General features: G+C 65.4%; 34 protein-coding genes and 1 rRNA gene. 31 read left to right on the top strand and 4 right to left on the bottom strand.

From position 1 onward, the window contains the following. Positions 1–334 precede the first annotated feature (334 nt). Positions 335–2,257, bottom strand: coding sequence for an FAD-dependent oxidoreductase (locus G503_RS0110655; protein ID WP_028027560.1), 1,923 nt, complete (start codon positions 2,255–2,257; stop codon positions 335–337). Between the two features lie 274 nt (positions 2,258–2,531). Here G503_RS0110655 and G503_RS0110650 point away from each other — a divergent pair, with 274 nt between their 5' ends. Further along, positions 2,532–4,058 (top strand): helix-turn-helix transcriptional regulator, encoded by a 1,527-nt coding sequence (locus G503_RS0110650; protein WP_028027559.1) that lies wholly within the window; start codon positions 2,532–2,534, stop codon positions 4,056–4,058. A 35-nt stretch (positions 4,059–4,093) separates the two neighbouring features. On the opposite strand, the gene G503_RS0110645 is transcribed toward G503_RS0110650, so the two are convergent. Beyond that, positions 4,094–4,510: a metallopeptidase family protein gene (locus G503_RS0110645; RefSeq protein WP_235715551.1), complete on the bottom strand. Its 417-nt coding sequence runs from the start codon at positions 4,508–4,510 to the stop codon at positions 4,094–4,096. Positions 4,511–4,729: 219 nt separating this feature from the next. On the opposite strand from G503_RS0110645, the gene tatA reads away from it, so the two are divergent. From tatA to G503_RS0110575, 13 genes are all read left to right on the top strand, one after another. Next, positions 4,730–5,005: a twin-arginine translocase TatA/TatE family subunit gene (tatA, locus tag G503_RS0110640; protein WP_028027557.1), complete on the top strand. Its 276-nt coding sequence runs from the start codon at positions 4,730–4,732 to the stop codon at positions 5,003–5,005. A gap of 97 nt (positions 5,006–5,102) precedes the next feature. Further along, positions 5,103–5,573: a transcription elongation factor GreA gene (gene greA, locus G503_RS0110635; protein WP_028027556.1), complete on the top strand. Its 471-nt coding sequence runs from the start codon at positions 5,103–5,105 to the stop codon at positions 5,571–5,573. Between the two features lies 1 nt (position 5,574). Further along, a complete protein-coding gene (lysS, locus tag G503_RS0110630; RefSeq protein ID WP_028027555.1) occupies positions 5,575–7,536 on the top strand; it encodes a lysine--tRNA ligase in 1,962 nt (653 codons plus the stop codon). Between the two features lie 131 nt (positions 7,537–7,667). Beyond that, a complete protein-coding gene (locus G503_RS14875) occupies positions 7,668–8,651 on the top strand; it encodes an ion transporter (RefSeq protein WP_051191147.1) in 984 nt (327 codons plus the stop codon). A 344-nt stretch (positions 8,652–8,995) separates the two neighbouring features. Further along, the gene (locus tag G503_RS0110620) at positions 8,996–11,578 is read left to right on the top strand and encodes an ATP-dependent Clp protease ATP-binding subunit (protein WP_028027554.1); all 2,583 of its coding nucleotides are present in this window, start codon (positions 8,996–8,998) and stop codon (positions 11,576–11,578) included. Positions 11,579–11,669: 91 nt separating this feature from the next. Beyond that, positions 11,670–12,512 (top strand): 2-C-methyl-D-erythritol 4-phosphate cytidylyltransferase, encoded by an 843-nt coding sequence (gene ispD, locus G503_RS0110615; RefSeq protein WP_028027553.1) that lies wholly within the window; start codon positions 11,670–11,672, stop codon positions 12,510–12,512. A gap of 256 nt (positions 12,513–12,768) precedes the next feature. Then, positions 12,769–13,263, top strand: a complete 495-nt coding sequence (gene ispF / locus G503_RS0110610) for a 2-C-methyl-D-erythritol 2,4-cyclodiphosphate synthase (RefSeq protein ID WP_028027552.1) — start codon at positions 12,769–12,771, stop codon at positions 13,261–13,263. Between the two features lie 295 nt (positions 13,264–13,558). Next, entirely contained in the window at positions 13,559–14,185 is a 627-nt protein-coding gene (locus G503_RS15720; RefSeq protein WP_051191145.1) for an RNA polymerase sigma factor, read from the top strand. Continuing rightward, on the top strand, positions 14,130–14,822 hold the full coding sequence (locus G503_RS0110595) for a hypothetical protein (protein ID WP_028027551.1): 693 nt from the start codon (positions 14,130–14,132) through the stop codon (positions 14,820–14,822). Before G503_RS15720 ends, G503_RS0110595 begins: the two co-directional genes overlap by 56 nt. A 109-nt stretch (positions 14,823–14,931) precedes the next feature. Continuing rightward, positions 14,932–15,702, top strand: coding sequence for a GTP pyrophosphokinase (locus G503_RS0110590; RefSeq protein WP_202095533.1), 771 nt, complete (start codon positions 14,932–14,934; stop codon positions 15,700–15,702). A gap of 83 nt (positions 15,703–15,785) precedes the next feature. After that, entirely contained in the window at positions 15,786–17,345 is a 1,560-nt protein-coding gene (gene cysS, locus G503_RS0110585; protein ID WP_028027549.1) for a cysteine--tRNA ligase, read from the top strand. A gap of 79 nt (positions 17,346–17,424) precedes the next feature. After that, positions 17,425–18,243: an ABC transporter ATP-binding protein gene (locus tag G503_RS14865; protein WP_156891997.1), complete on the top strand. Its 819-nt coding sequence runs from the start codon at positions 17,425–17,427 to the stop codon at positions 18,241–18,243. Then, positions 18,240–19,037: a hypothetical protein gene (locus G503_RS0110575; protein ID WP_028027548.1), complete on the top strand. Its 798-nt coding sequence runs from the start codon at positions 18,240–18,242 to the stop codon at positions 19,035–19,037. Before G503_RS14865 ends, G503_RS0110575 begins: the two co-directional genes overlap by 4 nt. Positions 19,038–19,152: 115 nt before the next feature. Here G503_RS0110575 and G503_RS0110570 read toward each other — a convergent pair whose 3' ends face one another. After that, entirely contained in the window at positions 19,153–19,833 is a 681-nt protein-coding gene (locus G503_RS0110570) for a TetR/AcrR family transcriptional regulator (protein WP_016310436.1), read from the bottom strand. A 336-nt stretch (positions 19,834–20,169) separates the two neighbouring features. On the opposite strand from G503_RS0110570, the gene G503_RS14860 reads away from it, so the two are divergent. The 3 genes from G503_RS14860 (at position 20,170) to G503_RS14855 (ending at position 23,457) form a co-directional block, all read left to right on the top strand. Then, the gene (locus G503_RS14860; protein WP_051191141.1) at positions 20,170–21,585 is read left to right on the top strand and encodes a U32 family peptidase; all 1,416 of its coding nucleotides are present in this window, start codon (positions 20,170–20,172) and stop codon (positions 21,583–21,585) included. Between the two features lie 200 nt (positions 21,586–21,785). Beyond that, positions 21,786–22,931 (top strand): helix-turn-helix domain-containing protein, encoded by a 1,146-nt coding sequence (locus G503_RS0110560; RefSeq protein WP_028027546.1) that lies wholly within the window; start codon positions 21,786–21,788, stop codon positions 22,929–22,931. 247 nt (positions 22,932–23,178) lie between these two features. Beyond that, positions 23,179–23,457, top strand: coding sequence for a hypothetical protein (locus G503_RS14855; RefSeq protein ID WP_016310439.1), 279 nt, complete (start codon positions 23,179–23,181; stop codon positions 23,455–23,457). A gap of 243 nt (positions 23,458–23,700) precedes the next feature. On the opposite strand, the gene G503_RS0110550 is transcribed toward G503_RS14855, so the two are convergent. Continuing rightward, positions 23,701–24,129: an FKBP-type peptidyl-prolyl cis-trans isomerase gene (locus G503_RS0110550; protein ID WP_028027545.1), complete on the bottom strand. Its 429-nt coding sequence runs from the start codon at positions 24,127–24,129 to the stop codon at positions 23,701–23,703. Between the two features lie 404 nt (positions 24,130–24,533). On the opposite strand from G503_RS0110550, the gene argC reads away from it, so the two are divergent. From argC to G503_RS0110470, 14 genes are all read left to right on the top strand, one after another. Next, positions 24,534–25,592 carry an N-acetyl-gamma-glutamyl-phosphate reductase gene (gene argC / locus G503_RS0110540; RefSeq protein WP_028027543.1) on the top strand — a complete coding sequence of 353 codons (1,059 nt, stop codon included), beginning with the start codon at positions 24,534–24,536 and terminating at the stop codon, positions 25,590–25,592. Between the two features lie 12 nt (positions 25,593–25,604). Continuing rightward, positions 25,605–26,897, top strand: a complete 1,293-nt coding sequence (gene argJ, locus G503_RS0110535; RefSeq protein ID WP_028027542.1) for a bifunctional glutamate N-acetyltransferase/amino-acid acetyltransferase ArgJ — start codon at positions 25,605–25,607, stop codon at positions 26,895–26,897. After that, complete coding sequence (gene argB, locus G503_RS0110530) at positions 26,894–27,841, top strand: acetylglutamate kinase (protein WP_028027541.1); 948 nt, start codon at positions 26,894–26,896, stop codon at positions 27,839–27,841. Before argJ ends, argB begins: the two co-directional genes overlap by 4 nt. Before the next feature lie 9 nt (positions 27,842–27,850). Beyond that, positions 27,851–29,086, top strand: a complete 1,236-nt coding sequence (locus G503_RS0110525; RefSeq protein WP_028027540.1) for an aminotransferase class III-fold pyridoxal phosphate-dependent enzyme — start codon at positions 27,851–27,853, stop codon at positions 29,084–29,086. Between the two features lie 590 nt (positions 29,087–29,676). Then, the gene (locus G503_RS0110520) at positions 29,677–31,122 is read left to right on the top strand and encodes an argininosuccinate synthase (protein ID WP_084636542.1); all 1,446 of its coding nucleotides are present in this window, start codon (positions 29,677–29,679) and stop codon (positions 31,120–31,122) included. Positions 31,123–31,131: 9 nt separating this feature from the next. Continuing rightward, positions 31,132–32,520 (top strand): argininosuccinate lyase, encoded by a 1,389-nt coding sequence (argH, locus tag G503_RS0110515; protein WP_028027538.1) that lies wholly within the window; start codon positions 31,132–31,134, stop codon positions 32,518–32,520. A gap of 591 nt (positions 32,521–33,111) precedes the next feature. Further along, entirely contained in the window at positions 33,112–33,792 is a 681-nt protein-coding gene (gene hypB, locus G503_RS0110510; protein WP_028027537.1) for a hydrogenase nickel incorporation protein HypB, read from the top strand. A gap of 280 nt (positions 33,793–34,072) precedes the next feature. After that, positions 34,073–36,346, top strand: a complete 2,274-nt coding sequence (locus G503_RS14850; protein WP_051191139.1) for a transglycosylase domain-containing protein — start codon at positions 34,073–34,075, stop codon at positions 36,344–36,346. A gap of 164 nt (positions 36,347–36,510) precedes the next feature. Continuing rightward, entirely contained in the window at positions 36,511–37,020 is a 510-nt protein-coding gene (locus tag G503_RS0110500; RefSeq protein WP_028027536.1) for a hypothetical protein, read from the top strand. Positions 37,021–37,206: 186 nt separating this feature from the next. Further along, positions 37,207–39,810 (top strand): U32 family peptidase, encoded by a 2,604-nt coding sequence (locus G503_RS0110495; RefSeq protein ID WP_235715550.1) that lies wholly within the window; start codon positions 37,207–37,209, stop codon positions 39,808–39,810. Between the two features lie 255 nt (positions 39,811–40,065). After that, complete coding sequence (gene tyrS, locus G503_RS0110490) at positions 40,066–41,277, top strand: tyrosine--tRNA ligase (protein WP_028027534.1); 1,212 nt, start codon at positions 40,066–40,068, stop codon at positions 41,275–41,277. Positions 41,278–41,395: 118 nt separating this feature from the next. Continuing rightward, on the top strand, positions 41,396–42,022 hold the full coding sequence (locus G503_RS15715) for a hypothetical protein (RefSeq protein ID WP_051191138.1): 627 nt from the start codon (positions 41,396–41,398) through the stop codon (positions 42,020–42,022). A 48-nt stretch (positions 42,023–42,070) separates the two neighbouring features. Continuing rightward, positions 42,071–43,339, top strand: a complete 1,269-nt coding sequence (locus G503_RS16070; RefSeq protein ID WP_235715549.1) for an RNA polymerase sigma factor — start codon at positions 42,071–42,073, stop codon at positions 43,337–43,339. A 441-nt stretch (positions 43,340–43,780) separates the two neighbouring features. After that, a 16S ribosomal RNA gene (locus G503_RS0110470) occupies positions 43,781–43,896 on the top strand; the annotation flags it as partial.

The raw sequence follows: 43,896 nt of genomic DNA, 5'->3' as shown, positions 1-43,896 counted from the left end.
TTAGTATCAGGCCCCGGCATCGAAAGGTGTCGGGGCCTGTTCGTCGTTCGGTGCCCTGGCTCGCCATCGGGCACTGGGTCGCAGTGACTGCATATAGCCTGCGGGCGTGAAGATGCGCTCGTCTTCGGGGAAGTGTTTGGTGTTGTCCGTGACGAGGGGAGCGTCGGTTGGAAAGCGCGAGGTCGATAGGGATGGACTACGGTCGGGGCGGTTCGCGCCTCAGATGCGCAGGGCGGACGTTCGGTTGTCCTCGCAAATGCAGCGCCCCCGGCAGGGAGGGAGGCCGGGGACGCTGGGGTGAGCGCGGGGCGCTCTCGTAAGGGAATTGCGAGGGTTAGGCGATGGCGGCGGTGATGGTCTCCGCGGCGATGTAGCCGTAGTTCATGGCGGCATCGAAGCCCATGCCGTAGTTCTTGCCGTCCTTCTCCTCCACCGAGCCGCACACGTCGCCGGCGGCGTAGAGGTTCGCGATGGGCTCGCCGCTCTCGGTCAGCACATGACAGGCCGTGTCGATGGCCAAGCCGCCGGTGGTCAGGTAGGGCGTCGGCTCTGAAGCGCAGACCCAGATGCCGTCATGGAAATCGAGGAAAGGCAGATTCTTGCGGCCGAACTCGTCCTCCTCGCCGGCCAGGGCGTGGGCGTTGTGCTTCTCGATGGTCTGGGCCAAATTCGGCAGGCCCAGGGCCTCGGCGGCTTCTTCTACGCTGCCGTAGTGCACCATGTCGCCACGATCGAACAGCGACTTGTAGGTATCAAATCCCCAGGTGAGGCTGTTCATGGCTCCGATAGCGCCCGACTCGTCGGTGATATAGAAGAACTTGCCGCCGTTGTCGGGGTTTAGCAGGCCGCGGGTCATGGCGCCGTGGTTGCCCGAGATGATGTTGTCGAACTGGTCGCCCTGGGCGTTCACCATGATGCCCGGCGAGGTCTGGTGGATGAAGGCGATCTCCATGCGCGAGCCGGCCTGGGCCGTGGTGGACAGATACGAGCCCAGGGTGCGCCCCATGCACTCGATGGCGGCGCCGGCCTTCTGGCCGAGCACGATGCCGTCGCCGGTGGAGGCAGGGCAGCAGTTGAAAGAGAAGGAGGCGTAGTCGGGATAGTACTCGGCCACCATGTCGGGGTTGGCTGCGAAGCCGCCCGAGGCCAGCAGCACGGCCTTGGCGGTCACATCCCAAGTGCTGCCGTCCTTGCCCTCGGCCTTAAGACCGGTGATGGCGCCGTTGCCGTCGGCGGTCAACTCGGTCACCGTGGTGCCGTAGACGATCTGGCCGCCCAGGGCCCCGATGCGGTCTACGAAGAACTGCATGGCGTAGCCGCAGCCGCCCTCGTAGCAGCCGGGGGCCATGTAGGGCGTGGCCCCGTAGGCGGCATTGACGCCCATGGTGTAGAAGCCCACACCGATGCTGTTCATCCAGTCGACCAGCTTGCCCGAGGTCTCGTACAGAGCGCGGTCGTAGGGCATGGCGCCGTTGAAGCGGTCGAACTGCGGGTCGACCATGGTGCCCAGCAGCTCCATCATGGCCTCCAGGTTGATGAAGGGCGTATCGTCGAAGCGTCCGAGGGAGTAGTTCTTCTGCAGCTCGGACTCGGCGGCGGCCACGCCGCTGTAGGTCATGCTCATGGAGCCGCCGGGGATGTCCTGCTTCTCGATGACGAGCACCGTCTTGCCCTTTTCCAGCAGGCGCGTGGCGGCGATGAGGCCCGCGGTACCCGCACCCATGATGGCCACATCCACCTCCGCGGTCTGCGCGGTGCCGCCCGAGGGGGCGGCGATTTCGGCCTGGAAGTCGGACACGGCATGACCGGAGTTCTCGATGCCCTCCATGACGGCCTGGGCGATGGCCATGCACGTGGTGGTGGCGCCGGACACGGCATCCACCTTCACGCTCTGGCTCTCGACGATCTTCGCCGGGAACATCGTGCAGGCGAGGCTGCCGATGCCGATGGTCTCGTCGTGGTTGATCACCTGGCAGTTGGCGATCTTGCCGCCGGCCATGGTGGTTTCCACGTACACATAGCCCTCGTGGCCGATGGTCTTGGTGACGAACTTGCCGTCGGTGGGCTCCGAGAACGCCGCGGGCGTGCTCTCGGCCGGCGACAGGGGCGCCTCGGCGTTGCCGGTTTCCGCTAGAGACTCGTCGGCCTTGCTGGGCTGGGTGCATCCCACGCCGAGAACGGCGGCGGCGCCCAGAGCGCCGGCTACGCCAGCACCCTTGAGAAAGCTCCGTCGATTGAGTGCGAACTGTTCGGTCATACCTTCCCCTTTCCTGTGCGAATCGGCGATTCGCGGATGAACTCGCATGATTGCGACTCCGCCACGATAGGCGGTATGCGTTGGCACCGTCTATCGTCGTTTTTTGGTGAAACTGGGGAGAGCGGGGTATTTCGGCCCCGTTTTGCCGCTCCCCATTTTTTGGTGGTTTTTTCATAAAGGGCCAGGTGAGATATGTTATCGATGCAATGCGCGCCGCTTTACTGCGGGGTGACCGAATCGTTGTGGGATAATCGGGGCAACGAAGGAGGGGCGTGTGCGCAGGCTGCGGCAACAGTGGGACATTGTCTTTGTGGCAGGTTACGGCCTGTATAAGGCTGCGGGCAGCAGCGGCTACCTGACCGCCTTCGGCATGGCGGGTGGCAGCGCGGGGTTCGTGTCGGTCGATGGCTTTATGATCGCGAGCACGCTGTGCGCGGTGCTGACCTGCCTTCTTCTGGGTCTGCTCGGCTTGCGCTTGAAGGAGCGCTTTCCGCGGCGCGGGGTGGCCCTCGGCGCATATGGCCTGTTGATGGCAGATTTTGCCCTGGCCGCCGTGGTGGGAAATCCTTGGTTGGCCGGGGCGCTCCACGGTGTGGCGTCCACGGCGCTTTCGGTGGTGTGGTTCGCCCTCTGCGTTCGGAAAACGAGTCGGCCCGCCGTGACCGTGGTCAGCGCGCTGCTCTTATCGGTGGCACTCCAGGCCGTGGTGGCCCAGGCTGGTTGGGGCAGCGCCCCTTTGTCCGTGGGGCTGCTGGCGCTGTCGGCTTGCTGTCTGCTGGGCCTGTGCGGCTTGAGCCGGGGCGAAGGCGCCCAGGGGCCGCTGGGCGGTATGTGGCCTCGTTCTGAAAGCGGTTTTTGGCCGGCGCTCTTATGCCTCGTGGTGTGCGTTTTCGTGGTGAGCGCTTCGAATGTCACGGTCATGGGCTCGTCTCTGGAGCCGCTGTTCGTGGGCATGGATATGCAGACGACTAATATGGTGGGCGCCCTGGTCGCGGCCGTGCTGGTGTTCTGCGGCTCATCCATTCGCCATCCCGTGAAGGCCTACACGTACGTGCTGCCGTTCTTGTTTGCGATGTTCTCCCTCATCGCTATCTTCGGGGAAGGGATCGGGGCGGTGGCCGGCTCGGTCATGGTGGGCTCCTACGAGGCCATCGCCTTCCTGTTCGCGGCCTTCTCGGTGGGACTGGCCTCTCAGGAGAAGCTGAACCCCTATGCGTTTTCGCCCGTGTGCTTCGGGGCGTCGAATGTGGCGCTGCTTCTCGGCCTGATGGTCGGCGCCGCCTTGGGGATGCTCGGCAACCGCGGCCTGCCGCTGCCGGTGCTGGTCGCCCTGGTCTCGCTGTACCCGCTGGGTCTCGTGCTTCTCTTCGTCACCCGCCGCCACCGCACGGCGCCTCGCCGCGATTGGGAGGGCGAGGCGGCTTCTCGGGAGGATTCGCGGGACGGCGGCGAAGGCGCGGCGGCTGGGCTTACGTGCGAGGAGGCGGACGCGAGCGCCGCCGGAGAAGCGGGCGCGGAGGGGGCCTCCGGCGGAGGAGCTGGTGCCGAGGAGGCGGCCGACGAGGTGGAGCTGGCGCTGCGCCATCGAGCGGCGGAGATCGCCGCGGCCTATGGCTTGACCCATCGCGAGGAGGAGATCTTGTCCTACGTCGCCCGCGGTCGCTCTGCCCGCGTGATCGCCGAGGAGCTGTTCATCTCCGAGAGCACCGCCTGGTCCCACATCAAAAGGATCTACGCCAAGACCAACCGCCGCTCCAAGCAGGCTCTGCTCGATCTTTTCCAGGGCAACTCCGGATCATAGGCTGGTCGTGCGATCTCGGCCGAAAGTCCCCTTTACTATTCGTAGCCCATGGCGGCGAGGCGCTCTTCGTCGAGGCCGAAGTAGTGGCCCAGTTCGTGGATGACGGTCCTGCCGATCTCCTCCACCACCTCTTCGCGGCTGGAGAAGCAGCGCTCGTGGGGGCCCTTGAAGATGGTGATGACATCGGGGATATCGTCGTCGTAGCCGCCTTCTGCCCGCTCTACGAGGGAGAGGCCGTCGAACAGGCCCAGCAGATCGTCGGGCACAGGCTCGTCTTCACATTCGTTGGCATCCTGCCAGCTTGCAACGTCGCCTTCGTCATCCAGGCCCAGGTGGTAGGCGCTCGGCTCGTCTTCCCAGACGATGGCGATGTTCTCCAGGGCATCCAGGAACTGCTCGGGCATGGCGTCGAGCGCCTCTTCGATGGCGGCCTCGAACTCCTCGTCGGTCATGCGGTGCACGGCTTCTCCTTCTCGGTTCGCGTGGTTTGCGCCTATTGTAGGCGACAAGCCCTTGGGCTGCTTGAAGTATTTGTGCGACTTCGGTTGCAAAGGGGGTGTTTGTGCTACCCTTGTCGGCACGCAAAAGCGCGTCTTGGGGGAACGCACCGCGTCGCCAAGAGGCGAAAGAACGAGGCAAGGGAAACCTTGCCCGACCTGACGGAGGATTGCATGAAGATTTTGGGCATGGGAGTTCCTGAGCTCCTTATCATCCTGGTTGTCATCCTGCTCATCTTCGGCCCGAAGAACCTGCCCAAACTCGGCAGCGCTCTGGGCAAGACGGTGAAGAACCTGCGCGATGGCATGGGTGCCGGCCAGAAGGACATCGAAGAGGCCGCCGACGACGATGAGGTCGTCGAGGTCGTCGAGGAAGTGGTCGAGGAAGAGCCCGCCAAGGCCGCCCCCAAGAAGACCGTGAAGAAGGTCGTGAAGAAGAAGGCCGAATAGCCGCAACGCTTCTTCCAATAAACTGGTAAATCGTGGTGCGCCCGTGCATTTGTGCGGGCGCACCACCAGTGTATAAAGAGAGAAAACGGGACATATCATGGCTAACGAGAACTACGTACTGACCCAAGAGGGCAAGGAGAAGCTGGAAGAGGAGCTTCACTACCTGGAGACCGAGAAGCGCGCCGAAATCGGCGAGCGCATCAAGGTGGCCCGCGAGTTCGGCGACATCTCCGAGAACTCCGAGTACGACGACGCGAAGAACGAGCAGGGCATGATGGAGGCGCGCATCGCCGAGATCAGCCGCATCTTGTCCGAGGCTACCGTGGTGAACACGCCGAAGCGCTCGAGCAAGGTGAACATCGGCTCTACCGTGACCGTGGACATGAACGGCCGCGAGCGCGTGTTCACCATCGTGGGCGGCGCCGAGTCCGATGCCGCCGAGGGCAAGATCTCCAACGAGTCGCCTGTAGGCCAGGCGCTGCTCGGCTGTAAGAAGGGCGATGAGGTGACCACCACCGGCCCCACCGGCCGCGACATCACCCTGACCGTTCTGAAGATCGAGCACTAATATGGCTGAGGAAATCACTGAGGTAATCGAAGACGACCCCATCGAGGTGCGCAAGGCGAAGCGCGAGGCGCTCATCGCCGCGGGCGTGGACCCCTACGGCCATGCCATCAAGCGCAGCCACAGCGTGGGCGAGCTGAACGAGCAGTACGCTCATCTGGGGGACGGTGATTCCACTGAGGATGTGGTCACCATCGCCGGCCGCATCATGGCCAAGCGGGTGCAGGGCAAGATCGCCTTTTTGGAGCTGCGCGAGTCCGGTTGCGACATTCAGCTGTTCTGTCGCATCAACGCCCTGGGCGACGAGCGCTTCGCCGATCTGTGCGACCTGGACGTGGGCGACTGGATCGCCGTCACCGGCACTATGATGCGCACCCGCCGCGGTCAGCTGTCTGTGGCCGTAGACTCCTTCGAGCTCATGAGCAAGTCGCTGCGTCCTTTGCCCGAGAAGTTCCACGGGCTGACGGACAAGGAGACCCGCTACCGCCAGCGCTATGTGGATCTGGTCATGAACCCCGAGGTGCGCACTACCTTCGAGCGCCGCTTCAAGATCGTGTCGGCCATTCGCCGCTACATGGAGGATATGGGCTTCTACGAGGTGGAGACGCCGTTTTTGCACGCCATCATCGGCGGTGCGAACGCGAAGCCCTTCATCACGCACTTCAACGCGCTCGACCGCGACTACTACCTGCGCATTGCCACGGAGCTGCCGCTGAAGCGTTTGCTCGTGGGCGGTTTCGAGAAGGTGTTCGAGATCGGTCGCCAGTTCCGCAACGAGGGCATGGACCCGTACCACAACCCCGAGTTCACCACCATGGAGGCCTATGCCGCCTTCAGCGACCTGGACGGCATGATGGACCTCACCGAGGGCTGCATCAAGGCCGCGGCCGAGGCCGCCTGCGGCAGCCTGCAGATCGAGTACCAGGGCACGCCGGTGGATCTGTCCGGTACCTGGCGCCGCGCCACCATGATGGAGCTGGCCAGCGAGCACGCCGGCGAGGAGGTATCCTTCGACCGCAGCCGCGAGGAGCTCGTGGCCATTCTGGAGAAGCACGGCGGCCATGCGGAAGCGGCCTGGGGCAAGGGCAAGCTCATCAGCGAGATCTTCGAGGCCGTGGCCGAGGAGAAGCTCATCCAGCCCACCTTCGTCATCGATCATCCCCTGGAGATTTCCCCGCTCGCGAAGAAGGATCCCGAGAATCCCGAGCTCACCCAGCGCTTCGAGCTGTTCATCTTAGGCCACGAGTACGCCAACGCCTTCACCGAGCTGAACGACCCGGTTGACCAGGCCGAGCGCTTCCGCGCCCAGGTGGCGGCCAAGGACATGGGCGACGACGAGGCCATGGGCTTCGACGCCGACTACATCCGCGCCCTGGAGTACGGCATGCCGCCGGCGGGAGGCGTGGGCATCGGCATTGACCGCATGGTCATGCTGCTCACCGACGCGCCCTCCATCCGCGACGTGCTGCTTTTCCCCCACATGAAGGACGAAGTGCCGGTGGGTGGCAACGCTGCGTCCGCGGCTCCGTCTGCGGCCCCGACGGGCGAGGCCCCGGTGGCCTCTGCGGCTCCCATCGACTTCGCCGACGTGGTCATCGAACCCCTGTTCTCCGATGAGGTGGACTTCGACACCTTCAGCAAGTCCGACTTCCGCGCCGTGAAGGTGAAGGAGTGCGCGGCCGTGCCGAAGTCCAAGAAGCTGCTCCAGTTCACCCTGGACGACGGCACGGGCGAGGACCGCACCATCCTGTCGGGCATCCACGCCTACTACGAGCCGGAGGAGCTGGTGGGCCGCACCCTCATCGCCATCACCAACCTGCCGCCGCGCAAGATGATGGGCATCGACTCGTGCGGCATGATCATCAGCGCCGTGCACGAAGTGCCGGGCGAGGATGGCGAGCCCGAGGAGCGCCTGAACCTGCTCATGGTGGACGACCGCATTCCCGCTGGCGCCAAGCTGTACTAGGCGAACAGTTACCAACTTACCTACAGATGGGTCCGTGCTGAGCTGCGCGGGCCCATCTGTTTCTAGAATAGGCGGCAGCGAGAGGCAGATGCGAAAGAGACGACCGATCTGGCGCGAGAGGAGGTACGGCCATGGGGCGGCGTCGGGAAAGCGAGCGAGCCGAGCGATTCCGCCGGCGGCTCAAGCTGGCCCACACCAACGAACTGAAGCGTGAGACGTTCTACGCGCTGGAGAACTTGCGCCGTGCCAGCTGGCCGGCCCGCATCGTGGGCGGGGCGCTGTTCGTGCTCATCCTGCTGAATGCGGTGGTGGTGTTCGTATCCACCCAGCCGGGACTCGATCCCGTCACGGCCGACGTGGTCGCCGGCTTCTACCGCTTCTCCACGGTCTGCTTCTGCGTCGAGTATCTCGCCCGCATCTGGATTGCCGATCTGGCCTTCGGCAACTGCACGCCGGCCCGGGCGCGGCTGCGCTATATCTGTTCGCCCTGGGGCATCATCGATCTGCTCTCCTTCGGGCCGAATATGGTGGCCTGGTTCGTGCCCGTCACGCCCGTGCTGCTGAACGTCATCAACGTGGTGCGCCTGGTGCGTCTCGTGAAGATCTCCCGCTACATGCGGGGCCTGCGCACCATCGGCCGCGTCATCGCGAAGCACTACCATGAGATTGTGGCGGCCTTTCTGGTTATCGCCCTGCTCGTGGTCGTTTCCAGCGTGATCATGTACGAGATCGAGCACCCGGCCCAGCCCGACAAGTTCAACAATCTGCTGTCGGGCGTGTACTGGGCCGTCACCACCATCACGGGTACCGGCTATGGCGACCTGGTGCCCATTACGCCGGCCGGGCGCATCGTGGGCTCCGTCATTATGTTCCTCTCCGTGGCCTTGGTGGCCATTCCCGGTGGTATCTTCTCCGCCGGCTTCGTGGCCGAGTTCCAGAACGCGAACCTGCGCAAGATCGAGCGCGACGTGCGCCGCGAAGATGCCCGCCAAGACGACCGCGACGAAGCGCAGCGCGTTGGGGCGCGGGGGCCTTTCGGGGAAAGCGGGACAGCCTCGAGGGATACCGACGGGAAGTGGGGCATTTCCGACGGAGACGACAAAAATGACGGTTGAGCGAGCCTCTCATCACCGTAAGACTCGCTCAACCGGCAAAAATGTCGTGTAGCCGTCCTTTTGGGCGCGGCAAACCTCGCCCAATCGTCATTTTTGTCGTGCGTCGCCCGCGAGCAGCGCCGCACGTCGGCTGGCACGGCGCGTGGGGAGGTGTTTGGACGGACTGCGCTTTTCCCGGGCGGTCCCCTCACAACGTGCCCACAAAACAGCCCTTCTCGGCACCATGCTTTAGCAATTCGCCCGCGTGAGTGCTAAACTGCTCGGGAACTATATTTCGTGCCCGGCCTGTCTGCTAGCGAGAGAGAACCTTTGCCGCGGGGCACCAACGAAGGAACGAGGAAACCATGTCATTCGAGAAATTCACGGACAAAGCCCGCAAGGTGCTGGTCCTGGCTCAGGATGAGGCGCGTGCGCTCCATCAGCCCTACGTGGGCACCGAGCATATCCTCTTGGGCCTTATCCAGGAGAAGGACGGCCTGGCCGCCCAGGCCCTCGACCGCCTGAACGTCACCTACGATGGGGTGGTGCAGGCCATCCGCCAGGTGGTCACCATCGACGAGGACGCCGACGTGTCGGGGCATCTGTCCTTCACGCCGCGGGTGAAGCGCGTGCTGGAGAACTCCCTGCGCGAGGCCATGCAGATGGGCCAGTCCTACATCTCCACCGAGCACTTGCTCTTGGGCATCGTGCGCGAGGGCGAGGGTACGGCCTTGGAAGTGCTCGGTCGCCTGAACGTGTCCGGCGACGATGTGCGCGGCGCCCTGAACGATTTGGTGGGCCAGTCGCCCGTGTACGCAGGTCGCTCCGGCTTCGACGGGCCGGCCTCGTCGGATTCCATGCTCACTGAGTTCGGCACCGATCTCACGAAGAAGGCCCGCGACGGCAAGCTGGACCCGGTCATCGGCCGCGCCTCGGAAATCGAGCGCGTCATGCAGATCCTGTCCCGTCGCCAGAAGAACAACCCCCTCATCCTGGGCGAGCCCGGCGTGGGCAAGACGGCCATCGCCGAGGGGCTGGCCCAGCTCATCGTGAGCAACCAGGTGCCCGACATCCTGCGCGGCAAGCGCCTCATCACGCTGGACGTGTCGGCGCTCGTGGCCGGTTCCAAGTACCGCGGCGAGTTCGAGGAGCGCCTGAAGAAGGTCATCAAGGAGGTCATGGACGCCGGTGACGTGCTGCTGTTCATCGACGAGATCCACACCATCATCGGCGCCGGCTCGGCCGAGGGCTCCATCGACGCGGCCGCCATTCTGAAGCCCCCGCTGTCCCGCGGTGAGATTCAGATCATCGGCGCCACCACCCTGGAGGAGTACCGCAAGCACCTGGAGAAGGACTCGGCCCTGGAGCGCCGCTTCCAACCGCTCACCATCAACGAGCCCAACGAGGAGCAGGCCGTGCGCATCATGGAGGGCCTGCGCGACAAGTACGAGGCGCACCACGGCGTGCACTTCACCGACGACGCCCTGACCGCCGCCGTGCAGCTGGCGAACCGCTACATCCAGGATCGCTACCTGCCCGACAAGGCTATCGACGTCATGGACGAGGCCGGCGCCCGCATGCGCATCCGCAACATGACCCTGCCCAAGGAGCTGCGCGATCTCGATGAGAAGCTGCGCAAGATCCGCGCCGAGAAGGATCGTGCCATCGGCGACCAGAACTTCGAGCGCGCCGCCGAGCTGCGCGACGAGGAAGAGGCCGTGAAGAAGGAGCGCGAAGAGGCCGAGAAGCAGTGGGAGGAGGACACCTCCAAGACCGTGCAGCAGGTGACCGTGGAGGACATCGCCGACGTGGTGTCCATGTCCACCGGCGTGCCCGTGAGCAACCTCACCGAGGCCGAGACCGAGAAGCTGCTGCGCATGGAGGGCGTGCTCCACGAGCGCATCATCGGCCAGGACGAGGCCGTAACCGCCCTGTCCAAGGCCATCCGCCGCAGCCGCAGCGGTCTGAAGGACCCGAAGCGCCCGGCCGGCTCGTTCATCTTCCTGGGCCCCTCGGGCGTGGGCAAGACCGAGCTGTCCAAGGCCCTGGCCGAGTTCCTGTTCAACTCCGAGGACGCGCTTCTGTCCTTCGACATGTCCGAGTACATGGAGAAGCACACGGTGTCGCGCCTGGTGGGATCGCCTCCGGGCTACGTGGGCTTCGATGAGGGCGGCCAGCTCACCAAGGCTGTGCGCCAGCGCCCCTATTCAGTGGTGCTGTTCGATGAGATCGAGAAGGCCCACCCGGATGTGTTCAACATCCTGCTGCAGATCCTGGAGGAAGGGCGCCTGACCGACGCCCAGGGGCGTACCGTGGACTTCCGCAACACGGTTATCATCATGACGTCGAACGTGGGCGCCCGCGATATCACGACCACCACCACGCTCGGCTTCTCCAACTCGGGGCAGAACGGGCTTTCCGACAAGGAGATCAAGAGCCGGGTGATGCACGAGCTGAAGAACGCCTTCCGGCCCGAGTTCTTGAACCGCATCGATGAGATCATCGTGTTCAAGAGCCTGACCGAAGACGAGATCGTGCAGATCGTGGATCTCATGGTGGCCGAGCTGCGCGAGCGCATGATCGCCCAGAACATGACCATCAACCTGGACGAGGCGGCCAAGAAGCTCGTGGCCAAGGAAGGTACCGACACCGCCTTCGGCGCGCGCCCGCTGCGCCGGGCCATCCAGCGCCTGCTGGAGGATCCGCTGTCCGAGCAGATCCTGGAGGGCCGCTGGACGAGCGGCAGCGTGGTGGACGTCACCGTGGGCGAGGACGGCGAGGAGCTCGTGTTCAGCGAGGGCACCGGCTCCATTCCCGCGCCGCGCAAGCGTGATTCCATCGCCCGGGACGCCGAGCTGCTGCTCACCAACTACGACCTCGGTCGCGCCGGGCTCGGCAGCGGCCGCGGCGCCGGTGCGCCCGCCGGTTCGGTTGCCGGGGGAGAGTAAGTCCCATCACCTCGAAGGCGCCCCATTGCGGGGCGCCTTCGCGTATACTACGGGGGTACGGAAAACAAACGCCCTATTACGAGGGGATGCCATGACCCAGATCATCGACCCGATCTTCGAGCCGTCGGTGCTGCAAGAGCCCACACTGCTCGGTGACGACTTCAACTTCGACGCGCTGGCTTGTCCGCTTCTGCAGCTGCAGGGCAAGGTGGACAAGAACCCGAAAACCGCGGCCATCATCCTAGCCGGCGGCACCGGCGAGCGCTTCGGCAAGGAGGGGGGCAAGCAGCTGGTGGAAATCGCCGGCAAGCCCATTCTCACCTGGTCGGCCGAGGCTTTCGATGCGGTGGGCGATGTGGGACTCATTGTTGTGGTCTGCCCCGAGGAGCGCATGCGCGAGTATCTCTCGCGAGCCATCGATCCCTTCCCCTTCGTCACGCCGGTGGTGCTGGCGCCCGCAGGCTCCATCCGCCAGGAGTCGGCCTTCTCAGGGCTCGAGATGGTGGGCGACGAGTACGAGTACGTGGTGCTGCACGACGGCGCCCGCCCGCTCGTCTCGCCCGACCTCATTGAGCATACCATCAACACGGTGAAGGGCAACTTCGACGCCGATGGCGCCGTGGTGGCCCACCCGGCCGTAGACACTCTGAAAGTGGTGGAAGACGGCGTGATCGTGGGCACGCCCGACCGCTCGGTGTTCTGGAACGCCCAGACGCCCCAGGTGTTCCGCACGGGTATCTATCGCCGCGCCCACGCGAGCGCACTCTCCGATGGCTTTGTGGGCACCGACGACTCGTCGCTCATCGAGCGATTGGGCGGCCGCGTGCTCGTGGTTGAGGGCAAGCGCGACAACATCAAGCTCACGGTGCCCGAGGACTACGTGCTTTTGGCCAGCGCCGTGCGCACCATGCTGCTGAACTCCGAGCATCGGTGAGTTCCGTTCGCTCTGCCGGAGCAGGCGGATCGGTCGGTGGGAAGGACCCTCTCTGCAGCAAATCGGGAGTTATGAGCGTCTGCAGAGGGCTCCCTTCGCCTCGCCTAAAAACCGCAGGGATGTGACCTGGGGTTTTGTGAAAATGCGATGACAGGATGGGTGCGAATGTTGCTGGTTGACGCTCATAGCTCCCGATTTGCCGCAAAATAGGCCCCTTTCAACGACCGAAAGGGGAAGAGGGGTGGAAGGAGCCTCCATGAACGAATTGCGCAATTTGCGCACGGGCCTTGGCATGGATGTTCATGCCTTCGCCGAGGGGCGCAAGCTCATTTTAGGCGGGGTGGATATCCCCCACTACCAGGGTCTTGACGGACACTCCGATGCCGATGTGCTGGCCCATGCCATATCCGATGCGCTTCTGGGCGCGGTGCGCGGGGGCGACATTGGCAAGCTCTTCCCCGACACCGACCCGGCCTACAAAGACGCCGACTCCCTGAAGTTGCTCGCCGAGGTGGCCCGCTTCGTACGCGATCAGGGCTTTCAGATCATCGATGTGGACAGCGTCATCGCGGCCCAGGCACCGAAGTTGTCCCCCTATCGCGAGGCCATGCGCGAGAACCTGGCGGCCGCCATGGCTCTTCCCGTGGAGAACGTAGGCGTGAAGGCCACCACCACCGAGCACTTGGGACATGAGGGCCGCGAGGAGGGCATCACCGCTTATGCCACCTGCCTTGTGTGTCGGACGGGGTAGGGGGTTCGCGCTGGCTCGCCTTGGCGCAGCGCCTGTCTGCTGCTGGGCGGCTCGACGATCTTCTTCGCGCTGCCGACGATAGAGTCTGCCGCGATGCCCTGCTCGAGGAATTCGAACTCTAGGCCCTCGGCGCGGACCATTTGACGCGCATCTCGGAAAAATTTTCCCACAACCGCACATTTCCGCCGCCTTATGCGTATTACCCTTGAAGGGCCTTTCACGCAGAGGTGCCTCTCTTCTCGACTGCTAGCGCGGGAAGGGCGGCGCTCCTGCAGACGGACAAGAGGGAAATGACGTGGAGAACCGCCAGCTCAGAGCTATTGTGGATGCTTACGCCGACATGGTGTATCGCATCGCGCTCAACCAGACGCGGCGGGGTGCCGATGCCGACGATGTCGTGCAGGCGGTGTTTCTGAAGCTGTACGAGAAACCGCCGGAGTGGCTCGGACGTGCTGCGGCCGCCGAGCAAACCGATGGTGATCGGTCTCTGCGCGGCAGCTGTTCCGCTGCCTCTAATGCGGCGACTGACGAACGCTTGCGGGCGTGGCTCATCCGCGTGACGGTGAACGAGTGCCGCAATCTCTGGCGCACGCTGTGGCACCGTCGCGTAGAGCTGCGCGAGGTGGGCGACGCCGATACGCCGCCCTATGAGGAGCCGGCGTTCTCGGAGCCCGCCCACGAGCGGCTCTATGCAGCCCTCGGCGAGCTTCCCGAGAAGTGCCGCATCGTGGTGCACCTGTTCTACTTCGAGGACATGGGCACCCGCGAGATAGCCGCGGTGCTTGGCATTAAGGAGCCCACGGTGCGCACCCGTCTTGTCCGTGCACGAAAACTACTCAAGCAAACGTTGAAGGAGGCATGGGACGATGAGCAATGCCAGCCAGTACAAAGCCATGATGGGCGAGGTCCATGCCTCTGCTGACCTCATCGGAAAGGTAAAGGGCATTCCTATGGAGAAGACGAAGAAGCGCGGAGTTGCGCTGCGATTGGCCACGGCGACCTGTGCCGGTCTGCTCGGTGTGTTCGTGGTGACGAATGGCGTGTGCTATGCCGCCACGGGCGAGACCTGGGTGGAGAAGGCCACCGTGTGGGTGAACGGCGAGCCGGTGGAAATGGACGTGCAGATGAGCCAGCAAGGCGATGTCACTGTGGGCACCGTCGAGTACACGGTGGAGGACGCCGTTGGCGAAGGGGGCGACATCGCCATGACCATGAGCGCCGAAGACGGCGATTTCTCGAACATGGCTTATGAGATCAAGGACTACACCGCCGAGGGCGCCGATGCGGCCGACGGTGCGACCGGGGGCATGGTGTTGGAATCCGACGACGGCCACGTGCTCCTGGTGCCCGGCGACGGCTCCCAGACAGAGCCCATCGACATCACCGATCAGATCAAGGCCCAGGGCGCAGCGACCGGCACCTTCGAGATGGACGGCGCCACCTATGTCTACCAGGTGAGCGGCGAGCCGGGCAACTGGCACGTGAACGTTCAGACGGAGGCCGCGGCGCTCGGCACTTCCGCCGAGGCGTCCCCCGCCGCGAGCGTGGAGGCCCAGTAGAATTCGGTGCCCGACGGCATGGGTCGGCTATAATCTCCCGCACCCGGATCATCGGGTGCGGGAGATTTTTGTGGGGTCGTAAGCCCCAAGCGGGGAAGGGAGAAACACCATGGCGAAGCGGGCCGAACGGGTCTTCAATCATGCGGTGGTGCGCCTGCGCGAGGGCCAGAGCGCGCTCGACACCCTGCACGAGCACCGCGAGGAGCTGGCGAACCAAATGCTCGCGCGCCTCGCCGGCAGCGACGAGTTCTCCGCCATGCTCGAGCGCAACTTCGCGCCCTACCGGCGGCTCATGACCTACTACGAATGCGCCATGATGGAGGTGGAGACGAAGTTCCGCGTGCTGGACGCCGAGTTCGGCCTGCAGCACGACCGCAATCCCATCGAGTCCATCAAGTCGCGCTTGAAGAGCACCGATAGCCTGGCGAAGAAGCTCGTGCGCAAGGGGTTCCCCATGTCGGTGGACTCCATCGAGCAGAACATCTTCGACGTGGCTGGCGTGCGTGTGGTGTGCACCTTCCCCGAGGATATGTTCGCCCTGGCCGAATCGCTGTTGGCCCAGGATGACGTGGTGCTCATCGAGCGTCGCGACTACGTGGCCGCTCCGAAGCCGAGCGGGTACCGCAGCCTGCACCTCATCATCGAGGTGCCTATCTTCCTAGAGCATGAGAAGCGCTGCGTGAAGGTGGAGGTGCAGCTGCGCACCATCTCCATGAACTTCTGGGCCTCGCTGGAGCACCAGCTGCGCTACAAGAAGGATCTGTCCGAGGAAGAGGCCGCCGCCGTGGCCGCGGAGCTGGCCGACTTGGCCGACGCTGCCGCCGATTTGGACGCCCGCATGCAGGCCCTGCGCAACTACCTCGACGACGGGGAGAAGTAGTTCCTTTCCGGCCCTGCGCCTGTGGCGGTGTTGGGGTTGCGCTACAATGCTCCTACTTGCTAGTTCGCTTAAGGAGCTCATTCATGATTAAGCTGTACGATACGCGTCTGCGCCAGAAAGTGGATTTCGAGCCGGTAAAGCCGGGGAAGGTGGCCATGTACGTGTGCGGCCCCACGGTGTACAACCGCATTCACATCGGCAATGCGCGCACCTTCATCTCCTTCGATATGATCCGCCGCTACCTGGCATGGCGCGGCTTCGAGGTCACCTTCGTGCAGAACGTGACCGACGTGGACGACAAGATCATCAAGCGCGCCGGCGAGGAAGACCGCACCGCCGCCGAGGTGGCCGAGGAGTACACGCGCCTGTTCATCGAGGATATGCGGGCCGCCGGCGTACAGGACCCCGACATTCGCCCGAAGGCCACCGAAGAGATCGATACCATGATCGCGCTCATCGAGCGCCTCATCGAGCGCGGACATGCCTATGCGGCCGAGGGCGACGTGTACTTCGATGTGCGCTCCTACCCGGGCTACGGGCAGCTTTCGGGCCGCGACGTGGACGAGGCGGAAAGCGGTCACCGCGAGCTGCGAGCCGACGGCCAGGGCCTGGAGGATCGCAAGCGCGACGAGCTGGACTTCGCCCTGTGGAAGGCGGCCAAGCCCGGCGAACCGGCCTGGCCCTCTCCCTGGGGCGCGGGTCGCCCCGGTTGGCACATCGAGTGCTCGGCCATGTCCGAGAAGTACCTGGGCCTGCCCTTCGACATTCACGGTGGCGGGGCTGATCTGGTGTTCCCGCACCACGAGAACGAGCGCGCCCAGTCCGAGTGCGCCTGCGACAGCACCTTTGCCAACTACTGGATGCACTCTGGCATGTTGCAGATCGCCAACGCCGAGACCGGCGAGACCGAGAAGATGTCGAAGTCGCTGAACAACTTCCTGCTGCTGCACGAGGTGCTGGAGCAGGTGCGCCCGGCGGCCCTGCGCATGCTCATGCTGCAGAGCCACTACCGCAGCCCGCTTGTGTTCGGCGAGCAGCGCGTGAACGAGGCCGACGCGGCCCTCACGCGCATCGAGAACGCCGTGCGCGCCCTCGACTGGCTGCTGGAGGCGGGCACGCCCCGCGGCGAGGCGGCCCTGGCCCCGGAAACCGCCGAGGGCGAGCTTTCGGCCGTGCTGGATGCGGCGGCGCTGACCGATCGCGTGGCCGTGCTGCGAGCCAACTTCACCGAGGCCATGGACGACGACTTCAATGCCCCGGCGGCCCTGGGTGAGATCTTCTCCTTCGTGAGCGATGTGAACGCCCTTGTGGCCGATGCAACCGTGCTGGCGGCCGAGGAGGCTGCGGCCGGCCGCGCCGCCCGGGATGCCATCGTCGAGCTCATGGACGTGCTCGGCATCGACGTGGCCGCCGCCGAGGAAGGTGCGGCCTATCCCGTGGAGGTGGTGGCCCTGGCCGCCGACCTGGCCGGCTACGACGGCGACGATCCGGAGGTCGCCGTGGCCCATCTGCTCGAGGCCCGCGCCACCGCCCGTGCCGAGAAGAGGTGGGCCGTGGCCGACGGCGTCCGCGACGGCCTAGCCGCCCTCGACTTCACCATCGAGGACACCCCCCAGGGCGCCCGCGTGAGCTACGAGGGGTAGGACATCGCGAAAGAGCCCCTTCTGAAAACGGGTCAACGGCGTAGAGTAGGTGTTGATCTTGGAAAACGGCGGAAGGAGCATGATGGAGCCGGTTATTCAGCTGGAGCGGGTCACGAAGGACTACGGGGGCGGACGCGGGGTGTTCGACCTGTCCTTCGCCGTGGGCCGCGGGGAGGTCGTGGGCTTCCTCGGCGCGAACGGGGCGGGGAAGTCCGTCACCATGCGCCTGCTCATGGGGTTTGTGCGGGCCGATGGCGGCCGGGCGATCCTCGGCGGCCGCCCGTGCTTCGCCGATCGGGCGGCCATTCAGCGCGAGGTGGGCTACCTACCCGGCGAGCTGGCCCTGCCGGGCGACATGACCGGCCGCTCCTTTTTGGCCTTCGTGGCGGGCATGCGGGGCACCGCGCTGCCTTGCCGCGCCAACGCGCTCATCGACTACTTCGAGCTGGACCCGTCGGCCAAGCTGCGGGCCATGTCGAAGGGCACGCGGCAGAAGGTGGGCATCGTGGCGGCGTTCATGCACGGGCCGGCGGTGCTGCTGCTCGACGAGCCCACGAGCGGCCTCGACCTGCTCATGCAGCGCCGCTTCGTGGAGCTGGTGCGGGCCGAGAAGCGCCGGGGCGCCACCATCCTGCTGTCGTCGCACGTGCTCGGCGAGGTGGAGGGCACCTGCGATCGGGCGCTGTTCGTGCGCTCGGGGCGCCTGACGTCCGAGGCCTGCGCGGCTGATCTCACCCTGGATGCCACCTTGGAGCACCTGTACGGCGCCGAGGCGCTGCGCCGCCGCTGGGGCGATGCCGCGGAAGGGCGCGCCGCCGGGAATCGCTCCGCCGCGCCGTCTGACTCCGTCGACCTGGGGCGTTCCCCAGCCTCGTCGGAGAGAGGGGGTGTCCGATGAGCGCGACGTTGTTCAAGCGTAGCCTGCGCAGCGCGGCGGCCGTGATGGCGGCCATCGTGGTCGTGCTCGCGTTCTACATCGCCATGGTGGCGTATCTGTACGACCCCGAGGTGAACGAGAGCATCCAGCTCATGCAGGCGGCCATGCCCGAGCTCTTCGAGGCCTTCGGCATGGCGAACCCCTCCGCGACGCTGCTCGACTTCCTGCTGAACTACCTGTACGGCTTCTTGTTCACCGGCACCCTCGTGCTCATGGCGGCCTACCTGGCCCAGCGCCTCGTGGTGGGGCCGGTGCGCGACGGGTCGCTCGCGTGGCTGCTCGCCGCGCCCCGCTCGCGGCTGTCCCTCGCGCTCACCTTCGTGGCGGTGGAAGTGGCGGCGGTGGCCATTGTCGTGGGCCTGTCGTGGGGCGCGGAAGTGATTGCCTGCGAGGCGCTGTTCCCCGGAGAGTTGGACGGCGCGGCCCTCGCCCGGGCCAATGCGGGGCTGGTGGCTCTCGGCCTGTTCGTGGCTGCCCTCTGCTTCGCCTCGGCCTGCTGCTTCCAGCATACGGGCCTGGCGCTGTGGGGCGGTGCCGGGGCGTGTGCGGTGTTCCTGCTCATGGGCACGGCCGGCGCGGTGGGGAAGGGCCTCGCGTGGGTCGCCGACCTCTCGCCGCTGGCGCTCTACGACGCCTACGGCCTGGCGGCGGCCGATGGGGGAGCTGTCGCCGGCGCCGTCGTCCTCGGTGTGGTCGCCGCGGCCCTGTTCGCCCTAGGCGTCGCCCGCTTCTGCCGCCGCGATTTCAGCCTATAGGGAGTTGCAGCCGCACCCGTAGGGGCGACCTCCTGGTCGCCCTCGTCCCCGAAGCTCGCCGAGCTATCGCGAAGCGCCGGCAATCCCGGGCCCACGGGCGAGCGGGAGCTCGCCCCTACGAAGTGTGCTTCCGGTCCCCACCTCTTCCATCCAGATATTCCGGCTTGTAGGCCCAGTGGCGCATGATGGCGCACCACTGGTGGTAGGCGGCCTGGAAAGCGGCCACGTCGATGGGCTCGCGGCTGGAGAGGTGCTGGTGCAAATAGCCGTCGCCCATCATGATGAGCATGTCCAGCACCTCGCGCGGGTCCACCCCGTCGCGGAACCGTGTGAAGTCCACGTTCGCCATGAACTGGTCGTACAAGATGTCCACCTGCCGGGTCATCCACTTCGCCACCGTTTCGCGAATATCCCGGTGATCGGCGTAGAAGGCCCGCAGCGAGAACTCGAAGACCCAGGGCCACCGTCCCATGAGGGCCAGCTTCTGCGCCCCGGCGTACTCCAGCAGGTCGAAGAAGTCGTCGATGGCGCGGAACTCGTCGTCCACCACCCAGTCCACGGCCCGCTCCATCAGGTAATCCAGGGTGCGCACGTACAGGGAGCTCTTGTTGCGGAAGTAGAAGAACAGAAGCCCTTTGGACATGCCGGCCCGTCGCGCGATCTCCTCGGTGGAGGCCCCTTTGTAGTCGTGGCGGCCGAAGCCCTCGATGGACGCCCGCATGATGGTTTCCTGCCGCTCGACTGGCAGTGCGTCGAAGTCGCCGTGCCGGTCACCTTCGATTGCGTTTCGGGCCATGGTCGCCTCCTTCTTGCGTCTTACGGTGAGGGCATGCACCGTAGTGCGGGCTGTGCCCGCGTAATCAACAGGTACTGATGGGGCGCCTTGGTTGAGATGCAGGCGCAGCCTGCGCTACGAGAGAGACCGTATCCGCCTCGCGCCCGCGGGGGTTTTCTTGCTTGACCCGCCGGTCAACCTCTGCCCATTCTATCCCGTTGACCCGTTTTGCGAAGGGGTTTGCAGCCATCTTCTATAATGGGAGCCTCTGTTTTTCCGTGACGAAGCGAGGTTCCCGTGTCTGCCCAATGTCCGTTGCCGTCCATTCCGATGGAACTGCTCGCGCCTGCCGGTGGGATGGAACAGCTGCGGGCCGCGGTGGCCTTCGGGGCCGATGCGGTGTATCTGGCGGCCGACCGGTTCGGTATGCGGGCCCGGGCGGCGAACTTCGCCCTGGACGAGATTCCCGCAGCGGTGGCCTATGCCCATGAGCACGGTGTGAAGGTGCACGTCACCTGCAATATCCTCATGCATCCGGACGACATCGACGGCTTGCCGGCGTTCTTTCGCTCCCTGGATGCGGCCGGGGTGGACGCCTTCATCATCGGGGACTTGGGCGCCTTCGCCGTGGCCGGCGAGGTGGCGCCGCGGGTGGAGCGTCACGTGAGCACCCAGGCCTCGGTGGCCAACGGCGCGGCGGCCCGGGTGTGGCACAGCCTGGGGGCGAGCCGCGTGGTGTGCGCCCGCGAGATGAGCTTGGCCGACATCGCCCGCTTGCGCCAAGATGCGCCGCCCGAGCTGGAGATCGAGGCCTTCGCCCACGGTGCCATGTGCATGGCCGTGTCGGGCCGCTGCCTCATCAGCAGCTACCTCACGGGCCGATCCGGCAACAAGGGCCACTGCACCCAGCCCTGCCGTTGGAGCTACTCGCTGGGCACGGCGGGCCCGGACGCTCTGGCGGCGGAGAATGCCGGTGCGGGGCCGGTTTCGGAGAATCCGCAGCCCGTGCCAGAATTCCTGCTGGAGGAGGAGAAGCGCCCCGGCGAGTTCTTCCCCATAGAAGAGGACGGGCGCGGCGCCTTCATCATGAACGCGAAGGACCTAAACATGCTCGCCCACCTGCGGGCTTTGGCCGGTGCGGGCGTGGATTCCATCAAAATCGAGGGGCGCAACAAGAAGGCCTTCTACGTGGCCACGGTGGTGGGGGCCTACCGCCGTGTGCTCGATGGCGAGCCGTCCGAGGCCGTGGCCGCCGAGCTTGCGGCCGTGTCCCACCGCCCCTACGGCACGGGCTTCTACTTCGACGAGGCCGAGCAGGCCTGCGCCTATGACGGCTACGAGCAGGAGACCATGCACGTGGCCGATGTGGTGGCCTGCGCGCCTGCCTGCGGGGAAGGGTCGGGGGCAGTTGCGGGCCAAGGGCCGCGCCCGCGCCACTCGGCAGAGGAGGACGCCCGTTACCTGTACGTCCTCTGCCGCAACCAGTTCGCGGAACGCGACGAGCTGGAAATCCTCGCGCCCCATGAGCCGACACGCGCTGTGGCCGTACGCGACCTCTGCTGGCTTTCCACCTTCGGTCCCGACAACCACGACGAGGACGCGCCCGCCACGGTGGAAGAGGCCCTCGCCCGCGCCACCGCCGCCGACTGGGAGCCGGCCGCTGCGGCCAACCGGTCCTGCAACCTGTATCGGATCGCGGTGGACGGCCCCGTGCCCCCCGGCTCCTTCCTGCGCAAGCGCACCTTCCGCCGTTCCGCCCGCCACGGGGCCTAAGCCCCTCTCTCCGCGCTGTTGCGGCGCGGCCGCCTTGCGGGGGCGAAGGGGGTGTCCCCCTACGCGTTCGCGCCCACTCCCGGAGAGGCCCGACATCGCGCTGGGGCGCCGCTGGGGCGCAGAAACTTTCCCGCCCCGCCGGAAGCGACCGCCCCGCCGTGCTAGGATGCTCCCAAGAGCAACGAGAGAGGGGTGCGGCCGTGATCACCGTCGGCGACGTCATGAATATGAGGGCCTTCGATCGCATTTGGCTTGCGGCACCCTGCGAGGGGGCCGCATCCCGCGAGGTGGTGGGCGTGGGCACCCTGGACCACGAGCCTTTCACGGGCAGCTACGACCTTTTCGAGCGCGGCGAGTTCATCTTCACCACGCTCGGTTTCGCCGCCATGCATCCCGATCTGGCCGAGGAGGCGCTGCTGGCGCTCATCGAGCGCGATGTGGCCGCCGTCGCCGTGAAGCCCGTGGCGTTGAGGGTTCTCCCCGAGAAGGTGGTCGCCGCCTCCGCCGAGCGCGGCGTGCCCGTGTTCTTCTACGAGGGCCGCTACATGGAGCGCGTCATTGCTGACCTCATGAATGCCCTTGACGACGATGCGGCCGAGTGGGAGCGCAACCACCTTATCGACCTTATGCTGGCTCCTTCCGATGAGCAGGCCGTGCGCTCCACCTTCTTCACCATCGCCGGGGTGACGGGGGCCACTATTCAGTGCCTGGCCATCCAGGCGGTCACCGAGGACGATGCCTCGCTGCGGGCCCTGCAGAAGGTGGTGGAAGGGGTGCTCGCTGCCTACGGGGATCGCTGGAGCGATGTGGAGCGCACGTTCGTCTGCCGTTACCGCGCCATGATCCTGGGCTTTGTCTCCTTTAAGCGGCCGCCGCTGAAGGCCATCGCCATTTCCGACGCCGACCTGGCGAAGTGTATCGCCACGGCCGGCCCCCTCGTGTGCGGCATCAGTCAGGAGGTGAGCCTCGGCGAGGGCGATCTGGCCCTGCGCCAGGCCATGGCCGCCCTGCGCACCGCTCACGTCGAGGGCGGCATCGTGCGCTGGACCACCCTGCGCTTCGACGCCTTCCGCGCTGCTGCCCGCACCGATCGGCTCTACGCCCGCTCGGCCGATCTCATGCGCTCGCTGCTGTTCGACTACGATGCCGAGCACGACAGCGATTTGGGTGTCACCGCCCAGGCCTTTGCCGCTGCCTGCGGCGAGGTGAGCCGCACGGCCGAGGCGCTCTTCCAGCATCCCAATACCGTGCGCTACCGCCTGAAGAAGATCAAGGAGGTTCTGGCCGTCCAAGACCTCACCGACCGCGAGCTGGCGGCTCTCCTGCAGCTGGTGTACCTGGCCTGAGCCCGGTCCCGCGCTGGGGAGGGAACGGGCGCCCGCCCGCGCCCGCCCGCTCCCGCGCCGTCCCTGCGCCCCGCTGCTCGCGCGCCGCGATACCGCTGCGAGCTCCTCGGCTTGTGCCCAGCTGCGCATATCATCACCGGCGCTCGTTGTGCGTCTGCACAATCAGCTGCCCGATGGTTCGTCCGATCGACTAAACGATGACCCTCATCCTGCCCCTAAACTAGGCGGCGTCGAAAGGAGAACCACCATGAAACTCTTCAATGATCAGGCCACTTCCGCCATTGCCAACCTTGATGCCGCCGACGCCGCCTATTGCGCCAAGTTGGAGCAGCGCTTTGCGCATATGGGCATCAGCTCAAAAGTCGCCTCCGACGCTGTGTGTTCCCTCGTGGAGGCCGACGCCGTGCCCCAGGTCGGCATCTGGGCCGCCCTGCCCAACGCCTTCAAGGGCCTCTTCCCTCAGAAGTCCGCAACGTCCGTTGCCGCTTCCGATACGTTCGCTCCCGCCCAAGAGGCGCTTGCCTAGGCGTGCCGGCCCGCGCTACCGCCCATCGGGAGATTTCCCCGAACGCGACGAGGCCCCGCCGGAATCGTGCCGACGGGGCCTCGTTATGAATACGGTAGGGGAGGAGGGTGGCGGAGGGGTCCGCGCGCAGATTCCGCAGCGACGGAAACAGTCCTGTGGACTGTTTCCCCAAGCGAGGACTGCCCGAGCACGGCGCCCCTCCGCCACCCTCCTCCCCGGAGAAGCGAAACGAGCCAAAAAGGGCTAGTCCTCCACCTCCACCAGCTCGATGTCGAAGTTCAGGTCCTTGCCCGCCAGCTCGTGGTTCATATCGAAGGTGACGATGCCGTCCTCGATGGACTCCACGAACACGGGGAAGGGCTGGCCGCCCGGGCCCATCATATACACGGTCTGGCCCACCGGCAGCTGGTCGGCGTTGGGAATCTGGTCCACCGGCACCTTCTGCACCATCTCGTCGTTGCGCTCGCCATAGGCCTCGGCGGCCGGGATGTGCACGGTCTTCTTCTCGCCCACGGCCATATCCTCCACGGCGGCGTCGAAGCCGGGGATCATCTGGCCGGCCATGCAGGTGAACTCGATGGGCTCGCCGCGGTCCACGGACGAATCGAACTTCGTGCCGTCATCCAGCGTGCCGGTGTAGTGCACCTTGACCTTCTTGCCTTTGTTGCTCATAGGTGAGCTCCTTTCCGAAAGATGTGCGCTCTAGTCTAACGGAAGGAGCCCGTGCGGAGCCGACGGGGGTGCAAGCTGCTCCAAGTTGTCACAAACAGCGCCTTTGCGCGCACTCACAGGCGCAAGAAGGGGGTCGTTTAGCTCACTCGACGCGTTTTTGTCCCGATGAAAAAGTGGGCATTTAGCTGGTATTTCTCTGTATTTTCCCAGTTCATAGTCTTGGACAAAAACGCGTCGAGTGAGCTGCTGCTCGCTGAAAGAGCGCCTGAAATTGCCCTTTTTCGCGACAACTTCCCCAGGGGCTTGCTGGTGGAGTATTATGAAAGAGCAACCGAAAAGCTCATCTTTGTGCATGCGCTCAAGAAAATGCGGAACGCATGGGCAGCCCAAGGAATGGAGTCGCTATGACCTATAAAGCGGGAGTTGTGGGAGCGGCCGGGTTTGCCGGCATCGAATTAGTGCGCCTTCTGGCGCGGCATCCCGAGTTCGAGCTGGTGGCCGCCACCTCCGATGCCCTGGCTGGCACCCCCATCGCCAAGGCCTATCCGGCTTTCACCGGCGTGACCGACCTGGCGTTCTCCACCCACGAGGAGACCGATTTGGCCGCCTGCGACGTGGCGTTCCTCGCGGTGCCCCACAAGGCCGCCATGGCCGTGGCCGGCGATCTCATCGCCGCCGGCGTCACCGTTATCGACCTGTCGGCCGACTTCCGTCTGAAGGATCCGGCCGTCTACGAGCAGTGGTACGCGCCCCACACCGCCCCCGACCTTCTGGCCCAGGCCGCCTTCGGCCTGCCCGAGCTCACCGGCGACGAGCTGGCCGCTGCGGCCGAGCGCCGCGCGGCCGGCGAGGCGGTGCTCGTGGGTTGCGCCGGCTGCTACCCCACGGCCACGTCCCTGGCCGCCGCCCCCGCTATCCGCGCGGGGTTCGTGGACGCCGCGGCGCCCGTGGTGGCCGATGCGGTGTCCGGCGTGACCGGCGCGGGCAAGAAGGCTACCGAGCGCACGCACTTCTGCTTCGCCAACGAGAACATGGAGGCCTACGGCGTGGGCACCCATCGCCACACCCCCGAGATCGAGCAGATCTTGGGGTTGCAGGGTCGCCTCGTGTTCACCCCGCACCTGGCCCCGCTGAACCGCGGCCTCTTGTCCACGGTGACGCTGCCACTGGCCCTGGGCGCTGCTCCCAGCACCGAAGAGCTCGTGGCCCTCTACCGCGACTTCTATGCGGCAAGCCCCCTCGTGTCGGTCATGGACGCCGGCGTGCAGCCCCGCACCGCCTCGGTGGCTGGCACCTGCCGCGCTCAGGTGGGCGTGGCCGTGCACCCCGCGGGCCTCATCGTGGCCACGGGCGCCATCGACAACCTGGGCAAGGGCGCTGCTGGCCAGGGCGTGCAGTGCGCCAACATCGTGTTCGGCCTGCCCGAAACTTGCGGTTTAGAAGAGATCGCCAACCCCGTCTAAGGAGCGAATCCCATGGCAGAGACCACCTTCACCTATCATCCCGAGGGCAACGCTGCCAGCGCCCTCGGTTTTGGCGCCATCGGCACCCATGCGGGCTTCCGTCCCGATCCCGAGCGGCTCGACATGGCCCTCGTGGTGGCCGACGAGCCCTGCGCGGCGGCGGCCACCTTCACCACCAACGTGTTCTGCGCCGCCCCGGTGCGCGTGTCCCGCGAGCATCTGGACGAGGGCGCGCCCGGCCAGCCGGCCTACGGCTGCGCCCGGGCTGTGGTTATCAACTCGGGCATCGCCAACGCCGCCACCGGCGAGCGCGGCCTGGAAGCGGCCCGCGAGACCTGTGAGCTGGTGGGCGAGGCTGTGGGCTGTCCGGCCGACGAGGTGCTCGTGGCCTCCACGGGCGTCATCGGCCAACACCTGCGCCTGGAGCCCTTCGCCACCGGCGTGCCGGCGGCTCTCGCGGCCCTGGCCACGGCCGACGGGCCCGAGGCGCGCGCGGCCCAGGGCCTCGCGGCGGCCCGGGCCATCATGACCACGGACACGCGCCCCAAGCACGGCGCCGTCACCTTCTCGGGCGACGGCATCGGACATCCGGGCGCCACGTTCACCGTGGGCGGCATGGCCAAGGGGGCCGGCATGATCATGCCGAACATGGCCACCATGATCGCCGTCATCACCACCGATGTGCCCCTTACCCCGCCCGACCTGTCGGCGGCCCTCACGGCCTCGGTAAACCGCAGCTTCAACAAGGTCACCGTGGATTCCGATACCTCTACCAACGACACCTGCTTCGCCCTGGCCTCGGGCGCGGCTGCCCCGGGCGGTCCCACTTTCGCTCCGGGCACCCCGGCCTTCGCCGCCTTCCAGGAGGCCCTCGACGAGCTCACGACCACCCTCGCCCGTGCCATGGCTGCCGACGGCGAGGGAGCCACGCGTCTCATCACCGTCACCGTGCGCGGAGCCGCCACGGCCGATGATGCCGACGCGGCCGCCCGCACGGTGGCCAACTCGCCGCTCGTGAAGACCGCCGTATACGGCCACGATGCCAACTGGGGCCGCGTTGCCGCCGCCCTCGGACGTTCGGGGGCCCGCTTCAACCAGGAGGACGTGGATATCGATATACTGGGGCTGCCCGTGTGCCGCGCCGGCCTCGTGGTGGACTTCGACGAGGAAGAGGCGCTGCGTCGCTTCGAGGAGCCGGAAGTGGCCATCGAAGTGGACCTGCATGCGGGGGAGGAGTCCACGACCATGTGGACCTGCGACTTCTCCCACGAGTACGTGACGATCAATGGAGACTACCGCTCATGAAGTACGCCATGCAAGCCCGCGCCGAGGGCGTTTCCTCTACCGCCGGCGAAATCCTCTACGAGGCCATGCCCTGGATCAAGCAGGTCACGGGCAAGACCATCGTCATCAAATACGGCGGCTCGGCTATGGAAAACCCGGAGCTGGCGGCCGAGGTCATGGCCGACATCGTGCTGCTGAAGATCATCGGCATCAACCCGGTGCTCGTCCACGGCGGCGGCAAGGCCATCAACCGCGTGTTCGACCGGTTCAACATCCCGGTGGAATTCGTCGACGGTCAGCGCGTCACCACCGAGGAGGCCATGGACCTCGTGCGCATGGTGCTCACCGGGGAAGTGAACCAGCAGCTGGTAGAGGCCATGAACGCCCACGGCAACATGGGCGTGGGCGTCTCCGGCACTGACGCCGGCATCATCGTGGCCGAGCAGGCCAGCGAGCGGTTGGGCCGTGTGGGGAAGATTACCCGCATCAACACGCCGCTCATCGAGGATTTGGTGGCCGACGATTACATTCCCGTCATCGCCTCCATCGCCATCGGCGAGGACGGCGGCTGCTACAACGTGAACGCCGACATCGCGGCCGGCTACATCGCAGCGGCCATCGGCGCCCACAAGATCATCTTCCTCACCGATGTGGACGGCGTCTACGAGAACTACCCCGACCCGGCCTCGCTCATCGCCGAGATGTCGCTGGGGGAAGCCGAGGCCATGATCCGCGGCGACAAGCTGGCCTCGGGCATGATTCCCAAGCTCACGAGCTGCGTGCGCGCCCTGGAATCCGGCGTGGCCGGCGCTCACATCATCAACGGCAAGGTGCCTCACGCCCTCCTGCTGGAAATGCTCACCGACTCCGGCATGGGCACCATGGTCACCGGCCTGGCCTCGTCCCAATGCCTGAATTTGTCCCCGGTCGGCAAGTTCGCAGCCAAGCTCATCGAGAACCGTTAGGAGCCCCTTATGACCCTCGCCCGAGAAATGGCCCTGGAGGCCGAATACGTGATGGGCACCTTCGCCCGCAAGCCCGTGGAATTCGTGGAAGGCCACGGCATGGTGCTCGTGGACGACGCTGGCAAGGAGTACCTCGACTTCCTCTCGGGTATCGGCGTGTGCAGCCTCGGCCACTGCCATCCCGCCCTCGTGCAGGCCGTCAGCGACCAGGCCGCCAAGCTCATCCACGTGAGCAACTACTACTACATCGAGCACCGTGGGGAAGTGGCCCAGCTACTGTCGAATATGCTGAACGCCGACGCTCCCGAGGAGCATCCGGAGACGTGGAAGACCTTCTTTGCCAATTCCGGCGCCGAGGCCAACGAGTGCGCCATCAAGCTGGCGCGTCTCTATGCCCGTCGCCGTTCCGAGGCAGCCGGGCTCGACGGTGAGAATGCCCCGCGCCTCATCGTCACCCTGGCCAAGAGCTTCCACGGCCGCACCCTGGCCACCCTGGCCGCCACGGCCCAGCCCGCCAAGCAGGAGGCCTTCCAGCCGCTGCCGGCCGGCTTCACCTCTACACCTATCAACGATGTGGAGGCCCTCGAGCGCCTGTTCGCGACCCAAGGCGACCGCATCTGTGCTGTGATGATCGAGTGCATCCAGGGCGAGAGCGGCGTGCACCCCTGCACTGAGGAGTTCATCGGCGCCATTCGCCGGCTCACGGCCGAGCATGGGGCGCTCATGATCTGCGACGAGGTGCAGAGCGGCATCTTCCGCACCGGCCTGCCCTTCGGCTTCCAGAACTTCGACGTGCTGCCCGACATCGTCACCATGGCCAAGGGCATCGCCTCGGGCATCGTGGCCGGGGCCTGCGCGGCGAAGGCCTCCATCGCGGCGGCCTATGCGCCGGGCGATCACGGCACCACCTTCGGCGGTTCGAACATCGCCATGGCCGCGGCCCACGTCACGCTCTCCACCCTGCTGGCCCCGGGCACGGCGGCCCGTATCCAGGAGGTGGGCGCCTATATGCGCGAGCGCTTGGCCAGCCTGCCCCACGTGCAGGAGGTGCGCGGCTTCGGCCTCATGAACGGCATCGACCTCACCCACGAGGCGCCGTCCGCTCCTGATGTGGTGGCCGCCGGTCTGGAAGCCGGCCTCGTGCTGAACGCCACGGGCCCGGCCACCCTGCGCTTTCTGCCTCCGCTCATCTGCACCGAGGCCGAGGTGGACGTGCTGGCAGAGAAGTTGGCGCAGCTGCTGTAAAATATGAACATCTTCAGTGTTCGCAGGGCGGTGCTGCACAAAAAGCAGCACCGCTTTTTTGTGGCGGGGAATAATTTACCAGGTAAATCGACCAATTTTTTGTGCACGTGCACAGTGCTTTGCACAATGAATTTGCACCGTTTCCGCAGATTTTTTCTTATTCTGGGTTGACGGATCATGATTTCGGGGCATAATGCCGTCAGTTGCACAGCCAGGGGCGCAGGCTCCATAACTCGGATGGCTGGGCACTTCAGAGAGGAATCGCACTTGATGCACGCAGCAGCACATATCGCTTCGGCCGCTAGCAGCAACGCTGCGGCCGTGCTGTGTGCCGATGTCCTCGCTTCTTTCACCATGGCATTCGCTGACCGACGCCGACGTACGTGCGGTCTGCGACGCCGTAGCGCGTAAGCAGACGAACGCGCGGGGTTGCATCCCCCGTGGCTCGTCAGTATTCCGGCGGGCCAGAACGCGGGCCGTCCGGGTCCGAAAGATTGCCGTGGTGTGCCATCTCCCTCATTCTTGAATCGCGTCCTTGCGAACCGGGCAAGTCCCCCTGTCGGCACCATCCTCGCAAGAAAGGCACGATCATGTCCCAGAATCCCCTGTCCCAGAACCCCCTGCCCGTTTCCGCAAGCGCGGGCCAGCCCGATTTGGCAGCTCCCGCCTCGTCGCTGCACGACGCGCCCCAACTCGCGGCGGCTCCGGCCGCCGGCGAGAAGGAGCGGTGCGTGCTCGCCTATTCCGGCGGCCTGGACACCTCGGTGTGCATCAAGTGGCTGCAGGAGGAATACGGCCTCGACGTCATCGCCGTGGTGGGCGACTTGGACCAGGAACACGAGGGCCTCGAGGCCATCAAGGCCAAGGCGCTCGCCACGGGCGCCATCGGTTGCGCCGTGGTGGACATGAGGGAGGCCTTCGCCGACGAGTACCTCGCCTGCGCCATGGCCGCCAACGCCATGTACGAGAACAAGTATCCGCTCGTGAGCGCGCTGTCGCGGCCGCTTATCGCCAAGCATCTGGTGGCGGTGGCGCACCAGTTCGGCGCCAAGTACGTGGCCCATGGTTGCACGGGCAAGGGCAACGACCAGGTGCGCTTCGAGTCCTCGGTGCTCATGCTCGATCCGGCGCTCACCATCATCGCTCCGGTGCGCAACTGGGACTTGGGCTGCCGGGCCGACGAGATCGCCTGGGCTGCCGCCCATGGCGTGCCCGTGGCCGCCACCACCGACAAACCCTATTCCATCGACGACAACCTGTGGGGCCGGGCCATCGAGTGCGGTGTGCTGGAGGACCCCTGGCGCGAGCCGCCCGCGGACATCTACACCATGACCGTTGACCCCGCCCAGGCCCCCGATGAGCCCACTTATGTGGAAATCGAGTTCAACCAGGGCATTCCCTGCGCGCTGAACGGCGAGCCCATAGCCTTCCTCGACATCATCTACGCCATGAACGACATTGCCGGCTCCAACGGTTTCGGCCGCATCGACATGGTGGAGAACCGGCTTGTGGGCGTGAAGAGCCGGGAGTGCTACGAGGTGCCCGGCGGCCTGGCTCTCATTCAGGCCCACAAGGCCCTGGAGGACTTGTGCCTCGAGCGGGGCGTGCTGCATCACAAGCTGGGCATCGAGCAGGCCTGGGCCGAGCAGGTGTACAACGGCCTGTGGTTCTCGCCGCTGAAAGAGGCCTTCGACGCCTTCCTCTCCCATACTCAGCAGTGCGTGACCGGCATCGTGAAGCTGAAGTTCTTCAAGGGCTGCTGCACCGTGGTGGGGCGCAAGAGCCCGTTCTCGCTGTACGATTTCGGCCTGGCCACCTACGATGCCGATGACGCCTTCGACCATCAGGCGGCCAAGGGTTTCATCGACATCCACGGCCTGTCCTGCAAAGTGTGGGCCAAAAACCGCATTGCCACGGGCGCGCGGATGCCCTCTTACGACGATGTGAACCTCGCGAACACCGCCTACGGCAAGGACAGTGCCGTGGTGGAGGCCGCCGAGGAAATTCTGGAAGACGCCGCCCAGGCACTGGCATAGGGAGATATCATGGCACTGTGGTCGGGGAGATTCGAAAAGGGCGCGGACGCCTTCACCCAGCGGTTCGGGGCGTCGCTGCCCGTGGACAAGAAACTGTACGCCCAGGATGTGGCCGGCTCGGTGGCCCATGGGCAGATGCTGGCGGCCCAGGGCGTCATCAGCGCCAAGGATGCCGCTGCCATCAAGGAGGGGCTCGCCGCCATCCAAGCTGCGATCGAGGAGGGCACCTTCGCCTTCGACATCAACAACGAGGACATTCACATGTCCATCGAGAGCGCGCTGACGGCGGTCATCGGCGATGCGGGGGCGCGGCTGCATACGGGGCGGTCCCGCAACGACCAGGTGGTCACCGATACACGCCTGTACGCCAAGCAGCGGGCGAGCGACCTCATGGACGCGAACCTGGCCCTGCGCGCGGCGCTGCTGGAGGCGGCTGAGAAGCACTTCGACGTGATTCTACCGGGCTACACCCACCTGCAGCACGCTCAGCCAGTACTGCTGTCCCACCATCTGCTGGCCTACGTTTGGATGCTCACGCGCGACTTCGAGCGCCTGGCCGCTGCCCGCGCGGCGGCCGATGCCAACCCGCTGGGCTCGGCGGCGCTGGCGGGTACCACCTACCCGCTCGACCGCTTTGCCACCACGGCGGCGCTGGGCTTTGCCCGTCCCATTCCCAACTCGCTCGACGCCGTGTCCGATCGCGACTTTTTGCTCGACCTCATGTACGCGTGCAGCGTGTCGAGCCTGCACCTGTCGCGCCTGGCCGAGGAGCTCATCCTGTGGTCCACCTCCGAGTTCGGGTTCATCACCATGGCCGACAGCTACGCCACGGGTTCGTCCATCATGCCGCAGAAGAAGAACCCGGACTTCGCCGAGCTTATTCGCGGCAAGACCGGACGCGTGGTGGGCGATCTGGTGGCCCTGATGATGACGCTGAAGTCGCTGCCCCTGGCCTACAACAAGGATCTTCAGGAGGACAAGGAAGGCGCCATGGACGCCGCCGACACCTTGGAGGACTGCTACCGGTGCGCCGCCGGCATGGTGGCGACCATGACCGTGCATCCCGAGGCCATGATGGCCCAGGCCCATAAGGGCTACCTGGCCGCCACCGACGTGGCCGATTACCTGGCGAAGAAGGGCATGCCCTTCCGCCAGGCCCATGAGGTAGTGGGGCATTTGGTGCTGTTGTGCGACAAGCGCGGCTGCGACTTAGAGGACCTCGCGCTGGACGACTTCAAGGCCGAAAGCGATCTGTTCGAAGCCGACATCGCCGGCTGTTTGAATCTGAAGGCCATCGTGGAGGCGCGTACCACTTACGGCGGCACCGCTCCGGTGGCTGTGCGCCAGCAGCTGGAAGAGGCTCAGCGGGCCTACGAGGCCGACCAGATTCGCCTGTAGGGGAGCAGGGCGGCGGCCCGCCAGTTGGCGACGCGCCGCCGCGCTCCCATCCCGTTGCGGGCGTGGCTGCCGATCTGGGCGGAGCAGGGTAGCTGCGGCGTGCCGCGCCTTCCGTTCCTCGGCCGCCTTTCGTTGATACCGCGCCTTGGTTTCGACCTGACGCGTATCCTCAGACCCCATCGTCTCCTGTGCCAAGGCGATGGGGTCTCGTTTTCTTAACGCTGCTTTTTGCGCAACAAACTCCGATAGGTAGACAGAGGGGATGCGGAAAGTGGGGAAAATGCGGGAATCCGTCGTGGAGTGTCGCCGCCGAACGGGTGTTTCTTCATGGATGATGACGCCTTGCGATAGAAGATCGCGAGGAAGTGTCTACTTATCGGAGTTTGTTGCGCAAAAATGGCCGTTTCGAAAACCGAACGGGTCTCGCGGTTCCTCTTTTGCGTTGACCGGGTTGATTACGCATGAAGAAGGAGCGCTCAGGGTCGCATCGGTGTCCATGGGGTATGATGGCCCGTAACATGAGGAGTCGATATTCGGGCGCGGCCGCCCCGCCAGCGGGGTCGTTGCTGCCCCCAAGCGAGGGAGAGCATCATGGAGCAGCGACGCATCATCGAAGTGAAGAAGAACATCCTGGCCGCCAACGACGAGGCCGCCGACGCTTTCCGCGCCGCCCGAGCCGACGAGGGTACGTTTTTCGTGGACGTCATGGCCTCGCCGGGCGCCGGCAAGACCACGCTCTTGCTCGCTCTCATCGCCGAGCTGCGCCGCCGCGGCGTGGTCGACCTCGGGGTTATCGAAGCCGATTTGGAAAGCGATGTAGACGCCCTCAAGATCAAGGAGGCCGGCGTGGCCTCGGTGGAGCTGAACACCTTGGGCGTCTGCCACGTGGAGATGGGCATGGTGGAGCGCGCCTTTGCCGCCTTCTCGGGGTCGCACTTCGACTACCTGTTCCTGGAGAACATCGGCAACCTCGTGTGCCCGGCCGACTTCGACACCGGGGCCCACACCCGCGTCATGCTGCTGAGTGTCCCCGAGGGCTGGGACAAGGTGATGAAGTACCCGCCCATGTTCGCCGCCGTGGACGCGCTCATCGTCACCAAGTGCGACTACCTTCCCCTGAACGAGGACTTCGATATGGAGCGCTTGACCGAGCGCGCTCGCGCTCTGAACCCGGATTTGGAGATCTTCGTCACCAGCGCCCGCACTGATGAGGGTATCGGCGCGGTGGCGGATTGGCTGCAGACCCAGCGCGCCGAGAAGGTGCGCGCCTAGGCGGCTTCCTCACTTCCATACACGACAGAAAGGGCCGGGGCAATCCGGCCCTTTCCATGGGAAGGCAAGCGAGGCGGCGCAAAACGTGCGCCGGAGAATTAGGGGCCCGGGTGGGTCGAAGCGCCCTCCGCTTTCGATTATCCGCAGCGACTCGCCCTCACCCTTGGTGCCCTTCATTGCCTGGGCGGCTCTGTGCTTTTTCCCGAGGAGATGTGCCGAAGTCGTGGGGGATGGTTGGCGATGCTAAAATGGCGATCACCTATAATGATGGAGGTATTTCGTGGGTTCCCGTGCAATCAAGGGCCGTAAAGGCACGAAAACAAAGAATAAGAAGGCGATCGTTCTCGGCATTCTGTCGGTGTTCGTCGCTTGTATCGCCGCGGGCGTGTTCGGGGTGTTCACCCTATGCAACTCGTGGTTGGAGGATCTGCCCGACTATCAGAACGCCGATGCGTACAACTCGGCGCAGCCGACCATGGTGTATGCCTCCGACGGCACCACGTTGTTGGCCGAATTCCAGCTGGAGAACCGCGAGCCGGTGACGCTCGACCAGGTGAGCGAGTACGTGCTGAAGGGCACGGTGGCCACCGAGGACGAACGCTTCTACAGCCACGCCGGCGTCGACTACCTGGGTGTGGCTCGCGCGCTCGTGAACAACCTCATGGGCGGCGCGCTCGAGGGCGCGTCCACCATCACCCAGCAGTTCGTGCGCAACACCATCCTGTCGGACGAGATGCGCGACATCTCGTTCAAGCGCAAGATTCGCGAGATGTACATCTCCCAGAAGCTGGAAGAACAGTATGAGAAGGACGAGATCCTCCTCATGTACCTGAACACTATCAACTACGGCAGCGGCGCCTACGGCATCGAGGCGGCGGCCGAGCGGTACTATTCCAAGGACGCGAAGGACCTCACCCTGAACGAGGCTGCCACGCTCGTGGGCATTCCCCAGTCGCCGACTTACAACAATCCCATCGACTATCCGGAGAACTGCCTGAAGCGCCGCAACACGGTGCTCGACCGCATGGTGTCCAACAACGTGATCACCAAGGAAGAGGCCGACGCGGTGAAGGCCGAACCCATCGAGCTGAACCCCTCCGAGCCGTCCATGACCGGCATTGTGGCCTATCCCTACTTCACCAGCTACGTGCGCAACCAGTTGACCGATCCCGACGGCAAGTACGCCTATTCCACCTCCGAGCTGTTCAAGGGTGGTCTGAAGGTGTACACCACGCTGGACGTGGAGGTGCAGCAGGCGGCCGATGAGGCGGCGCGGGCCAAGGAGGAAGAGGCCGGCGAGCCCTTCGAGGTGTCCATGGCCGTGGTGGATCCCAACAACGGCTACATCGATGCCATGGTGGGCGGCCACGACTACAACGCCTCCCAGGTGAACATGGCCACGGGCGAGGGCGGCTCGGGTCGTCAGGCGGGATCGGCCTTCAAGTTGTTCACGCTGATGGCGGCACTGAAGGAGGGCATCGACCCCGACACGCTCATCGACGCCGGCTACAAGGTTGACCTGGCTGGCGGCCAGCCAGTTTACAACGTGAACAAGCAGGACTACGGTACGCGCACTATCAAGAGCGCCTTCGGCGTGTCGTCCAATACTGCGTTCATCCGTCTGCTTCTGTCCGTGGGCGTGGACAAGGTGATTGAAACGGCGAAGTCCATGGGCATCACCTCAGATTTGCCCTCGGTGGCCGGCCTTACCCTGGGCATCGCCTCGGTGACGCCGCTTCAGATGGCCGAGGCCTATGCCACGGTGGCCAATGGCGGCGTGCACTACGAGGCCGAGTGCATCGTGAAGATCGAGGACCGCAACGGCAACGTGATCGTGGACAATTCCGATCCTCAGGGCGAGCGCGTGTTCACCAAGGAGCAGGCTCGGGCTGCCATCGATTGTTTGGAAGTGGTCATCGACGACGGCACCGGCAAGGCGGCACGCCCGAGCAACGGCCAGGAGGCCGGTGGCAAGACGGGCACCACCGATGACCGCAAGGACGCCTGGTTCTGTGGCATCACGCCCCAGTATTCTGTGGCTATCTGGCTCGGCGACCGCAGCGATTACGCGAAGGCGAAATGGGTATCTGAGACGGCGGCCAGCGTGTTCGCCGACTTCATCGATCGCGTGATCTCCTCCGACAAGATCGAGAAGTTCTTCGAGGCGAAGAAGCCCGAGTACAAGAAGGACTATCGCGACGAGGAGAACCATATTGGCGGCTACTATTCGCCGAAGAAGGACAAGAACGACACCGATATCCGGCAGCGCGAGGAAGAGCCGCAGCCCGGGGACGCTCAGGAGCCCGATGGTCCTCAGAGCGAGAACCCGGGTGGCAATACTCCCGGTGGTGGTAACGACAGCCCCGGCGGGGGCGATGACAATCCGGGTGGCGGCGATAACCCCGGCGGCGACAATCCCGGCGGCGATAACCCCGGGGGCGGCGATAACCCGAGCGGGGGAGACAACCCCAGTGGCGGCGATAACCCCGGCGGCGACAATCCCGGCGGGAACGGCGACGGCTCCGGTGGGAGCGGCGAGGCCCCAGCTGCCTAGCTTGCGCCAACCGTGGTAAATATTGCGATACCGTGACGGCGGCCCTTCTCAAGTGAGAAGGGCTGCTATCATGAACGAGAACGAACGAGGCACCGGGTTGCCGGTGCTTGCTGAAGGAACGAAAACGAGCGACGGTGCCTTGGGCACCACGAGGGGAGAGCCCCATGAACCGAACGATGATCACCCGGATGTTTGCCGCGGCCTGCGGCGCAGTGCTGATGCTGAGCGTGCTGGCCGGCTGCATGTCGCCGAACACGGGCGCCACCGATCAGCAGCAGGCGAACCGCACCTACATGACCAAGGTGAACCTGGCCATGGAGGATCTGAACGAGCGTCTCGCCAGCTTCAACGACGCGGTGTCCCGCGGCGACGCCGTGACCATGCGCACCCAGGCCGACAATGCCTACAAGGCCATCGATGAGCTATCCGCCATTGACACGCCCGACGCCATGGCCGACCTGCAGAAGAACTATGTGGATGGCTGCAATACCCTGAAGGATGCACTGAACGCCTACGTGGATCTGTACACCGAGATCAGCGCGGCCACCGACGAGCACCCCTTCGACTACGCCACCTACGATGATCGCATCAAGGCGGTGCAGGACACCTACAACAAGGGCATCGATCAGCTGAAGGCCGCCGACGAGCAGGCCCTGAAGCTGAACGAGGACTAATTTGTCTCGTTGTTGCCAACGCAACGACGAGAACGCCGACGCTGCGGGCCCGACAGGCACCTGCCTCTGCGCTTCACCGCTTGCCCTCGCGTACGAAGTACGCTCGGCTGCGGCTCAGCACAGATCTGGGCACCTGTCGGGCCCTCGCTGCCTTCCTTGGGCGAACCTATGATGAGGAGTAAAAGAGTGAGAAAAGTTGAACTGCTGGCACCCGCCGGCAATGAGGCGGCGCTTCACGCGGCCGTGGCGGCCGGGGCCGATGCAGTGTACCTGGGGCTCGAGGCCTTCAATGCGCGGCGCGGTGCCGACAACTTCACCATCGATACGCTGCGGGAAGCCTGCGCCTATGCGCACCTGCGCGGCGTTTCGGTTTATGTGGCCATGAACACGGTGATCCTGCCGGGCGAGGTGGATGCGGCGCTGGAGTGCGTGCGCCAGGCCTACCGCGCCGGCGCCGACGGCTTCATCGTGCAGGATATCGGCCTGGCCGCCGAGATTACCCGCACGCTGCCCGAGGCATCGCTGCACCTGTCCACCCAGATGAACACCCACAATCTGGCCGGTGTGCGGGCGGCGGCCCGCCTGGGCGCCGAGCGCATCACCCTGGCTCGCGAACTCTCGCTGCCCGAGGTGGCGCTGCTGTGCGCCGCCGCGGCCGAGGAGGGCATGGAAGTGGAGGTCTTCGCCCACGGGGCGCTCTGCGTGTGCTATTCCGGCCAGTGCTTCATGTCCTCTATGATCGGCGGCCGCTCGGCCAATCGCGGCATGTGCGCCCAGGCCTGCCGTTTGCCCTACGAGCTGAAGAACGGCGCGCTGCAGAAGAGCCTGCCCTCTCCGGGCGATCATCTGCTCTCGCCCCAGGATCTCTGCACGGTGGATATGGTGCCCCAGCTGGTGGAGGCCGGCGTGGCCTCCCTTAAAATCGAGGGCCGCATGAAGTCCCCCGAGTACGTGGCCGCCGTGGTGGCCGTCTACCGCAAGGCCCTCGACGGCGCCCTGGCCGCCCGAGCGGCCGAAGATGCCACCGAGGATGCGGTCGAGGCCTCCGTTCCCACGGCGCCGGTCACCGACGACGACCGCACGCGCCTGACCGAGGCCTTCTCCCGCGGCTTCACCACGGCCTATCTGGAGGGGGAGCGCGGCAATGCCATCATGAGCTACCAGCGCCCCAACAATCGCGGTCTGTTCCTCGGCCGGGTGGACGAGGTGCGCGACGGGGCCGCCTTCCTCAACAGCTCCCAGGTCCTGGCCGAGGGCGACGTGCTGGAATTCTGGACCCGCAAGGGCAACGCCGTGGCCACCCTGGGCCCCGTGCGCACCGATCGGAAGGGCCGCTACCACATCCCCCTCGACAGCAAGACGCGCACGGTGCGTGCCGGCGACCGCGTCTTCCGCGTGCGCAGCGCCGAGGCCGCCTTCACCGACGATGCTCGCGAGCCCCGGGTTCCCATCGTGGGCGTGGCCACGCTCCATGTGGGGGAGCCCCTCGCCGTGGAGTTCCGCCCCGCGACGGTGGCCGATCTGCGGCAGGTCGGCTTCATCGACGACGGCTCTCTGACCGAGGCCCTCGACAGCGGGACGGCCGACGGCCTGGCCGCCACGGCGGCCATCGCCCGCCGTCTCCAGGTGCTTCCCGAAGTTCCCGTGGGCAGCGCCGAGGGCGCGCCGGTGGAGACGGCCCGCACCCGCCCCGTCTCCTTCGACGACGTGGCGGCCCACATCGACCGCCTGGGCAACACCCCCTTCCAGTTGGTGCGCCTCACGGTGGATATGGACGACGGGGTCGGCATCGGCTTCTCGGCCCTTCACGGCGTGCGGGCCCGGGCTCTCGATGATCTCGCCGCAGCGCTGAACGCCCCCTGGGCCGATCGCCGCCTGCCCCGGGTGGCCGATCGCGAGCCTTTGCCCGCAGCTCACCCGTCCGGCTGCCGCATCGCCGTCACCGTGACCAACCCCGCCTGCGCCCGCGCCGCCAAGCGCGCCGGGGCGCATCTCATCTACGTGCCGGCCCTCAACTACCGCCGGGGCGAGGCGGTCATCGCCGGCCAGAAGAACGCTGCCGCCGAGCAGGCCGGCTATCCCAAGGGCTGCATTCCCATCATGCCCGTGGTCGATCACGAGGCCGTCGGCCTGTCCCGCGAGGCCGCTGTGGCCTACGACGTGTGGAAGTACGCCGATGAGGGCAAGCCGCTCATGGCCGAGAGCCTCGCTTCCCTGGAGCGGGCCGACGAGGAGGGGGCGCTCATCAGCGTCGGCGCCCACGTGCCCGTCACCAACGAGCTGGCCCTACGCACGGTGCGCGAGATGTACGGGGCCGAGCGCGTGTGGCTTTCCCCTGAGCTTACCCTGCGCCAGATCGAGGACCTTGCCCACGATGCCCCGCTGGAGCTGGGCGTGCTGCTCATCGGCGCCACCGAGCTCATGGTCACCGAGCACTGCATGCTCATGAGCCAGGGCCCCTGCAACGAGGACTGCGCCACCTGTCCCCGCCGCAAGAGCCCCCATTTCCTCAAGGATCGCAAGGGCTTCGAGTTCCCCGTCATCACCGATGCCATGGGCCGCAGCCATCTGTACAACGCCGTGGAGCTGGACGTGGCCTCGTCCATGCCCGAGCTCATGGCCGCCGGCATCTCCGCCTTCATGGTGGACGCCACCCTCATGAACGCCGAGGAAACCGCCCACGCCGTCGGTCGCGCCATCCGCGCCCTGCACGTGGCCCAAAACGACGGCAACGCCATCGCGAAAATGCCCAACACCACCTCCGGCCACCTCTACCGCGGCGTTTCCTAGCCGCCTGCTCCTGCGCCACGCCAGCGGCTCGGGGTTTTCGCCTCGGGCCACCTCTGTCGCGGCGTGAGCTAATCGCTTCCGCCCAGCTCCATTGCCGGAGGCGGGGCCGTTGCGCCTGGCGCGATGGGCCTCGCAAGGCTGATCCGGTGCGCCCCAGCGGCTCGGCGCCTTGGCGTTGAGCCGCTTTGTTTTCCCTTGTGCTAGAATTCCCTACGCTTATATATAGGTACACAGAGACTGAAAAGCGGGTGCTTCATGCTTACTCCTGAGGAACAACTGCACATCATCAAGTCCGGTACGGCGAACATCGTTCCCGAGGCCGCGCTTCTGGAGAAGCTGAAGCGCGGCGTGCCCCTGAACATCAAGCTTGGCGTGGACCCGACGGCCCCCGACATCCACATCGGCCACGCGGTGCCCCTGCGCAAGCTGCGCCAGTTCCAAGATCTGGGCCACCAGGTCACCCTCATTATCGGCGATGGCACCGCGCTCATCGGCGACCCGTCCGGCCGCAACTCCACGCGCCCGCAGCTCTCCCGCGACCAGATCAAGGAGAACGCCCAGACCTACGTGGATCAGGCCTTCAAGATCCTCGATCCCGAGAAGACCGTCCTGCGCTACAACTCCGAATGGATCCTCGATCTGAACATGGAGTCCCTGCTCAAGCTGCTGGCGAATTTCACCGTGGCCCGCATCCTGGAGCGCGACGACTTCCACAACCGCTACACGTCCGGCCAGTCCATCAGCCTGCACGAGTTCCTCTACCCGGTCATGCAGGCCTACGACTCCGTGGTCATCAAGGCCGACGTGGAGCTGGGCGGCACCGATCAGCTGTTCAACCTGCTCGCCGGGCGCGAGCTCATGGAGAAGATGGGCATGGAGCCCCAGGTCTGCCTCACCCTGCCTCTTCTGGAGGGCACCGACGGCGTGAAGAAGATGTCGAAGAGCTACGGCAACTACATCGGGCTCACCGACGAGCCGGCCGACATGTTCGGCAAGGTCATGTCCATCCCCGATGAGCTGATGGTGAAGTACTACCGCCTGGCCTCCACCGAGTCCGTCGACGAGATTGACGCCATCGAGGCGGGGCTGGCGGCCGACGAGCTGCATCCCAACAAGGTGAAGCGGGCACTCGCCCGCAACATCGTGGCCGCCTATCATGGCGATCTCGCAGCGGAAGAGGCCGAGGCCGCTTTCGATCTCGTGTTCAAGCAGCATGCCGTTCCCCAGGACATCGCCGAGTTTGCCGCCGACCTGACTCCCAACGACGAGGGGCTCGTCTATGTGGCGCGCCTCATCCATCAGGCGGGGCTCGCGAGCAGCGTGAGCGAGGCGCGCAGCCTCATCGATCAGGGCGGCGTGAAGGTCAACGGCGAGGCTTTGGCCCCCAGGGCCTACAACGTGGAGCCGGCCCTGCTGGAGGGCGCCGTCATCCAGGTGGGCAAGCGCAAGTTCGTCCGCCTCGTGTAGTCGCACTTTTTTGGGACGGGAACCCCGGCGAAAGAAAGTTTCAAATTTCTTGCAAGGATTCGCTGCGCTGAATCGTGTTGCTTGCAGAGAGAAGAGAGCACGAGGAGGAATCCGTATCATGAAGAAGTCGAGCTTTGCCATTATTCTCGCTGCTGTGGTGGCGCTGTGCGTCCCCGCGGTGGCCTTCGCCGCCCTGGCTCCGAGCCCCTTGGGCAGCGCGACTTCCGGGCCCGCAGTTGCCACCGCGCCCACGGTGGAGCAGCCGGCGCCGAGCGTGGAACCTGCGCCGCAGACTGAGGCTCCAGCCCAGCCCGAGCAGGAGGCTGCGCCCACTCCCGCGCCGGAAGCGGCTGCTCCGACTCGGTCCGACAACGGTCGCAATGCCGTGCCGCAGGGCGGCTACCATCACCCTGAGGCCCATCATGGCACTTGTGCGGGCTACGCGGACGCCGATGGTGACGGTATTTGCGATAACTGCAATGCCAATGGCATTGGCTGCCCCAACTTCGTTGACGAGGACGGCGACGGCGTGTGCGACGCCTATCGGAATGGCTCCTGTGCCGGCTTTGCCGACGCCAACGGCGACGGCGTCTGCGACAACTGCGCCGGCGCTGGCGCGAATTGCCCCGGCTTTGCCGATGCCGATGGCGACGGCATCTGCGATAACTACAGCAACAGCAGCTGCCCCGGCCGGGGTCAGAGCCAGGGTCGCCACCATGGCGGTGGCCACGGCTGCATGCGCTAGGGCACGCCCCTGTGCGGAATGCGTCCGACAGACGACATAGAGCAAGCGATGACGCGCCATGGCGACACGGTCTGGCGCGTCTGCCTTATGGCGCTCAGGCGTGCGGCCGACGCTGAAGATGCCTTCCAGAATTCCTTCCTGAAATACTCCCTCGCCGATGACGCTCAGTTCAACGACGAGGAGCATCGCAAGGCATGGCTCATCCGCGTCGCCACCAACGTGTGTCGCGATGCCCAGCGTGCCGCGGCTTCCAAGAATCTGCCCCTTGATGAGGTCGCGGCCGCGCAGCCGGTGTCCCACGATCCCGCCGCGCAGCCAGGCTCGCGGGTGCGCGAGGTGCTCGACGCCATGGACAATCTCGACGATCCGCCCCGCACCCCCGTTTATCTGGCGCTCTACGAAGGCTACACGGCCCCTGAAATCGCCGCGATGCTGGACGCGCCGCTGAACACGGTCTATTCCTGGATCGCTCGCGGCAAAAAAAACGCTGAAGGAGGCTTTGTCATGACCGATCTCGAACAGCGCATGCGCGAAGCCTACGACGCTCAGCACCTGCCCGAAGGGCTGCGTGCCCGCACCCTGGCGGCTATCGAAGAAAAGCGCGTCACGGAGGAGGTCCCGTCGGCTGAGCCGTCCTTCCGCGTGCTGCGCCGCCGTCCGCGCGCCCGCACTCTTACGGCTCTAGCGGCTTGTCTGTTGCTGGTGCTGGCGATTTTCGGCGCCTATGGGGTGTACCAAACCCCCTCGGCTTATGTGGACATCGACGTGAATCCGGCCATTGAGTTGGTCGTGAATCCCCTCGGCATTGTCATCGATGCCGAGGGCCTGAACGATGACGGCCGCGCCGTGCTGGCGGGAGCCGCCGTGGTGCACCGCCCCTACCGCGACGCTATCGACCGGCTCGCGAAGAACGAGGCGTTCGCCGCCTCGGTGGGTGAGGACGGTTTCATCGACATCAATGTCATTGCCGAAAGCGACAATCTGAGCGAGCAGCTGCTTTCGGAAAGCAGCGAGGCGCTGTCTACGATGCCCGGAACGCATGCCTGCCACCGAGCCGATGCCGCTACGCGCGATGCGGCCGCGGCAGCCGGGCTGTGTGTGGGTCGATACCGTGCCGCCCAGGAGCTCATAGCGCTCGACCCCTCTTATACTCTTGAAGAGTGCGCTGACATGTCGATGCGTCAGCTGCATGATCATATTAACGAGTGCCACGCAAAGACCTGCGAGAGTGATTCAAACGAGGAATCCTCAGGTCAAGACTGTGGTTCTGGCAATGGCGGGGGCCATGGTCATGGTCGCGGGCGTCATGGGGCCTAAGAATTTTCGAAAAAGTTTGAAATGGCACTTGCGCTGTCCGGGTGATCCATGTATCATATTTAACCCGCGCTTGAGGAAAACGCGAGCGATGCGAGCCGAAAGGGGAAACATCGCGAAACTTTCTTCAGTTCCGATTTTCACTCATGAGAATCGCTTGAAAACAAATTTTCAAAAAGTTTGAAAAAAGTTGTTGACAAGCTAAATGGAACCGAGTAAAGTAATTCCTTGCGCCGCTCGCGAGAGACGGCGGCGGCCGGAAGGACCGCGGAACCTTGACAACCGGATACTGAGGATGGAAGCCCGAGACGAGCTCTCGGGCGTCAGACGGACATTCGAAGCGACAAGCTTTAACTTTGAACCCCGTCGGGGCGGAGAGCCCCGCGGAGAGTTTTAAACAGAATCGAGACTCACGCGATCTGTCGCGGCCCCCGGGCCGCACTTTGAACGGAGAGTTTGATCCTGGCTCAGGATGAACGCTGGCGGCGTGCCTAACACATGCAAGTCGAACGGTTAAGCCGGCTTCGGCCGGGAATACAGTGGCGAACGGGTGAGTAACA

This window comes from Adlercreutzia mucosicola DSM 19490 (genome assembly GCF_000422625.1).
Lineage (GTDB): Bacteria > Actinomycetota > Coriobacteriia > Coriobacteriales > Eggerthellaceae > Adlercreutzia > Adlercreutzia mucosicola.
The sequence above is the reverse complement of the archived record's forward strand: the minus strand, read 5'-3'. Positions and strand labels throughout refer to the sequence as shown.

Excerpts from the sequence above, each read along its gene's own strand:
- G503_RS16070 (WP_235715549.1), top strand. The coding sequence starts at position 42,071 with ATGACGCGCCATGGCGACACGGTCTGGCGCGTCTGCCTTATGGCGCTC.
- G503_RS15715 (WP_051191138.1), top strand. The coding sequence starts at position 41,396 with ATGAAGAAGTCGAGCTTTGCCATTATTCTCGCTGCTGTGGTGGCGCTG.
- tatA (WP_028027557.1), top strand. The coding sequence starts at position 4,730 with ATGAAGATTTTGGGCATGGGAGTTCCTGAGCTCCTTATCATCCTGGTT.
- G503_RS0110645 (WP_235715551.1), bottom strand. The coding sequence starts at position 4,510 with ATGACCGACGAGGAGTTCGAGGCCGCCATCGAAGAGGCGCTCGACGCC.
- G503_RS14855 (WP_016310439.1), top strand. The coding sequence starts at position 23,179 with ATGAAACTCTTCAATGATCAGGCCACTTCCGCCATTGCCAACCTTGAT.
- argC (WP_028027543.1), top strand. The coding sequence starts at position 24,534 with ATGACCTATAAAGCGGGAGTTGTGGGAGCGGCCGGGTTTGCCGGCATC.
- G503_RS0110525 (WP_028027540.1), top strand. The coding sequence starts at position 27,851 with ATGACCCTCGCCCGAGAAATGGCCCTGGAGGCCGAATACGTGATGGGC.
- G503_RS14860 (WP_051191141.1), top strand. The coding sequence starts at position 20,170 with ATGGAACAGCTGCGGGCCGCGGTGGCCTTCGGGGCCGATGCGGTGTAT.
- hypB (WP_028027537.1), top strand. The coding sequence starts at position 33,112 with ATGGAGCAGCGACGCATCATCGAAGTGAAGAAGAACATCCTGGCCGCC.
- G503_RS0110595 (WP_028027551.1), top strand. The coding sequence starts at position 14,130 with ATGAGCAATGCCAGCCAGTACAAAGCCATGATGGGCGAGGTCCATGCC.
- cysS (WP_028027549.1), top strand. The coding sequence starts at position 15,786 with ATGATTAAGCTGTACGATACGCGTCTGCGCCAGAAAGTGGATTTCGAG.
- argJ (WP_028027542.1), top strand. The coding sequence starts at position 25,605 with ATGGCAGAGACCACCTTCACCTATCATCCCGAGGGCAACGCTGCCAGC.
- argH (WP_028027538.1), top strand. The coding sequence starts at position 31,132 with ATGGCACTGTGGTCGGGGAGATTCGAAAAGGGCGCGGACGCCTTCACC.
- G503_RS0110520 (WP_084636542.1), top strand. The coding sequence starts at position 29,677 with ATGTCCCAGAATCCCCTGTCCCAGAACCCCCTGCCCGTTTCCGCAAGC.
- argB (WP_028027541.1), top strand. The coding sequence starts at position 26,894 with ATGAAGTACGCCATGCAAGCCCGCGCCGAGGGCGTTTCCTCTACCGCC.
- G503_RS0110575 (WP_028027548.1), top strand. The coding sequence starts at position 18,240 with ATGAGCGCGACGTTGTTCAAGCGTAGCCTGCGCAGCGCGGCGGCCGTG.
- ispD (WP_028027553.1), top strand. The coding sequence starts at position 11,670 with ATGACCCAGATCATCGACCCGATCTTCGAGCCGTCGGTGCTGCAAGAG.
- G503_RS0110570 (WP_016310436.1), bottom strand. The coding sequence starts at position 19,833 with ATGGCCCGAAACGCAATCGAAGGTGACCGGCACGGCGACTTCGACGCA.
- G503_RS0110590 (WP_202095533.1), top strand. The coding sequence starts at position 14,932 with ATGGCGAAGCGGGCCGAACGGGTCTTCAATCATGCGGTGGTGCGCCTG.
- G503_RS14865 (WP_156891997.1), top strand. The coding sequence starts at position 17,425 with ATGATGGAGCCGGTTATTCAGCTGGAGCGGGTCACGAAGGACTACGGG.
- G503_RS0110550 (WP_028027545.1), bottom strand. The coding sequence starts at position 24,129 with ATGAGCAACAAAGGCAAGAAGGTCAAGGTGCACTACACCGGCACGCTG.
- G503_RS0110500 (WP_028027536.1), top strand. The coding sequence starts at position 36,511 with ATGAACCGAACGATGATCACCCGGATGTTTGCCGCGGCCTGCGGCGCA.
- tyrS (WP_028027534.1), top strand. The coding sequence starts at position 40,066 with ATGCTTACTCCTGAGGAACAACTGCACATCATCAAGTCCGGTACGGCG.
- G503_RS0110620 (WP_028027554.1), top strand. The coding sequence starts at position 8,996 with ATGTCATTCGAGAAATTCACGGACAAAGCCCGCAAGGTGCTGGTCCTG.
- greA (WP_028027556.1), top strand. The coding sequence starts at position 5,103 with ATGGCTAACGAGAACTACGTACTGACCCAAGAGGGCAAGGAGAAGCTG.
- G503_RS14875 (WP_051191147.1), top strand. The coding sequence starts at position 7,668 with ATGGGGCGGCGTCGGGAAAGCGAGCGAGCCGAGCGATTCCGCCGGCGG.
- G503_RS0110655 (WP_028027560.1), bottom strand. The coding sequence starts at position 2,257 with ATGACCGAACAGTTCGCACTCAATCGACGGAGCTTTCTCAAGGGTGCT.
- lysS (WP_028027555.1), top strand. The coding sequence starts at position 5,575 with ATGGCTGAGGAAATCACTGAGGTAATCGAAGACGACCCCATCGAGGTG.
- ispF (WP_028027552.1), top strand. The coding sequence starts at position 12,769 with ATGAACGAATTGCGCAATTTGCGCACGGGCCTTGGCATGGATGTTCAT.